We start from the raw sequence: 57,251 nt of genomic DNA on the forward strand, positions 1-57,251 counted from the left end.
TACTGAGCTGCATTGTTCACAGACCGAGAGGGAGCATATATGCTGATAGAGCAACTCACAAAAAAATTCGGACCGGTCACCGCCGTTGACAGCATTGACCTGGATGCCTCTACCCCCCAGATGATAGGGGTTATAGGGCCGTCAGGTGCTGGCAAGTCAACGTTTCTCCGAATGATTAATCGTCTCACTCCGGCCACCAGCGGTCAAGTCATCGTCAGCGGGAAAGACATCCTCGAACTCAAAGGCGCTGAAAAGCGAGCATGGCAGCGCGACTGCGCCATGATATTTCAGCAATTCAATCTTGTTCCTCGGTTGGATGTGGTGACCAACGTGATGCTTGGAGGATTGAACCGGCACAGTATCCTGAAAAGTCTGTTCAATATATTTGGCCAGGAAGAAATTGATCGTGCTTTCTCCGCTCTTGAACGGCTGGGTATTGCCGAGCAGGCGCTCAAGCGCGCCGATAACCTTTCCGGTGGGCAGCAACAGCGTGTTGCTATCGCGCGCGCGCTTGCTCAGGAACCGAAAATGATTCTGGCCGATGAGCCCATTGCCTCACTAGATCCCTTGAGTGCCCAGGTGGTGATGCAATCGCTTCGTGAAATCAATGAGCGCGATGGGCTGCCGGTCATCTGCAATCTTCATACCCTGGATACCGCCCGTACCTATTGTGACCGCGTGGTCGGTATGCGACGGGGCAAAGTGGTATTCGACGGACTGCCCTCCGAACTCACCAGTCAGACTGTACGCGATATCTACGGTGCTGAACAACAGATTGATGAATCGATTACTTCAACCAGCATTAATGAACCAATACCACACCCTTCAGGTTTGGCTGAAGACTTGAGTTTTGCTGCAGCTTGATCAGTCTTGACAAGCCATGCAGCTTCACATACCACTGCATATTACTACTGAGGAGAGATCCACAATGAAATTCAAATCAATTGCTACCCTTGCCGTTGCAGGCGCTCTGCTTGCAGGAAATAGTTTTGCTGCCGACAGCATCACTGAGTTCCGTATTGGAGTGCTGGGCGGTGAAAATGCCTCTGATCGACTGCGCAGCAACGAGTGCCTGCGGGCAAAGACTGAAGAACTGCTCGGGGTAAAAACCAAGCTGTTTGCCCCTGCTGACTATAACGGCGTAATTGAGGGGTTGCTCGGAGGAAATCTGGATATGGCCTGGCTGGGTGCTTCCGGTTATGCCAAAGTATACCTGACCAATCCTGATGTTGTGGAGCCTGTGTTGACCAAGATCAATGAAGATGGATCTTTTGGGTATTATTCCATCGGCTTTACCCGGAAGGATAGCGGTATCAGCAACCTTGACGACATGAAAGGCAAGGTCTTCGGTTTTGGTGATCCGAATTCAACCTCCGGGTATCTTATTCCTTCCATCGAAATTCCTGCCCAGGGCTATGCTATGAAGCCGGCCGCCTATTTTAAGGATGTCGTCTTTACCGGTGGCCATGAGCAGACGATCATCGCCGTTGCCAACGGCGATATCGATGCCGGCGTCAGCTGGGCTGACGGTCTGGGGGAATGGGAAGATGGCTACAACAGCGGAGCGTTTCGCAAAGCTGCCGATGCCGGCCTTGTTGATATGACCCAGCTCAAAGAGATCTGGCGCTCGGAGGTGATTCCTGAAGGTCCGATTGTACTCCGCAAGGACCTGCCTGAAGAGGTGAAATTGAAGATGGTCGCCATGCTGGCGAGCCTGCCTTCAACGGATGCTGAATGCGCTTACGGGTTCATGGCCGGAAAAATCAAGGCCATCGCACCCATCGCCCACGAAGATTACCAAGTTATCATTGAAGCACGCAAGCGCAAGAACAAGAAGTAATCATCCCATGACCGGTCGGGCCGTAGCAGCGCACGGCCCGACACCTTTTCTCTAGGATTTCCCCCTGCTTTTCATGAACGATAGACTGCGTAAAGACGCCATAGCTCTGGAAAAACGCCGCGGACTCTATTCCACGGTGGTGGTTCTCCTGTGCGGAACCCTGATTGTCTCCGGCTTTATTCAGGCCAACGCCATGAATTCGGGACATTTTACCGAAGGCCTGCGTAAATTCTTTGATTACCCCAAAGAGATCATCGTGGAGGCCTGGCAATCGGGTGCGGATTTTCCGCTCCTTCTGTACCGCTTTCTGCCGGCATTGATTGAGACCATCAATATAGCGGCGGTAGCGACACTGTTGGGTGGCCTTTTCGCCCTTCTCTTTGCCTTTCTTGGTGCGAATAATCTCAAGGTATGGCCACCGTTTGTCCCTCTTGCCCGGCGGGTAACCGATATTATGCGTGCCTTTCCTGAACTGATTCTGGCCCTGTTTCTTATCTTTGTTCTCGGTACCAGTCCTGTTCCGGCAATGATAGCTGTTGCCTTTCACACCGCAGGGGCACTTGGCAAACAGTTTTCCGAAGTAAATGAGAACATTGACTTACAGGCTATTGAAGGACTTGAGTCCTGCGGTGCCAACTGGTTGCAGCGAATGAAGTTTGGTGTGCTTCCCCAGGTGCTCCCCAATTACCTGAGTTATTTTATGCTCCGCTTTGAGATCAATGTGCGTGCTTCAGCGATTCTCGGTTTTGTCGGTGCCGGCGGTATCGGGACCGAACTGCGGCGCACTATCGGCTGGGGGCAGGGAGCTGGTGATGAAACGGCTGCCCTGTTTCTCCTCCTGATCCTGACCATTTTCCTTATCGACCAGATATCGTCATACTTTCGCAACCGGCTCATCACCGGGGAAATCGGGGAGGCGGGACATTGAACACCGCAACAGCAGCGCTCCCATCCGGCATGAGCGGCCGGGTGCAGGTCCTTGCCAAAATACGCAGACGGACGGTGCATACGTTTCTCCTGCTTATCGGTCTGCTAGTTTACCTGAGCTACACCTGGCTCGCTTTTGACATGACCGGGCTCATCCGAAGTGCGAAACCAGAGCGGGCAGTTCTGCTGGCCAGCGATGCCATTGCCCATAAAGTGCATGTCACGCAATCCATGCGCACTGGAGTGTTGGAGGTGGCTATAGAAGGCGAGCGTACCGCCACCTACACGACCCCGCCTAGCTGGGTGGTGGTTCAGGACCAGCACACTGCGGTGGACCTGGGCGACGGCTTTCGGGTTAAGATTAAGGACAAATCGCTACAAATGATTGTCCCGGAATATGGAACGATTCATGTTGCCTTAAACAACAAGCGGATTGAAACCGTTTTGCCTGAAGGCAAGGAGGCACCTGCGTGGCTGCGCGCCACCAGTGGAAAATTCGATGCTCGGCCAGACCTCTACAAGAGGGTGCAGATGTCCAGGGCAAAAATAGAGGTCCACCGACATTTTACCGGTTGGGAGAATTTTTTCTTTCCATTTAACTCACAACTCTCTGCACTCAGTGGCATGGAAATTCTTTCCCTTGTCCTGAGTGGAGAAAGGATTGATCCGCAACGGGCAAACTGGCGGGTTGTTTTCGATACGTTCTGGAACAATCCTGACTGGCAGCATGGAAATGTTTTTATCGCCTTGCTCGAGACCCTGCTTATGGCCATTCTGGGAACCTTTGTCGCATCGTTTGTGGCTCTGCCTGCGGCGTTTTTGGCGGCAAAGAACTTTTCCCCGTCAAAGGTGCTGCTCTTTGTTGTTCGACGAGTTTTCGACCTGTTGCGTGGCATCGACATGCTGATATGGTCGCTGATTTTTATCCGGGCTTTCGGTCTCGGTCCATTGACCGGGACACTGGCCATTGCCTTTACCGAAATAGGTGAACTTGGAAAGCTTTTTTCCGAGTCATTGGAAAATATAGATAAAAAAGAGGTGGACGGGGTACGCTCGACCGGGGCGTCAAAACCGCAGGTGTATCGTTTCGGGGTCATACCGCAGATACTTCCGCTCTTTATTTCGCAGAGTCTGTATTACCTGGAATCGAATATTCGTTCCGCCACAGTTATCGGTGCGCTTGGAGCCGGCGGGATTGGCCTGATGCTGGTTGAAACCATCAGGACTTCCCGTGACTGGGAAAATACCCTGTACCTGATTCTCCTTACCCTCCTCCTTGTTATTGCCATGGATAAATTTTCCAGCTGGCTGCGCAGAAGGCTGATCCAGGGAAACGGAAACAGGTGAGAGGTGTCTAGAGGGATGACGGCGGGAAAGGGGGTGCTCCGGCGCTCTCCTGGGGTACGAGAATGTCCACCATAACTGCCCGGTGATCTGAAGGCATCAGGCCCTCCCTGTTTCGTTGGTTGAGCACTACCCTGCCGTTCGAGCAGCGTACGGCAGCATTTCCTTCTCCCTGCAGGTGAAGGATATAATCGATTCTGCATGGAGGTTTTTCCTCTGTCCCGAAAGTGCAGCCGGGTAACCTCCCTCCGCCCTCCAGGTAGCAGTCATGAACAGAGAGCGCTGTGTTTGCCTGCAACCCGGCAAGTACTGTGCTGTCAAGCTCCTGATTCATGTCTCCACAACAGAGGGAGAGGGTCCGGCTCGGCATTCCCCATTGTGCTGTAAGGAGGCGGGAACGATGCAGCGCACTGGTGAGTTGTCGCTCACGGAGCCTGTCTTTGCCGGGGATATGGGTGAGGTGCACTGTGGTTATGGTGAGCGGAAGACCGTTCCAGTCGATGAGTGCTGTCAGCACGGTACGGTCCGGGTCGTCATCACAACATGGAAGCGGGCTCAGGTGGAAGGCAAACGGTTTGATTTTTGACAGGATGGCAAGCCCGCTATAACAGGGTAACCGGGATCCCTCAACGGATCGGGTCTTGAAGCGTCCAGGCCCGAATGTGACCTCAAGCCCCAGCTCCCGGCCGAGAGAGCCGGCTGTATCCATTGTTCCATCCTCAGTTTGCAGGGCTTCCTGCAGGCAGACAATATCCGGTTGGCAGTGCTGCAGCCCCAGGGCCATCAGCTCGACTCTTTGGGTATACTGTCCCTCTCCTTTCCAGCTATTGAGGGTGACCAAGCGGATATGCTTGTGTTGCAAGATGGCTGTTGTTGCTGGTGGAGTTGACATACCTGATACACCGTGCAGGGAAAGGGGCTTTTACGGCGGCAAAGGTTGAGGCCCATGCTAAGGGGTAAATGGAAAAAAGTGTTCCAGTTGCATCGGGCGCCCATCCTTTTCAATAAACAGGGAAATGCCATCCACCGGAATATTTTTCAGCAGGTGCGGCAGGAAATGTCGGTGGGCTTCCTCTTCAATCTGCTCGCGTTCCGTTTGCCTGTCTAGAGGAGAGGAGAGGGTGAGATGGAAGCGAAACTCCTCCATGACATACGGATAGCCCCACTGCCTGAGCAGGGCGTCCTGTCGGGGAGTGAGCCCCTTGTTGCATCTTCTTGCCAGTTCAGTTGCGCTCATCTGCGCCCTGAGCAGGTCGAATTGCTGTACCGTCTCCTGAGCGAGTTGATCCAGCTGGCTTGACCGCACGACGGGACGAAGACAGAGAAACCTTCCCATCCAGGCAATTTCCATACGCTGAAGTGTAAAGGATTTTTGTCGGCTGCAGAAATGATGCAGCATGTCAAACAGCTGGGTCGTGGATGCAGTTGTATCTAATCTGAAGGGCGCTTTCAGGGTTCCATGAAATCCGTAATGAAAGGGGGCTGCGGTTAATTGTTTCCACCGCTCCTCAGTAAGCTTGGTCGGGGTCAGTCGTGAACACTCCAGGGCGTTGTGGTCGCGACCGAGCCACGCCGCAGCAGCTTTGGCAAGAGCGGTTTCCGGTTGAGGGGCATAATACAGGGCGAATCTGCGCATGGGAGAGGTATTGAACCGTGTTCTTGAATTGATGGAAAAGGGTGACAATGCGTCAGGTTTACAGCGACCCGAGCAAAGCGATAAAATCCCGTTGTGACTGGTCAATGCCTGTCGAATTGTCAAAGGTGATCAGCTTTCGCGCATGGACAGGACGCGTTGCCCGCTGGAGGCGTTTTTCCACGTCCTCCTTCTGCTCTCTACCTCTTCCCAGCAAGCGTTTCTTGAGGAGTTCCCTGGGAGCGGTAATCTGCAGAACCGTTACATGATCATGAAATTTTTCAAAATCAGCAATAGCTCCCCTGGAGATGGAACAGAGAAGCTTTTGGTGACCGCCATTGCCGGCAAGGGCATGGCGTGGAACGCCATACGCATTGCCATGCGCTCGCCAGCAGGAGACAAAAAAACCGTTGCCTTTGAGTACATCAAAGCAGGTGCTGTCGACATAGTAGTTATCTTCATTCGCATCAGGCGGCCTGGTAATATACCTGCGAACGAAATGCAGTTCACAGGAGCCGTGAAATTGCTGCCGAGCGGCCCTGAGCAGGGTGTCCTTTCCAGAACCACTGGGACCGACCAGCAGTATCAATTGCATGTTTTTCTTCCATACAGGTGTAAAAATTTCCGGATATCGTAGAAATCATCCATGCGGGATTTCAGGGTAGCATAGTCCCAGTCCCACCAGGATATTTCCTCGAGTGCCTGCCAGATCTGCCGCGGAAATCGTTTGCTCACCGGCTTTGCCGGGACCCCGGCTGTCACCGTATAGGGCGTCACATCTTTGGTCACCACCGCACCTGCCGCCACCACCGCACCGTTGCCAATGGTAAGGCCGGGGAGAATAATTGCCCTGTGGCCAATCCAGCAGTCGTGTCCGATACGTACCCTTTGCCGTCTTCGCCAATCAAAAAATGCGCTGTTGTCCTGTGCACGAAATCCATAGAGCCTGCACCGGTAGAGAAAATGGTGCTGGCTCACCCATTCCATGGGGTGGTTTCCGGGATTGATCCTCACATCCGATGCAATATTGGTGAATTTTCCGATATCGGTGTAGATGATATCGCTTCGTTCCATGACATAGGAATAGTCGCCCAGACTGCTCTCAATAAGCTGAGCCCCTGCGGCGATCTCGGTGTATTCGCCAAGGTCGGACTCACTCACTGTTGCATCCGGGGCAATATCCGGCTTTTCTGAGAGTCGCTTCATACGGTGGGACTCCTTTACGCGGCTTTTGACATACAGAAGCAACTGTTGCCATTGTAGACCGGTATGCCCGATTTGATGGTCATGACGACCTTGGCCACATCCTCATCCTCAATGACCACCAGGTCAGCCAGTTTTCCTGGGGCGATCTCGCCCCGGTCATCGAGTCGTGCAACCTGGGCAGGGATGGAAGTGATACAGGCCAGGGCATCAGCGAGATCCCAGCCCATATCCCGGGTCATGACATAGGCGGCCTGGAGCATAGAGGTCGGGTGATAGTCTGAACAGAGGAAGTCGCACAGGCCTTGCTCCAGCAGCTCTCTGGCTGAGATGTTGCCGCTTTGGCTTCTGCCCCGCACCACGTTAGGCGCTCCCATCCCGGTTGCCATCCCCTTGGAACGGGCATAGGCTGACGTTTCACTGTTGAGCGGGAACTCCGCAATGGTGATGCCCATCTCACCCAGCAAATCTACTTTTTCGCAGCTGTCGTCATCGTGGGAGGCAAGGAGGATGGCGCGCTCTTTGGCATAGTGGATGAGCTCTTCAAGGTACTGCTGGCTGCGACTTTTTTTCTCCTGTTGCTGGGTAATGATTTCTTGTGTCCTTTCCTCTGAGAGCTTGAACACCGGAACATGGTATTTTTTCCACAGCTCCAGGGAACGGAATTGCCCCTGACCCGGGCTGTGATCCATAAAGGAGAGGATCTGCACCATGCCGCAATCAATCAATTTCTTGAGTGTGGCAAGGGAGCCGAAAGAGGTGATTTCATAGCGGGCATGAACCAGGTTGTCGATATGGAGCAGCCGCCTGTTGCAGTCGCAGACCTGTTTGATGATTTCGGCCGCGACTTCGGTGCCGCGTCGTCCAACCAATGATTCGTCGTTGAACGCGATGGCGTGGAACATGGTGGTGATCCCTGCCATGGTCAGTTTTTTATCAAGTTCCACCAGGGCGCTGTGTACAGGGAACGCTGCACCCGGTCGCGGTTCAATCTCCTGCTCCACGCTGTCGGAGTGCAGGTCGATAAAGCCGGGAGCAATGACCCTGTTGCCGAAATCGTAAGCCTCCGGACTCGCTCCGTAGGGAAGGATCTGTTCTATATAGTCATGCTCCAGGACCAAATCTGCCGCCTGGATGGTTCCACCGGTATAAACCCGCCGGGATCGAAATACCCGATTCATGCGTCCGTCCTCCTTACATTGATCGCTTGGTCTGCGATACGATCTATTTTCCGCTGATCGTGAAATATGGCGATCAGCGCGATCCCTTCCGCTTTCAGGTCTTCAAGCAGCTCCAGGACAATATCACTGCTACGTTCATCAAGGGAAGCTGTTGGTTCATCCAGCAGGATTAAATCTTTTGGGGCTATAATTCCCCGGGCGATATTTACCCGCTGCTGCTCTCCTCCGGAGAAGGTGAGAGGAGAAAGCTCAAACAGCTCCTCCCGTATGCCAAGACGCTGGAGCATACGCCTCGCCTGTTCCCGCGCCTCCTCTTCCTCCATCCCGATTTCAATAAGCGGATGGGCAACCCCGTCAAGAGCGGAGATTCTCGGCAAAATTTTTAAAAACTGGGTGACAAAGCCGATCTCCCGACGACGCAGGTCAATGATCATACTCTCCGAGCAGGAGGCCATATCGACCACACTGTCATCGCTGCGGCGAAAGAGAATTTCGCCGTGGTCGGTGAGGTAGGTTCGGAATATGGTTTTCAGTATCGATGATTTGCCCACCCCTGATGGTCCGGAGAGGGCGAGGAGTTGTCCGTTGTCGAGGGTAAAGTGTATGTCCCGAAATCCTTCAACGTGGATTCCCCCTCGGCTGTGCAGTGTGAACTGCTTGGCGAGATCTCGAACCTCGAGTCTGTGTCCGTTGATGGTCGTAGGCATGATGGATCGTTACAGTTTGCTGGAAACGAGTAATTGGGTGTATGGGTGCTGCGGATCTTCAAGAATCTGGTCAGTGAGACCATATTCCACCAGGCAGCCGTTTTTCATCACCACGGTTACGTCTGTGAGGTGGTTGATCACCCCAAGGTCATGGGAGACCACAATCATGGAGAAACCCATTTCATATTGAAGGGCTTTGATCAGATCAAGAATTCTCGCCTGCACCGAAACGTCGAGACCGGTGGTCGGTTCATCAAGCAGCAGCAGGCGGGGAGAGCTGGAGAGGGCCTTGGCGATCTGGATTCTCTGTTGCTGTCCTCCGGAAAAGGCCTCAGGATAATCATCTATCCTGCTGGAGGGCATTTCAATCTTGCCAAAGAAGTGCAGCGCACGGTCACGGATAACCTGATACCGTTTTTCGTCAGACCCAAGGATTTTTTCCGCGATATTGCCCCCTGCGCTGAAGTTGAAATTCAGGCCCAGGTGGGGGTTCTGGTAGATCATGGACATCTCATGGTTCCTGACCCATGCGGCCTTGCCGGGCGGAAGGTCAAGGATATTCATCCGATTGTGCTTCCGGTCGGTGATGCCGTTGAAAAAAATTTCTCCAGAGGTCGCTCCCTGATCCTGGTAGATCATCTGGAGGAGCGTTGACTTGCCGCTTCCCGACTCACCGACCACGCCAACGATTTCATTTTCTTCTACCGAGAGGTTCACTCGATTGACAGCGACAACCGCGCCACATCTTGGGCATATTCCGCTGTCAGCACTGCTGACGGTAAGATCCAGGCAGCTGCCGCAGCTCACCCCGAATATCTTACTTACATCATTGAGTTCAAGCAGCATGTTGTTCCTCTCTTTTTTTATTGGTGTCGCAGTGGTAGGTGTCGCTGCAGAAGTAGTGTACGCCGTCTTCCTGGTGCACTTCGTCCATATAGATGTTGGTGGCACCGCACCGCTCACAATATTTGCCACTGAAATCTTCAATGTTGAATTCCCGGTCGGTGAATTTCAGTGGTTCGACGTGCGTGTAGGGGGGGATCGCGTATATCCGTTTTTCCCGTCCTGCACCGAAAAGCTGCAGTGCCGGATTGTTGCTCAGTTTGGGGATGTCGTATTTGGGTATGGGGGATGGGTCCATAACAAAATGGCCGTTAACCCGTACCGGGTATCTGCTGGAGATTCGACTGTCACCAAACTGGGAGGTGTCCTCATAGAGCAGCACCCACAACTTGGAGTAATCAACACTGGCATGCATCTCTTTCTGTTTTGCCGTATCCGGCTCAACCGTGGTCAGCACTTCCGGAACTGGTACCTGGTAAACCAATGTCTGCTGTGCGTTCAGCGGATATTCCGGAACACGATGCCTGGTTTGGATGACCGTTGCCTCCTCGGTGGCCAGGGTCTCCTTGACCCCGGTGACGGAGACGATAAAATCACGAATATTGACGGCGTTGACCGATCCGTCACATCCCTGATCAATCACCTTCAAGATGTCCTCTTCAGTGATCAGGGACAAGGTCAGCTGGAGCCCACCGGTACCCCAGCCCCGGGCAATGGGCATCTCTCTTGAGGCAAAAGGTACAATATAGCCTGGCAGGGCAACCGCTTTGAGGGTTGCTCTCCTGATCTCTTTCTTGGCATCTTCATCAAAGAAGCCAAAGGTTACGGTATTTGTGGTCATTGTTCGCTGTTGTTCTTTTTGGCTGCTTCAAACACGTGAAGGTCAGCCTGGAAAGTTACATAATGAGGCAGCTTAAAATGGTTGCTGAATCCCATGGATTCCACTGCGTCCACATGATGGATGATGATTTCCGGATTGGCGGCGATATCCATTCCACCGACCGAGTGCCCCTGATGGTGCATGGCCAGGTCGAGAATAGACATGGAAATAGCTTTGGTTTCGTTGAAGCCGAAACAGAAGCCGTAGCCTACAGAGAGTCTGATCCGGCCGTCTTTTTTGTCGCGGTTAAAAGAGCCTGCCGTTTCGCAGGCGGTAAAGCGCATTTCTCCCACTTTCGCCTTTTTCCCGGTGAACGGGTGCCTGAAGCTGAAATCTGTTGTTCCCAATCGCAGGTCACCAATGGTAGGGTGCACATCACCGTAGCCGCGCATGGTGGTATAAGCGAAGGCGAGCAGGGCCCCGGTTTCTCCACGGCTCATCACCTGCATCAACGCGCTTCTCGGGTAGGGCGGCAGGGGAAAGGTTCGGGTTATGTCAAATGGCTCGCTTTCCTTATTTTCAAGAACGATAACCTTGTCCTCATCCCGTAGTGGTTTCAGGGCACTTTCAAGATACACTTCGGCAGCGCCGTTACCTGGCTGGTTGGTCTGTTCCCACGCTTTTTCCTTGCGCGTGGTGAACAGCCTGATAACGTAATCACAGGAGGGGCCGAGAATCTGGCCACCCTGAATATCCTTGAATGCTGCTGATATACGTCGCAGAATGCGCAGTTTTGCGGTATCAAGCGGTTCAATCTGTCCAATGCGTTGACAGGTGGACCTGTGTGCCCGCACATAAAAGGCAGCCTCAAGAAGGTCGCCGCCGCTTTTTCGGATCGCCTCTGCACTCAGTTTTTCCGTGTACAGTGCTCCTTCGCTCATCACCCTGTCGCAGGAAAACACCATCCCTTTTATCAGTGATTCGTCATCGATGCGCTCGGCTGCTCGAAGAGAGCTGCTGAAAAAGTGCTTGGATGCCCGAATAGCCTCGGTACCGCCTTTGATCGCTACATAACTCATGACGTCACCTGAAGGCGGGTTGTCCTGGGAAGACCGACAAGCTGTCCTGTATTGCTGATAAAAAAGACATCCACGCCCATGGGGAACGCGTCGTTTTTCTCGTTCAGCTGTCCAATAAATTCTCGGTCAACCGGAAGGGTTTTTTTGCGGGCAGTCTGTATGCCTGGCCCGGTGAGGAGTACGGGTGTCCCATCCGTTTCCAGCTGTTCGCATCGGAAAATCAGGGTGGCGCCCAACTCAGGGCTTTCTGCAGTACCAACTTTGGCAACACGGAGGAGGGCCGTGTCAGGATGATCAACAAACAGGTAATCTGCCTCGGTTGCTGAATTGATTGTTGCCCCACAGATGGCCTGGAGCATGTGGAAATCCTCATTACCATGGTAGCAGTAGGATACCTCCGAGTAGAGCATGACACTTGCTATTGCCTGTAGTGGTGAATCAAAAAGCGGCTGTATTTCCTGAATGTGGCCCGGACGGGAAAGCGCTTCGAGGCATGAACGGAAGTTCAGCCTGTTTGTTCGTTCTATATCGTTTTGGTTCTTCATCTCTCAGCGTGTGTGGTTGGTACGACGTCCGATGTTAGAGAAGGTCAAAAGCCACTCTCGTTTCCGCAATCTGGGCATTTACCCTCGCTTTTTCTTCTTCGTACGCCTGTTGCCCTTGTTTGGCGATGTGGATGATCTCGTCAGTGCATATGCCTCCAGCAAAGGCGCCATCGATGATTGCCAGGTCGGCTGCCAGTTGCGGATTGTCATCCATGACCATTGCCCAGCCATTGTTGTCGTTGACTTGAGTGATTGCACTGGTGACAAGGACCTCTCCGCCCAGAAAGGTACCGCCGTTTATGGGATCCCTGACCGGAACCAGGAGCGTCTGCGGCGTTGGTTTCTGGATCTGCTCGACCGAGGCTCTCTCCCGTATTGCACGGCAAAGGTTCGAAATATTCTGGGCTGGCGATTTCTGCATGAAAAAATTGAGTTCTTCCCGTTCCATGGTGTGCTTGTGGTGATATTTATCGGCAGCAGACAGGGGAAAAAGAGTTTCCGGCTTCTGCCCAAATGTTTGCTGGGAATATAGAGGGGAAAAATTTCAAACAGAATTTGATTGTATGATTGTTCAGTTATAGGGGATATTAGGAGATGGTTAGGGCGTAAATTACTGTTATATAATTATTCTTCAGGTGTTGGAGTGGTGTCGGGACAAGCAGCAGCTAACGAAACTGCCAGCAAAATGTAATGGGAGTGTAATGGAGTGCGTGATCGGCGAGAGGTGATCGGTGGGTAAGCCGTCCGTGCTCCTGGACGGCATGGTGTGCACCATCGGGTTTAGGCAGGGGGGCAACACGAGATTCAGGTGGTATTGTGTTGATTCTTTATCGATTTCTTTTATGCTGGAAAAACGATGGTCTTCGGTGCTTGCAGCATATACATGGCGCTGGAGGCGGAATGACGGTGACAGGAGGTGAGCATGCAGGAAACCCTGCTGCAGCAGTTTTTTGAGTTCGGAATGGCCGGCCTTATCGGTTTTGCCTTGGGGTTGGAACGGGATATGGCTGGTTCAGCAAATCCCCATGCCGGTACCAGGGATTTTATCCTGATCGCGCTTATTGGAGCAGTATCGGCCTACCTCGCCCAGGTGTTCAATAGTCCGTGGGTCATCATGACTGGTTTTTTGGGAGCCCTGTCGCTTCTGCTGCTGGGCTACTGGTTCGACAGGAGGCATGATTCAGGAATTACCACCGAGATTGCCGCATTACTGACCTATTTCCTCGGTGTGTTGATAGTCTTTGATGCCCGGGAGCTCGCCATAGCCCTGGCCATAGTGACCCTTATCATCCTGTCCCAGAAAAAAGCTATTGCAGCCATTACCTCCAAAATAAAGATTTATGAACTCCAGGCAACCCTGAAGTTTCTGGTCATTACCTTCATTGTATTGCCTGTATTCCCCAATCATCCGCTATCCGATTATTTGCTTACGCCCGTTGGCTCTGTGTGGTCCATAGAGCACGGCACCGGTGGGCTGGCGATTACCGTGGAGAAAGCGGAACGCTACCAGCCGGGGGAACAGATTGCGCTGTATGACCAACAGGGAAGGTTTCTTGGCACGTTCACTGACTGGGCCGCCGCCCAATCCCGGCTGGAAGGCAGCTTGACCCGAGACAGCGCAGCAACCCTTGCCCAGGGGGAGCTTGTTTATCACCGTGTGGGAGATGCCTGGTTGTACACCATGCTCCAGGGGATAAATCCCTATAAAATATGGCTGATTGTTGTCTTGGTCTCCATGATCAGTTTTGTAGGCTATGTGGCAGTAAAAATACTGGGACCGGGAACCGGTACAGGCTTAACCGGATTGATAGGCGGACTTGCCTCTTCAACGGTTACCACCGTTTCCTTTGCCAGAAGGAGTGTGGAGACACCGGCCTTTAACCGTAGTTTTGCGGTCGCCATCGTGTTGGCTTCTTCCATCATGTTTCCCCGATTGCTGCTTGAGATTGCGGTGGTGAATCGGGCCCTGATGAAAAATATGGCCGTGCCGATCATCGCCATGGCTGTCACCGGGGGGATTGTTGCCCTTCTTCTCTCGCGAAAAATGAAGGCCGACAGTGAGCAGGGCAGCGCTACCATGCAGTTGTCCAATCCCTTCTGCCTCAAATCGGCAATAACCTTTGGCGCGGTGTTCACAGGAATACTGATTATTACCCGTATGGCGACCATTTATCTGGGTGATCGCTGGCTGCCGCTTGTGGCGGTGATCAGCGGGTTGGTGGATGTCGATGCCATTGCCTTTTCCCTGAGTGATGCCCAGCGCGCTGGGATTATCACCTTGGATTGGGCAAGCTTTAACCTTGTTCTGGGAGCAATATCCAATACGATGGTGAAACTTTTTTATGTGTTCACTTTGGGAAGCAGGCAACTTTTTCATCAGTTAAGCCTTTCATTCCTTGTTGTCAGTGCTGTGGGGATATTCACGACAATTGTCTATTACGGTCTTATGGGATAAAGCAACGTCTGGCGTGCAGGGGACGCCGGGACGAACACCGGCGGCAAGGGCCTTTTGCGGGAGAAGGCTGCGGCGGGATGCACCTCTTGTGCACGGTTTCGGTGCGGGACAGGATGGCATCAGCCGCATTGCCGGAGGGAGGATCGTATTGTGGATATATATCCACAATGGTTCTGGCCGGCTATGTGAACCGTAGCACAGGAATACCGGTTGGAATGACTCAAATGATTGGAAAATAAAAGCGTTGGCGAATACACTAAATATATGTGTCGGATAAGCGGCGCAGTACTCTTTTCCAGCCCAGGTCCTGGTGGGCAATGTTTCTCTTTAAAAAAATCGCGTATATGAAAAAAACTCTGGTTGCTGTCTTCTGTCTGATTGTCCAGTGTACGTCTGTATCGGCGCTGGAGCGTTTTGAAATCATCACCAGCGAGGAGTTGCGTGACCTGCTCGGTCGACGCGAAAAAGGGAAGATTGATTTTGTGCTTGTAAACGCCCTGGACCAGCTTATAGCTGACCACCACAGCATACCCGGCTCGATAAACATCCCATGGAGTGAATTTGCCTCCAATTCTTCACGGTTGGGACCGAATAAAGACCGACTGGTGATCTCCTACTGCATGGGATATCGCTGAGTACTGTCCTACAAGATCGCGGTCGCGATCAAGGGACTGGGCTATACCAATGTGCTGATCTATAACGGGGGGATTGAAGAGTGGCGAAAAAACGGTCTTCCTCTGGTGAGGGAAAAACCTCTGCCTGAGGCAGAGGTTGCATTTATGGAAACAGAACTTTTGTACCAACGGCTGCAGGAGGTAAATGCAACTTTTTGCCGGGAAAAGGATGGGCAAAGGGCTCTGACTATCTTGGATTTTCGCGTCGATAATTATCTTGAGCCGGCGTCCCCGCCTCCAGCCATAGTCACCGTCTGTCCTGTTGTCATTCTCCAGCTCGATGACTTGCTTCGCCAACAGGTGAGGGCCTCCATTCCCAGAGATCATCCGGTTGTCACCTTGACGGAAACCGGTAATCGAGACGAGTTCGCCATTCGTTATCTGTCCCAGTTCGGTTTTGACAACCTGCATGGCCTGGAATTCGGGATGCGTGGTTGGCTCAAGCACAGATACCCAACCAGGTAGCCCGGGTGGTTTCATGCTTTTTCGCTCTGTGAAAAGATCGTTTTACATCATCATCGCCTGTGTAACCCTGCAGGTGCTGTTGCTGGTGATGGATCAATATTTTTACTTTAGCCACCGACAAATTATAGACCGACAGCAGCAGTTTTCCAGGGTGGAACATCGTCTGCTGGCTGTCTTGGAGCTGGAAAAGGAGGCGCAGCATGACCTGGCCTATAAAGAGGAGGTGTTTGAACGATACCAGCACATTATTGCGGAGAATGGTACGGCTGATCTTGGCCTGGACCAGCACCTCCTTGAGGAGCGCTGTGCCACCCTCACGGATCTCTTGGACCTGCAGGCTAAAAAGAGCGAACTCCATGCCCGATTAAACACCACGTTGCCGGCATTGGCTACCAGTATGAGCTCCATCCACAAGCACCATATATCCTACCTACGCGAAATGGTGAAGAATGACGCTACCAAAACCGGCCAGTTGGCACCTGCGTCCTTTGGCGGTGAATATGCGATGGCTGTTGCTGAGCTGGACATCATCGCTGCTGCTATAGATATTCAACATGCGATGATGGAAGTGGTGGAACTGTTTTCCCGTTTACAGGCAGGAGCCTCTCCTGCATTGGTTCATAACGCTTTTCAACAGTCTATCTCCCGATTCTACATCGCCACCACTCGTTTTGAAGACCTGTCACTCGACGCCCAGGATGGGTTATTGGTTGAGGCATTATTGATTGACGGTGGGTCGTTTGAACGGATATTTGAAAAATTCCTTCTGATTGAGGAGCGGATCAGAAATGCCTTACAGGCTCAGGAAAATAATCGGTTGGCCTTTCTGGACAACCTGGCGTCAAGCAAGGCGGAACATCAGCAGCGGCTTGCAGCGTTCACCAGGAAGGTGGAGGTGAATAAGAGCGTGTCGTTTGCTATCAATCTGGCTGTTTTGATTATTCTTTTTTTAATAACCCGTAAGATGTTCGGAGCATTGAAAAAAGTGGCAGTCGAGACCCGCAAAATTGAGTTGAACCATGGGTATCGAATTCCATTGCAATGCACTGATTTCAAGGAATTTGCTTCCATCTTTCAGGCGCTCAATCTCATGGGCGAAGCCGTGAGCAGAAAGTTCGACCACCTGGCCGATTCACATGCAATGCTGGAAACGGAGGTGGTGCGGCGAACCGCTGAACTTTCCCAGACCAATATACGTTTATCAGCCGAGATAGAGGAGGGAAAGAAAAAAGAAATCGAGCGGCGCGAGCTTGAAGAACGGTTAAAGCGGGCTGAAAAGATGGAAGCCATTGGCACCCTGGCCGGCGGGGTTGCCCACGACTTGAATAATATCCTCTCCGGCGTTGTCAGTTATCCGGAGCTGCTCCTGATGGATTTACCGCCGGATCATAAGTTCAGAAAACCGCTGCAGATTATCATGGAGTCCGGGGAAAAAGCCTCGGCCATTGTTGAGGATTTGCTGGCCATGGCCCGAAGAGGGGTGGCAAAATACACCCAGGTTTCGCTGAATGCATTGGTCGAGGAATTTTGTCAGAGTCATGAAATGAACAGCATCCAGGTCCGTCACCCGGGGGTTGAACTGCACCATTCGCTGCGCGCCAAGATGGATACCATTGCCGGTTCCAAGGTGCATCTGCTGAAGATGTTGATGAACCTTGTCACTAATGCGGCAGAGTCCATAGAGCATACCGGTACTATCTCTGTTTCCTCATCAAATGCCTATATAGATACTGTATTCCGGGGGTATGACCAGGTGCGGCAGGGCGAATATGTACAACTCAGCGTAAAAGATACCGGTATCGGTATTGCCGAGAAAGATGTGGAGCGTATTTTTGAACCATTTTTTACCACTAAACGAATGGGGCGCAGCGGCTCGGGCCTGGGTATGGCGGTGGTGTGGGGAACGGTCAAGGACCACAACGGGTACATTAACGTTACCAGTGAAAGAGGCAAGGGGACTACGTTTGACCTGTATTTTCCCCTTATGCGTGTCACCAGGGAAAAAAGGAGTGTCCCAGAGGGGCCCACTCCCCTGCAGACCGGCAAAGGGGAAATGGTTCTGGTGGTCGATGATATAGCCCAGCAGAGAGACATTGCCACAATTATGCTCAAACGGTTGGGATATTCGGTTGAAGCCGTGAGCAGCGGAGAAGAGGCGTTGAAGTATGTGGAGCGGAACCGCGTAGATATTCTCCTGCTGGATATGATCATGCCGGACGGCATGGACGGTCTGGAGACCTATCGGAAGATATGTACCCTTTCTCCACAGCAGAAAGCGGTTATTGCCAGCGGGTTTTCCGACAATGAAAAGGTTCGGGAAGCACAGCGACTGGGCGCAGGGACCTATGTCAAAAAACCCTACTCTCTGGCTGAACTGTCTCGTGCGCTGCGAGAGGAACTCGACCGATAACGGCAGAGGGAGGAGCGGTTTCCGTCGACTCGTCAACCGCCTATTCAGAGGATAGATGCTTCCTTGTGTGGAGAAGTTCAGGCGTGGCCCTTTTTTCTGCACACCCGTGCAATGGGGTGTTTCAGCGTTTCTCCCAAAATCCTGCATTCTGCACGGTACTGCCTACTGTTGACGTCCATCCTGCAGTTTTTTGGGTTATTTTCTATAGCAACACTTGGCTGTGTGGAGGGGGAAAGGTGACCGTCTTTAACTGTTTTTTGGAGAAGGCGTGCAGGTGGGTATGCGTGGTTACGCGGATCGAGGAGTTGCCTCATTCAAGGGTGAATCGTAACGAATTCCAAACGAAAGTCTAACCATAGCATAGTTGGTTAGAAGGTCGTTTTTGAGGCAAAGATGGTACGCTGTATTTTTCAGTATGCAAGAGGTTGAAATCCAAGGAAACCAGATATGATTCGAGTACTTTTTGTATGTGAACATAATTCTGCCAGGAGCCAGATGGCGGGAGCCTACCTGAGGCATCTTGGCGGCAACGATTTTCAGGTCGAAAGCGCCGGCCTTGAAGCCGGGAACATCAATCCTAATGTCATTGAGGTGCTCGCCGAGGAAGGGATCGATATCTCTGGGCACACCACCAACAGTGTGATGGATTTTTTTCGACAGGGGCGACAGTATGACATGGTCATAACGGTCTGTTCGCCGGAGGTAGACGAAAAATGCCCGTTGTTTCCCGGCAGGACCCTCAGGTTCAACTGGCCGTTTCCAGATCCTTCAGCGCTCAAGGGAGATAAAGAGGAGGTGTTGGCCAAGGTCAGAGAAATCCGAGACCAGATAAAGATCCAGGTTGGTCTATTTCTGGAGGAATACCGCGAAAAAGGGCTCAAGCTCTTTCTCCAGCAGGATCAAGATCTGAAACAGTAAGCGTTCACCAACCCTACAAGAGCATGCCGGCAATGGAATGGCTACTCCTCACCCTGAGCATATCAATGGAATGTCAACAGGTGGGAGGGCAGGAACAAGAAAGAAGGGACAACAGAATGGCCATGGTTTACCGTTTCCATCCCCTCTCCACCATGCGCAAGGAGCTGGCAAGGGGCCTTGAACAAGCGTTACACAGGTTGTGCGTATCGCGGCCATTATAAGCCCCTGGCGAAGAGTGGAGAGTAGCCGGCCAAGGATTGTCAACGGAAAATGGTGCGGCGATTTGTTAGCCCCATGGAGAGTCGTATCCATTCTGTGCTATTCAGCTGTGGCCAACTCTGGTATGTATTTGGTAGTCAATATGGCCATGAACAATCTCCCTGAACAGCATACAGCGATTGAACCTCCCCCTGGAAGATATACCGCCGGTTATTTTGGTGGTCGGAACCGATGCCGCCGGAAAGGACCACGTTGCCGGCATCATTGAACAATTGATCACTAAAGCAGGGGGTAAGCCCGAGCGGCGAAAACGATGGCTCAACGGCAAGGTGGTCCAGGGTGCCTCAAGCGCCGGCAAACATCCTGTTGAGCTGTTGCTGGAACAGCTGTTTCTCTTTCTTTTTCCTTTTTTGGGGTGGATACTGCCGTTGGTCCTTACCATCCTGTTGCGGAGAGATATTCGTCGTTTTGATAGGTCCGGTAAACAGGTTATTGTTGTTGGCCACAATTGCCTCCGCGGTCTTGCTTTTTACTGGGGGCATCGCTACCAGACCCCTGAGCAGATACGGGTTTCCTCTTCCCTTGCCAAAGCACTTGCCGCTCTGTGCGACGTCCGCGGTGTCCATGTGCTTGTCCTCGATGTAGATGACGACATACGGCAGCAGCGGATTGAAAAGCGAGAGCGATGCGGAAAGGCGGACAACTTTGATCGCTATATGGCCAACAACAGCCGGTACTCAGAGCGTATTGAGGATATGCTTGTCTGGTTGGCGCAGACGTACCTGCACGCGCAACTGATGCGCAACAATGACCTTTCCACAAAAGAGATTCAAGAGCAGCTCACTGCCGGCTTTTTGGGGCGCACCCCTTGAGAGGCACATTGCTTGAAGAGTGAACCTTGTCCTTTCCTTTCCTTTTCTTTTTTCAGCCGTGTTGGTTGCCGCTGGCCCGCCGGCTGGCAAGCCTGAAAAAATACCGTACGCCATTGGCATCTGGGAACATCTGCGATATAATAAGTACATATACACTTACTACTCGTGTCTTTGAGTAGATGACGTCTGGTCAGGGGTAAGCAGCAGGCTTATCAAGGAGGCACCATGACCGAGGCTATCGGAGATACTCTGCAGGCTGTGCAGGAGGGAGGCGCAAACGGGGGACGGCAATGGAAGACCGTTGATCGGGTTATGCGCACCAACGGCTACCAGCCCCAGGCCCTGATTGAAACCCTCCATGCCGTACAGGACGCCTTCGGTTATATAGACCGGACGGCAATGCAGCGAGTTGCCCATGCACTGCACGTGCCGCTCAGTCAAGTCTATGCGGTAACCACCTTCTACCACGCTTTCTCCCTTAAACCATCTGGTAAGCATACCTGTGTCATCTGTACCGGTACTGCATGTTATATTGGCGGCTCGCCTTCACTGCTTGAAGCACTGAGAGCGCATACCGGCATTGTCCCTGGCCAGACCTCCGATGATGGGCAGGTTTCTCTTTTAACCGCCCGTTGCCTTGGCTCCTGCGGATTGGCGCCGGCAGCGGTTTTTGATGGAAAGGTGTGTGGAAAGCTGCAGCCTTCAGACATCATTGACCAATTGAACAGGTGGGGTGAGCATGACGCTGTCACTTGAGGGACTGCAGGAGATCGCTGCTCAGGAGAAGGCTCGCCACAATAGCTTTCGACACCATATCCATGTCTGTGTAGCTGCCGGTTGCCTTTCCTGCGGCAGCGACGGTCTGCTGCGTGCTCTGAAGCAACGGGTGGAGGAGCAGGGACTGGATGATCAGGTGCTGGTCAAGGGGGTCGGATGTCTGGGCCCTTGTGCAAAAGGACCGGTTATTGTTGTTGAGCCCGGGAATATTGTCTATCAGGGATGCGAAGCGCATGATGCGGATGCCATTCTTGATGCCTTGGACGGTGAGCCGGTGAAACACCTTATCCTGTCGGCGGATGCTCCTTTTTTCAGGCAACAGAAAAAGGTTGTGCTGGAGTATTGCGGCAGGATCGACCCCGAACGGATTGAAGAGTACATCGGTGTCGGAGGTTACCTGCCGCTCTACAGCTGCCTGCGGGAGATGAGTCCGGAATCGGTCATAGCCGAAGTGCGGCGATCGGGTTTACGTGGCCGGGGAGGAGCCGGGTACCCGACCGGCCTCAAATGGTCCACTGTCGCAGCCGGTGACGGCCGAAAAAAATACGTTGTCTGTAACGGTGACGAGGGAGATCCGGGTGCCTTTATGGATCGGAGCATACTGGAAAGCGATCCGCACCGGGTGCTTGAGGGAATGGCTATTGGTGCCTATGCAGTAGGGGCCGAAATGGGCTACCTGTATGTTCGTGCCGAGTATCCGCTTGCCGTGAAAAGGCTGAAAAAGGCCATCACTCAGGCCCGTCGCGTCGGGGTACTGGGAGAAAATATCTGCAACAGCGGCTTTACCTTTGACGTTGAGGTGCGCCTCGGTGCCGGGGCCTTTGTATGCGGCGAGGAAACGGCGCTTATTGCGTCCATTGAAGGATATCCTGGCAAACCTCGGCCTCGCCCCCCTTACCCTGCCGAATCCGGCCTGTACGGCTGTCCCACCCTGATCAACAATGTTGAGACCTTTGCCAATATTCCTGCCATCCTGCGCAATGGCGGCGACTGGTTTGCCGCAATAGGGACCGAGGAAAGTAGGGGGACCAAGGTCTTTGCCCTGGCAGGCAGGGTCAACCAGACCGGGTTGATCGAAGTGGAGATGGGCACCTCCTTGCGTGAAATTGTTTTTACCATCGGTGGAGGCATTGTCGATGAGGGTGCCTTTAAGGCTGTCCAGACTGGCGGCCCGTCTGGAGGGTGTATTCCCGAGCAGTTTCTCGATATGGGGGTGGACTACACAACCCTGGCACAGGTCGGTTCCATTATGGGGTCGGGGGGCATGATCGTCATGGATCAGCACTCCTGCATGGTGGATGTGGCCAGGTATTTCATGGAATTCTGTATGAGCGAATCATGCGGCAAGTGCGTGCCCTGCAGGGTCGGTACCTTTCAACTGCATGACCTGCTCAGCCGGATCGTCAACGGGCAGGGGAGAGCGGGCGATCTGGATCGAATCGAGCAACTGTGCGAGTTGGTCAAGACAACCTCGCTCTGTGGTCTTGGCCAGACGGCAGCCAATCCGGTCAGAAGCACCCTGCGCTACTTCAGGGAAGAATACCTGGCCCATATCGAGAATAAACGGTGTGTCGCCGGTTCATGCAGGACGGTGAACACCGGGGAGGAACGGGAATGAGAGCCGTGTCCAGCGAACCGCAACTTCCTTCGGCAACCGGAAACGCCAGGATCCTGACGTTAAAGATAAACGACCAGGACGTTGGCGCAAGAGAAGGGGCAACCATTTTGGCCGTTGCGCAGCAGTACAAGATACCTCTCCCTACCCTCTGTCACCTTGAGGGACTTTCGCCCTATGGCGGATGCCGTATCTGTATGGTTGAAGAAAAACAGAGTGGAAAGCTGGTACCGGCCTGTATCACTCCTGTGCGCGAGGGGATGGAGGTCATCACCGATTCCCAGCGGGTGAGGGAGCATCGGAAACAGATCGTGGAGCTGCTTTTCTCTGAGCGCAATCATGTCTGTTCGGTTTGTGTCTCCAATGGCCACTGTGAACTGCAACAGCTGGCGATGGAGCTGGGGATAGACCATGTGGAGTACCCCTACCGGTATCCCTCTCTTGCGGTGGATGCCTCCCATCATCGATTTCTGTATGATCCAAATCGTTGCGTACTGTGTCTGCGGTGTGTCCGGGTGTGTGCCGAGGTGGAGGGGGCCCATACCTGGGATGTGATGCATCGGGGAATATGGTCCCAGGTCGTTGCTGATCTCAACCAGCCATGGGGGGAATCCACTACCTGCACCAGTTGCGGTAAATGCGTCCATGTTTGTCCAACCGGAGCGCTTTCAGAAAAAGGAAAATCCGTGGCCGAGATGGTCAAGAAACGTGAATTTCTGCCCTACCTGGAGGAAATGCGGAACTATAAGCATTACTGACCGCATGCGGAATACCGCTGCAGAAAGGGAGGGCGGCAGTACGCGGAATGGAACACGAGCAAAGCATGGATTTGAGGGAGTCTGCGATGAAAAAAATACGGATTGCAACGACCTGGCTGGATGGCTGTTCCGGCTGCCACATGTCCCTGCTGGATATTGACCAGCAGCTGGCAACGCTCGCTGAGCTGGTCGAGCTGGTATACAGTCCGCTGGTTGATACGCCCGATGTTCCGGAGGCTGTTGATGTCGCCATTGTCGAAGGCGCGGTGGGCACGGAAGCTGATCAACACAAGCTGCACAGGTTGCGTGCGTGCAGCCGGTTGCTTGTTGCCCTGGGCGACTGCGCGGTGACCGGCAATGTTTCGGCCATGCGCAACCGGTGGCCGGTGGAGGCTATCCTTGATCAGGTCTACGGTACGCACGGTCCAGAGGGCGAACGGTTGCCCAATCAGGGAGTGCCGCGCCTATTAGAGCAGGCCCGGCCGCTGCACGCTTACGTGGCGGTGGATGCCTTCCTGCCGGGATGTCCGCCGGCCAGTGAGGCGATTTCGTTTCTGCTGACAGAACTGCTGGAAGGACGTGTTCCTGAGGTAGCCGGGAAGAGCCGTTTCGGGGCGTAAAGCAGGAGGAGCAAGGACCATGGGACAACAGATCGTTATTGAGCCGGTAACCCGGATCGAAGGTCACGGGAAGATTACGGTAACCCTTGATGAGCAGGGGAAGGTGGCGGATGCCAGGTTCCATGTAACCCAGCTGCGGGGCTTTGAGCAATTTTGTCAGGGAAGGCCGTTTACCGAGATGGTCTCACTGGTGGAGAGGATTTGCGGCATCTGCCCGATCAGTCACTCGCTGGCTTCGGCCAAAGCGTGTGACCAGATTATGGGCGTGCAGGTACCGCCAACGGCCCGGAAACTGCGCGTGATGATCAATTGCGGCGCTTTTATCCAGTCTCATGCCCTGAGTTTTTTCTATCTCTCCTCCCCAGACCTTCTCCTGGGCATGGATGCTCAACCTGAGCAACGCAATATTTTCGGCCTGCTCAAGACCAACCCGGCCTTTGCCCGGGACGGAATCCGTTTGCGCCAGATCGGTCAGCAGGTCATCGAGTGGCTGGCGGGCAAGCGCATTCACCCCTCGTGGGTGGTTCCCGGCGGGGTCAATGCCCCGCTGGCTGCAGAGCACCAGGCAGAGATTAAGGTCGTGATCCCCGAGGCGGTGGATATTGTCGGACGGGCGCTATCCCTGTTCAAGCAATCCCTCTGGAAACTGAAAAAGGAGATCCGGACCTTTGCCAATTTTCCATCCATGTATCTCGGCATGGTCGATCCGCAGGGAAGACTGGAACTGGTGGATGGCCGACTGCGCTTTATGGATGCCCAGGGCGAGGCGGTGGCTGACCAGGTTGACCCAGCCGCTTATCAGCAGTATATCGACGAGCAGGTTGAGGCCTTTTCCTATCTTAAGTCGCCTTTCTACAAGCCGTTGGGATACCCGCAGGGAATGTACCGGGTTGGTCCGGCAGCCAGGCTGAATGTCTGTGAAGGAATCTCCACTCCACTGGCGCAGGCTGCGTGGGCGGAATACCGGGAGCTGAGCAAAGGACCGCAGCAGAGTTCATTTTACAACCACTATGCCAGGTTGATCGAAATCCTTTATTGTCTCGAGCTGCTGGAGATGCTGGTGGGTGATGAAGACATTGCCGGGCAGCGGGTTCGCGCGGTTGCGCAAGCGAATTTTCCCCAGGGTATCGGCGTGGTGGAAGCTCCCAGAGGGACCCTGTTCCATCACTACCTGGCAGATGAAAACGGGCTCATGACTGGCCTGAACCTCATCGTTGCCACAGGCAACAACAACCTGGCGATGAACCGTGGACTACTGCAGGTCGCTGAACATTTTATCGACGGCACGACCCTGAGCGAACCGGCTGTCAATCGTCTCCAGGCCGTCATCCGGGCCTTTGACCCGTGCCTGAGTTGTTCCACCCACTGTCTGGGCCAGGCAGGCGGGACCATTCAACTCCTCGCTGCCGACGGCTCCCTGCTCGATGAGGCTGGATAGTTCTCTCTTTTGTTTCCACCTGAATCGGTGGCGGCTTACAGCCTGAACCGTCACGGATTCAGGTTCCAGAAATCGCGATGGAGCATGACCAACAACGGGATCAGTTCCAGCCGTCCGGCGAGCATATTGAGGATAAACAGCAGCTTGCTGGCGGTGGTGAGGGTGCCGAAGGTACCCATTGGTCCGATTTCCCCGAATCCCGGTCCGATATTGCCGATGGTCGCCGCAGCTCCCACAAAACCAACCGATAGACTGCCCTCGAGCATGGTGACCGCCAGCCCGGAAACGCCCAGCAGAAGAAGATAGAAGAGAAGAAAACTCAATATCTGGTGCTGAATAGTTTCTGCGATGGGCTTGCGATCGATTTTAACCGGGACGATCGCTTTGGGATGCAGGGCCTGAACAATCGCCCGTCGGAGGTAGCGAAACATAAACAGGACACGCACGACCTTGATCCCACCACCAGCTGACCCGGCACATCCACCGACAAACATGACGATAAGCAGGACTGCCTGGGCCGGCACCGCCCACAGGGCAAAGTCGGCCGAAGAAAAACCGGCAGTGGTGATGATTGAAATAATTTGGAACACACTGTCCCTGGCGCTCTCGGCAAGAGAGCCTTGCTCACCGGTTATTAAAAAAAGGGCCAGCAACAGGGAAAGAACACCAATAATACCGCAGTAAACACGAAACTCTTCATTGGTAAGTAAAGAGAGCGGTCTAAACTGAACCAGCAACCGGTACTGCAAGGCAAAGTTGCTGCCGGCAAGGAACATGAACAGGGAAATAATCCAGGTGACCGTACTGTTATCGTACCCCATGATCGAAAGGGGATGGGGAGAGAATCCTCCGGCCGCCATAGTGGTCAACCCGTTGCAGACCGCGTCAAAGACTGGTAGGCCGGCCCAGTGAAGCAAGCCGATTTCTACGGTGGTGAGAAAGACATAGACCAGCCAGAGCGCCTTGGCGGTGTGGGCGATGCGAGGGGTGAGTTTGTCCTCGGTCGGGCCTGGTGCTTCGGCAAAAAACAACTGGCGGCCGGCAACTGCGAACTGCGGGAGTATAGCCACGAACAAAACAATGATGCCCATACCCCCCAGCCACTGGGTGAGGCTGCGCCAGAAAAAAAAGGCCTTGGGGTAGAGGGAAAAATCCTGGAGGATGGTGGCGCCGGTGGTCGTGATCCCGGAAACCGATTCAAAATAGGCATCGACCGGCGAGAGTCCGTAAAAAAGGTAGGGGATAGCAGCAACCGCCGCGGTCAATGCCCAGGTGATGGTTACCAGCAGCAGGACCTCCGTTCGTTTTGCCCTGTCGATGGTGCCGCTGCTGCTGCGTCGCCTGGCAGCGCACCCCATGCCGATACTCAGCACCGCTGCGGTGCAGAAAGGGAGAATGGACATGTAGTCCCGTTCGAGCAGCGCCACTGCCACCGGCGTCAGGGCAATAAGGCCGAAACCGAGGAGAATGGTGCTGAGTGCAGGGAAAATGGAATCGGCTTTCATCGGGTAAAAAGGGACCGGAGACGATCGATGTTTTCCGGGAGCGTAAATATTTTGAGCCGGTCAAGAGGACGGATAACGGTGTCGCCGTGGGGAATGATGATCCCCTTGCCTCGCTTGACAACCCCGACGATGGCTCCCTTGGGTAGCCCAATATCCATTATCCGTTTCGTGGCAAAGGTTTCAGCCACTTGCAGGCGCATCACCTCGGCACGGCCGCCACCGACCAGGGCCAGGATATCGATATCCTTGGCTTCCAGGTGGTTGAGCAGCTCCTTCATGGCCGATTCCCTGGGAGAAACCACCACATCGATTCCCACACGCTCGAACAGTTGGGCTTTGCGCAGGCCGCTCACCCGGGTTATCACCCGCTTGAGCCCGAGCTGCTTAACCATGAGCGAGCAGAGCAGGTTTTTTTCATCATTGTCCGTAACGCAGACCGCCACGTCCAGGGCTCCGATGTCCTCCTCTTCGAGCAACTCGATATCTGTTCCATCACCGTGGAGGACCAGGGTGCTGTTGAGGTTGTCAGCAAGGTACATGCAGCGTTGCTGGTCATGCTCGATAATTTTGACTCTGATGCCGGCCCGTTCGAGCTGCCTGGCCAGAAAAAAACCGACATTGCCGCCGCCGATGATGGCAGCTGTAGCCGTGGTCGCCGTGATCTGGAACAGGTCGGCAGCCAGCAGGTCAAGGGCCTGACCGGTCCCCATGAACATGATCTTGTCATCAAGCAGGATCCGCGAATCGCCCTTGGGAATGAAGAGTGAATCGTCCCTGGTAATGCCGACAATCAGGACGTCGCGGGGGAAATGGTGGTCCATGATTCTGCGGTTGCAGAGGGGAGAATCCTCCTTGATCCGATATTCGAAAAGCTTGACCTGCCCGTTGACGAAGTATTCCACATCAATGGCTTCCGGAACCAGGATGATGCGCAGAATATCCTGGGTCAGGAGCTGTTCCGGCCAGATGACCGTATCGATATCGTAGGCTGTCTGGTAGCTAAACTGGTCAGGGGCAATCAGGTTGTGGTGTACCTCTCGTTTGGAAACAAAACAGATGGTTTCCAGGGAGGTGATTTTTTTGATGGTCCAGCAGGCGACAATATTGGCCTCGTCTGGGCTGCTGCAGGCAATGAACAGGGCTGCTGCCGGCTCGTTGGCCTTTTCCAGGGCTGCGATGTCCGCTCCGTTACCGACCACGTGCCGGATATCCAGGTTGCGGAAGCGTTCGGGTAATTCGGTACCTTCGTCAATGACGGTGAGGTCGTGATCCTGGGAAAGCTGGGCTGCCAGCATATAACCGATCTCAGTGGCCCCATAGAGTAGAATGCGCACGATAATTGTCCGGAATGGATTGGTGAGAACTGCAGGTCAGTGGGACATGTCTCTCCTTAGCACCATGGTCCAAATTTTTCAATACGGTGTTTCTGCAAAGTAAACGGCTGGATACCGTTGAGGACAACAGCCGCGCCGTCAGGGGGCTACCACGGGCGCCGTTCGGAGGATGTTTTGATCAATGGATAGTCCTGTTCCGAACCGATAACGTTCCTTCCCTTGGAAAAGAGCGGCGCTGAACCGACGTAGGCAGCAATCAGTCCTGCAACTGCCTGCAGTGAATGGAGATGGGTCCGTTCATAGCCGTGGGAGGCATCCAGGGCAAAGCAGACCAGGGCTGTACGAATGTCATTGCCTGCCTCCAGGGCGGCGGCAGCATCACTCCGGTAGTGAAGAAAGACATCGCGGCTGAATTCTATCTCATGCTCGATGCATAGCTGGATAAGGTGATCGGTGAGGTGCCGGTCAAAGGGACCGCTGGAATCCTTCATGGCCAGAGTCACGCCCATCTCGCAGGTATTCTGGTCCGGGGCCAGGGTGCCGTTATCGATGGAGACCATTTCTGCCACATCCCCGCGCAAGATGTGCGACGCTCCCACTCCCACCTCTTCGGAGATCGTAAAGAGCAGATAGCAGTCGCGGGCTGGCGAAATCTTGTGGTCAATTATATATTTTGCCGCTGCGAGTATGGCAGCAACGCCTGCCTTGTCGTCAAGGAAGCGGGAATTGATGTAGCCGTTCGCACTGGCGGCGTATTGCGGTGCAAACGAGATAAAATCACCCACTCTGAGCCCCAGATCCCAGAGCTGATTAATGGATGTGCAGGGCTCGTCTATGCGTACCTCAAGGTTGGCCCAGTCCGTCGGCTGCCTGTCTATTTCCTCGTTGTACCTGTGGCCCGAGGCTTTGAGCGGGAGGACGGTTCCTGTGGTCATTTTTTCTTCATCAGAATGGATAATTACTCTCGCCCCCTCGGCAAAACGTGCCGACCACGTCCCGATGGGAACCAGGCTGAGCCTGCCGTTGGTTTTCAGGCACTTGACCATGCCGCCCAGGGTGTCGAGATGGCCGACAACAGCGCGACGCGGCCGCTTTTGCTGGCCTTTGATATGCGCACGAATTGCGCCCCTTCGGGTAAGTTCGTAATAAATTCCGAGTTTGTCCAGTTCGCCGCAGACCAGGCGTACGACATCATCGGTCATGCCACTTGGGCTGGGGATCTGAAGCAACTCGTCGAGAATGGCAAGCAGGTAGTCGGCATCAATGTGTTTCTGCATTATTGCTCCAGCCCTCCTGCAGCGTTTTTGGTCTGGGGAAACAACAGGTCAATGAATCGCTCGGCTGTTGGCTGCGGTTCGTGATTTGCCAGTCCGGGGCGCTCATTGGCTTCAATTATCACATACTCCTCCCCTGAGAAGTCGGGCAGTATATAGTCCAGACCGACGACCGGTATATTGAGTGCGCGGGCAGCTGTGATGGCTGTTTCCCGCAGGGTTGCACTCAGTTCGTCGGTGACGTCGTGAATGGTGCCACCGGTATGCAGATTTGCGGTTTTCCGCACTGCCAGCTCAACTCCGGCAGGCAGTACATCATCGAGGCAATATCCGGATTTACTGATTGTTCGCACTGTTTCCCCATCAAGAGGTATGCTGCTTTCTCCGCGGGTGGCGGCAGCTCTTCTTCTGCTCTGTTTTTCAATCAGTTGGCGAATGGACAGCTCGCCATTTCCGATAATGGTTGCCGGTTTTCTCACCGCCCCTGCCACGACCTCATCGTTGATAACGATTATACGCAGATCCATACCCTGGGCCATTTCCTCCACCAGGACCTTGGCTCCCGATGACCCTGCCTCGGCCATGGCAGCGAAAACCTCTTCAGGATCGTCAATATCCACCCGGACGCCCTCTCCCTGTTCACCTTGGGCCGGTTTCACCACCACCCGTCCATGGGTGTCAAGGAAACGGGAAACCGCCTCTCGTTCATCGGCGACGATTTGTGCAGGGACCTTCAGCCCGGCGTGGAGCAGGAGCGAGCGGGTGATGGATTTATCGTCGCATCGACTCATGGCTATGGCCGAGGTGAGCTCACTGAGCGACTCTCGACAGGTGATGGCTCTACCGCCCAGAGTCAGCTGGAAATAGCCGTTAGCAGCATCAAGCACCTCGACGGATATACCTCGTCGTCGTGCTTCATCAGTGATAATCGTTCCATAGACGTTTAATTCCTGGGTTGGCCTGCTGCCAACGTACAGCGGCTCATTAATGGAATTTTTTTTCTTGATGCAGTAAACAGGGACCTGTTTGAAGGAGAGTTTTTTGTAGAGTCCTATCGCTTCGTTGTTGGAGTGCATGACCGACAGGTCAATAAACCGTCGGCCCGCCTCCATGAAGCGCAGAATCAGTTCACGGACGAGAAACTCACCTACTTTCGGGACCAGGCTCTGTTGATCGACTGCTAGAGCCCAGAGGCTGGAACCGTTATCCGGATCACGAAAGGCAAGAAAGTGGTCGACTCCGGTTATGGCGCCTACAATGGTGTCTGTTCTTGCCTCCCTGGCGTAGAGCAGAGTCACTGCTTTCCCGTTCTCTCCTGAGCCCACAAAATCATCATCGCAGGGGACCATGTTGCGCGAGAGGTAGATTCTGTTCACTGCATGCAACTCTTCAACCGTTCGAACCTGATGAATCTGCAGACAGGGGGCACCGTAGCTTGTTTCCTGGTAATCGTCAAAATCAAGTCGGTAGGTCAGGGACGGATCTATGAAGAGTTCCTGGGGAGCATAGGAGGTAACCACGTGGGGATCGCGAACATACATGGCGATATCCCGTTTCCCCCGTTGCTCTCTGACAATCGATCTGGCCAGTGTTTTCGGGTCGTCAAACGTCTGTCCGAACAGGAGCCGACCCCAGCCGCAGTTGACCGTACTGTTTTTTTGCATCGAGGTGTGCTGTTCGGTTCGCAGCGGTTCGCCCCAGTGCTTCAGCGAAGACATGCAGCTGGGGTCAAGCGGGCTGTTGCATGGTTTTTCGGTGGATTTCATGATGGTGCCTAGATTCCCTGTTGTTGCAGCCACATTTCCAGCAGCGCCGACTGCCAGAGCCGTGAGCCGCGCAGGTTGGTAATATGACCTGTTGGATCGTTGAGGAGCGTCTCGATATGGGAACTGTTGAAGAGTTTTCGCTGTGTTGCTGTTTCGTTGGTGAGGTATTCCCTGACGTATTCAAGGTATGGACCTTGGATGTGTTTGAGGGCAGGAACGGGAAAATATCCCTTTTCCCGATCAATGACCTGTTTCGGCAACAGGCGCCGGGCCGCTTCCTTGAGGACCCACTTGCCTTCCCCTCGAACCTTGAGCTCAACCGGGATCTGTGCTGCCAGTTCGACCAGCTCGTGGTCGAGAAAAGGAACCCGTGCTTCAAGGCCCCAGGCCATGGTCATGTTGTCAACGCGTTTGACCGGATCGTCAGTCAGCATGACAGTTGTATCCAGTGCCAGTGCCTGCTCAACCGGGTGGTCGGTGTCCAGCTGCTTGAAGTAGTCCCGGACAAAGGCCATACTGTAATCTGTAGAGATCAGGCCGTCGGTGACCACCTCCTGCATCTGTCCCGGAGCAAGATCGAAGAATACATCGCGGTAGTCCTCGGCCGGAGAGCCGCTCCCATAGAGCGGCGGGTACCAGTGATAGCCGCCAAAGACCTCGTCAGCCCCCTGCCCGCTTTGCACCACCTTGACATGTTTGGAGACCTCCTGGCTCAGCAGATAAAAACCGACGGCATCATAACTGACCATGGGTTCCGACATTGCCTGAATCGTATGGGGCAAGGTGGCAAGAAGCTGACTGGAGGGGACGAAGATCTGATGATGGTCGGTCTGATAGTGATCGGCAATAATGTCGGAATAGTAAAATTCATCGCCTCGTTCACCGCCGGCACCCTCAAAGCCTACCGAGAAGGTGCTTAGACCGCGCTGCCCCTGTTCGGCCAGGAGACCCACCAGAAAACTGGAATCCACCCCGCCTGAAAGCAGCACACCCACGGGGACATCCGCGACCATTCTTCGTTCTACAGCCTTTGCCAGGCCCTCGCTGAGAGCGTCGATCCATTGGTCCGGCGAGCGATCCCGATATGCGCGGTGTTTGTGCATGGAAAGGCGCCAGTAGGTGGTATCCTCGTATCGTCCGTCAGGCTCATAGATTCGCAGCGTGGCCGGGGGGAGCTTGCGGATGCCTTTGAGGATGGTCAGGGGTGCAGGCACCACCGAGTGCCAGTGAAAATAGTGGTGCAGGGCGACCGGATCAATGGTGGTATCTACATCGCCGGCAGCAAGAAGCGCCGGCAGTGTCGAAGCAAATCGACACCCACCATTGACGTGGGTGGTGTAGAGCGGTTTGATGCCCAGCCTGTCGCGGGCCATAATGACCCGACCAGTATCCCGCTCATGAATAACAAAGGCAAACATGCCGTTCATTTTTTTTACGCAATCAATCCCCCAGGCATGATATCCCTTGAGGATGACTTCTGTGTCGCCGGATGAAAAAAAACGGTAGCCGACTTCTTCCAGTTCTTTTCTCAGTTGGCGGTAATTATAGATGCAGCCATTGAATACTGCGTCTAAACCAAGCGTGGCGTCAACCATCGGCTGTCGTGCCTGTTCGCTCAAGTCAATAATTTTCAAGCGCCGGTGGCCCAGGCTGACGCGCTGATGTTGGACTATACCGCCGGCATCTGGTCCTCGAGGGATGAGTTTCGCCATCATCGCCTCAAGAGAGGCAAGAGAAGAGGCCTGCTGATCAAATCGAATTTCGCCGCAAATGCCGCACATGGTGGAGTACCTCGTGGTCAGGTTCGGAAAGGGTAGAATCAAGAGGAAGGTGCATCGAGAAACGTGGAGAAGTATTATTCTCTCATATTGTATTGTATAATATTATATTGTCAAATAATATATTCGCAATGCTTTTTTGCATGGAACGGGAAGGGATGATATTGTTGCGCGATTGGCATCTGGCGATTCTATTAGAGGAACGCGGCAGGGAGATGTTTTTCCTCTCATTGCGGAAAGACGTCTCTGACAATATTCACCTTTTCACCGTATACCCACTCATGCATAGCAATCAGGCAATTCTTGAACTCTATTCTGCATACCCCTGGCTGCTCGCCTTGTTCGCGGCATTATTTTTTGCTTGGCTCATCCTGCATACCCTGCCGCTATTTCGCTCTCTGCAGCGGAAGTTACCCCTGGTGTTTGCCTGCCTGGGGGCGGTGTTCATTCCCCTGCTGTTTGTCTTCGGCTCCTCAATGCTTTATTGGTTTGCTACCGAAATGTTCCGCTTGAGGCATGAGCAGTGGCCCCAATCCCTTGTCACTCTGGTGCTCTATTGTATTGTGAGCTGGCAGCTGGCAAAGGTTGTGCACGCTCTTGTGCACCGAAAATATGTGGCTGTGCGCAGTGCCTCGTCCAATTCCGTATCCGGTCTGCTCCGTGGAGGCATCTATGGCTCCTGTATTTTTCTGGGAATTGGTTTGTTTCTCTGGCAGGAAGGGTATTCGTTCACCGGGGTGTGGGTTTCAACCGGCTTGGCAACCGCGCTGGTCGGTTTTGCCCTGCAGCAGACCCTGGGAGATTTTTTTTCCGGGTTGGCCATGGGCGTTGAAGGTGGTTTTCGAATCGGCGACTGGCTGCGGCTGGAGGACGGGACCATGGGAGCAGTTATAGATATCAACTGGCGGGCTACCTGGCTCCATGACTGGGATAATACCACCCACATTATTCCCAACTCGAAACTTGCCAAACAGGGATTCACCAACCTGGGCGGGGAGTACCACTATCATCGACCGTGGTACCTGATCAAAATGCCTGCTGAGATCGACCCCCGTTTTGCCAAGCAGCTTCTCCTGGAGGGGATATACAGGTGCAAGCATGTTTTGAAACATCCGGCCCCTGTGGTTCGGCTGGAGAATGCGTCCACCATTCCCTATACCTACATGTGCTGGATATGTTTTCCTAACTACCTGTCAATGTTTCGCGGGCGTGAAGAATTTTATCGCGAGGTTCATTACGTCCTGCAGCAGGCAGGGGTCACGCCTGCGCCGGTGATCACCGAATGGAGAGGGCGGCGGGCCGAGGTTCCGGTAGCCGAGCCGCCGACAATTCAGCTGGCCCTGAAAAGCCAGGGTATTTTTTCCTCGCTTGCTGAGGAGGAAATTGAAGCGCTTGCCCGGGCCAGCCAGCAACTGTATTTTGATGTCGGCGCACCGATCCAGTATGAGGCAGGTGAAGCCGATGCCTTTAACATCCTCATAAGCGGGATGGTTGAGGTCTCGATAGAACTTCCCAATGGAAAACAGCTGGTTACCGGAGAGCTCGGGCCGGGAGAGAGTTATGGCCTGGTGTCCATGTTCACCGACCATCCCATCCATACCCAGTGGATGGCGCAGACTGATGTAACCCTCATACGTATCGACTTCGAGACCATGAAAAAGCTTCTCCATCAACATCCGGAAGTTGCTGATCGGATTGCCGCTGTGGTCAAGCAGCGCCAGGATGAAGCGGAGTATCTTCGGGTGCAGAATTCCGTCCAGCCCCCTGCATCCAGCCTTCGGGAGATCAAGCAGTATATCCGGCAGATGCTCAAGCGCGATAAGCGAAAAGAGTCCAGGGGACGTTGAGTTGTGGACCGCGGTACGTTCCTTTTGGGAAAAGTTGCCACAGCGTTTTTTCACCGGAGCGGTAAATGCGTATTGTTATTGTGGGACGGCGTGCAACCCAGGACATGCTCTTGTTGATCATCAACGTACAGCAACGGGGAGTCGCAGAGGTCGGCAGGCCCATTACGTCTGCCTGTTGACGTTTCCCTACAGGATGTAGGACCGGGGAGATACAGGAGAGGACAACTTCCTCCCTAACCCGGCGCATTCAATCAACCGAAACAAAGGAGGTGAGTGATGGGCGTTCTATCATGGATACTCATGGGGCTGCTTGTCGGCATCTTGGCAAAGTTTATCATGCCGGGCAGAGATCCGGGAGGGTTGATCGTGACTATACTCCTGGGTATAGGCGGTGCCTTTGTGGGTGGCTTCATTGGGTCCGTACTCGGGTTGGGAACGGTAACCGGTTTCAATCTGGGAAGCCTGCTGCTGGCCGTTGGGGGCGCATTGCTGCTCCTGTATGGGTACAGGGTCATGAAAAGGAGGGGGTGACCGCCGCCGGGATGACGGCTGAGCATATCCCCTCAGGCTCAGGACTGTGCTTCCCCCCTTGAGGCTGGCTGCGGCAGAAAACCGCTGTGCAGCCGTCCAGGTAACGCTGGTATGCTAGTCTGTTTCCGGGCAACGGGTTCCTCCTGCATCACGATTGCTCAAAATTCGCGAGGCGGCGGATGACAGGGGTCCATGTCAATTCAGGAGCCGGCATTGAGAGGAGCCTCGGTTCGGTCGGTGTGTGGAGTGTGTTGGAGGAGAATAGCATCTCCCTACGCAGTCGACTACAGGCCGTATTTTTTACTGTACCCTCGGGGAGTGATCATCCGCTCATTCCAGACAAAGGTCTGGGAATTGCCGACAATCAACGTGGTCTGCATACCGATGTCCTTGTCCAGCATGGTATCAAGGGTTGCGAGCACCACCGATTCGTTTTCCCGCGATGCTCCTTTGACAATGCCCACCGGGGTTGCACCGTCACGATGAGCGAGCAGAATCTCCCTGGCCCGTACGATTTGGCTGGTTCGCTTCTTGGACTTGGGATTATAGAGAGCAAGGACAAAATCCGCGGCAGCTGCGGCTTCCAGCCGTTGTTCAATGACTTCCCACGGTGTCATCAGGTCAGAGAGGCTGACTGCGGCAAAATCATGCATCAGCGGTGCACCGAGAACAGCGGCACACCCATTGATCGCCGCAATACCTGGAATGACCTCAATGGTTGTTGTGCTTTCGGTGGCTTTGGCCAACTCAAAAACCAGTCCGGCCAGAGCATAGATACCCGGGTCGCCGCCGCAGACCAGAGCAACTTTTTTCCCGCTCTCGGCCAGTTCCAGTGCTGTGCGGCATCGGTCGATCTCCTGCATCATGGAGGAGGAAATCACCTCTGCGTCGACCGGGATACAGTCTTGTACCAGGTCCAGGTAGGTTCGATAACCGATAACCGTATCAGCTGTTGTGATGGCCTGTCTGGCCCTCGGCGCCATCAGGTCATGGGCTCCGGGCCCAAGGCCGACGACAGAGAGGACGGTACGCTTTTCCGTTGTTGAGTTGGTCATGATATATGGTTGGGTGGAAGATTAGTCGTTAATCAAGGGATCGGTTTTTTCTGCTACAGCAGTTGTTGCCCCCTGCCATTTGGATTTGCTCACCAGCAGTGTATCGGTACCTGCCCCCAGCATGGCGGCCGGCTCGGCAACCGCCTTTGCTCCCGTAACCTTGAGGACGGTTGGGGAGGAGGCCCTTCCCGGAACGGTGTTGAGGGCGTTGCTGGAAAAAAAGTGGAGTTGCAGCTGCTCCTCGGCCGCATAGGCAAGCAGGCCCTCTTCATCCTGTTTGAGGGTGATCGAGGCAAGAGCAGCAACCGACGCAAGGGCCAGGTTATGAGCCTGACAGGTGGCCTCCACACAGCCGCGGATGACGGCGGCCGGTGTACCTCGTTTGCACCCGATGCCGATGACCAGTGCTTTGGGGTGGAGCAAGGCGGCCGTTGTGTTTACCTCGGCATACTTGGTAATCACCAGGTCGGCGTCCTGGGGGCGGTCAACCGCAATCAGGTCCGCTGGAAGGGACGGCAGAGGGTATTCACTGTAGAGGGTGAGCGAGCCACTATCGACGAGCTTCCCCATTTTTTCGGTAAAGTCCCGTTTGTTGGCAATCTGGAGGTTGAGATCCCTGCACCAGAGGTCAAGGGCGGTCTTTCCCAGAACATCGGAGGCCGTGGTGAGCACCGGTTGTCCCGCGGTTATTCGGGCCACCCGTTCTGCCAGGCTGTTGGCCCCGCCAAGGTGACCGGAGAGGAGCGATATGGCAAAGGCTCCGCATTCATCGCACACCACCACTGCCGGGTCCTGATGCTTGTCGGTGAGCAGGGGGGCAACGGCACGGACCACAATACCGGCAGCCATAATACAGATGATCCCGTCGTAGTCTTGCCAGGCCTCGGAGATGGTGGCCCGCAGTCGGCCTTTACAGGGATAAAAATCAGCACCGAGTTCAGCGGCAAGTCGTTGACCGAGATGCTGGGCGCCCCGGGTGATGGCTAGTACGGCAATGTTCATCGCAGGCAGCTGTCGCCCTAGCGGTATTCGTGCTGGAAGGCACGGTCATAGAGTTTGGAGGCAATGGTGCTCTCCATATCCAGTGCAGGGCCAACCACGATCATTGCGGTTTTTTTGATTCCGGACGCCTTGATTTTTTCTCCGATGTTGCTCAGCGTTCCGGTCAGGATCTTTTCATCGGGCCAGCTTGCTTTTTCGACCACTGCCACCGGTGTGTTCGCGGTATATCCACCGGCGATGAGATCCTCGGCAACCTTGTCCATCATGGAGACACTGAGGAAAATACACATGGACGCCTGGGCGGCAGCCAGGTTGCGGAGTGACTCGCGTTCCGGCACCGGCGTCCGCCCGGCTTGGCGGGTGAGGATAACCGTCTGCGTGACCTCAGGTACAGTCAGCTCCTTTTTCAGGGTTGCAGCGGTGGCAAAGGCTGAGCTGACGCCGGGGATAACTTCGTAGGGAATGTTTTCCCGATCAAGCCACTGCATCTGTTCGCGAATCGCGCCATAGATTGCCGGATCACCGGTATGCAGACGCACAACCCGCAACCCCTTCCGATATGCGTGGATGATCTGCTCCAGAATCTGCTCAAGGTCCATGCCTGCACTGTCGAGACATTGGCCCTGTACACCGGACAGCAGCGCGGTGTTCACCAGGCTGCCGGCGTAGATGATCAGGTCGGCCTGGTCGAGCAGTCGACGTCCCTTGAGGGTGATGAGTTCCGGATCTCCCGGGCCGGCACCGACAAAACAAACAGGGGAGGTGGTTTCGGTCATCGGGGCGGTGTGCTGGGTTGTCATGTTATACCTGTACCTGTTTTTTTCTGATCACCATGGTGCAAAAATAGTGCAGTTGTTTTCCCAAGGCCGTACGGATGTCAGTGTAGACATTTTCACCGGGCAGACCGAATCGTTCGAACAGGACCGCGCTGTCGGTCAGGCCAAGTTCGTCCAGCAGGGTGACCAGGGTATCCATTTTTTTATGTACCTTCATGAGGACGATGGCATCAAGGGTGGTCAGGATTTCCCGTAAGCGATCGTCATCAAAGGCTGCAGGCACCACGGTCAGTACATCATTGCCGAGTGCCAGCGGAGTGGATGATCCGGCAGCGCAGGCAGCCATGGCCGTGATGCCGGGGACAACGGTGACCTCAATTTCAGGGCGTTGTTCCTGGATCATGGGCAGCAGGTAGAAGGCGGTGGAGTAGAGGGTCGGGTCCCCAAGGGTGGGAAAGACCACATCCTCGCCCTGGTCGAGAAAACGAATGACTTCATCGGCTGAGGCTCGCCAGGCCTTGAGCAGCTGTTGATCAACCGTTTGCCCCAGAAAAACCTTTTTCATCGGAAAGCGGAGTTCGAGAATAGTTTTTTCCGAGGCATCGATCAGGCCGCCGGCTATCTGCAGTGCGCTTGAGCTGCCTTCGTGTTTTGCCTTTGGCACAGCCCACACGGCGGTACTATTGAGGATGCGTCCGGCTTTGTAGGTAATCAGTTCCGGGTCTCCCGGCCCGATTCCAACGAGATAGAGATGTCCTCTTGGCGGTGTGTTTTCCATGCTTATGCGCTGCCTGTAATAATAGTGATGGGGTTAAATACCGTTGGTTGCGAATCGGTCGTCGTGCGGGTCACCGCAATGGTAGCCGTTTCCACGCGCAGCCCCTGCTGTCGCAGATACATCGGCGCCTTGCCGGCTGTGGTCTGCAGAACCGCATTGACCACAATCCTGCCGCCCGGCTTGAGGCGAGCTGCGCAGAGGGTGATGATTTCTTCCAGGCGGCGGCCGCTGCCGCCTATGAAGACACGGTCAGGGGCGGGAAGGTCCTTGAGGGCCTCCGGCGCTTCACCACAGATCAGATGCATGTTGTAGGCACCGTACGATCTGATGTTGCGCCGGATATTTTGGTGTTCCTCTGGTTTCTTCTCGATAGTATATACCGAGAGATCGGGGTTGATGCGCGCGGCTTCCAGGGACACACTGCCCGAACCGCCGCCCACATCCCACAGGACGCCGGTGAGAGGCAGGCTCAGTTTATGCACCGACGCTGCTCGGACTTCATCCTTGGTGATGAGGCCTCGTGAATGGTGGATATCGGCTGCTGTGAGTCCGAAACGAGAGTGTTGTTGCCGGGGAGGCTGCTCGATCAGCACCATGTTGAGCGGTCCGAACTGGCGGGCGGCTGCTGCTTCAAGGCTGCCTGCAAAGAGCGCTTCATCGTCCAGGCCGAGATTTTCCGCCACCCGTATCCGTACGGTTGCTCTGCGTTCTTCATCCCCGCTGGCCTTGAGTGCGTCCAGCAGCTGACGGGCGATGCAGTCGGGGCTGTTAGTCTGGTCGGTGAAAACCATTACCCGTGAGTGGGTCAGGATTTTACCTGCCACATCGTCAGGATGCCGTCCATGGAGGCTGAGCAGGGTGAGGTCGTCCCAGGGGACAGTGAATCGTGCACAGGCCAGTTGGACGGCGGAAAGCGCCGGGTGCACGCGAAGGCGAGCGGGGTCGAAATAGCGCAGGAGGGTTTTGCCGATGCCGAAAAAGAGGGGATCACCGCTCGCCAGTATGGCTACGTCGCCGATGGACAGATGCTGCTGAACCCCCTCTACCATTTGACCAATCGGCGCAATGGGAATAATGGGCAGTCCACTATCCTGCACCAGGTGTGTGTGTCTGCCAGAGGCGACCACTGCCCGGCAGCGGCCGATGAGCGTTCGCTGCTGTTCGTCCAGGAACGGGCCATGGATACCGATAAGTTCAATGTGGGACATGATGAACCACCCCCTGTTCCGAGGTAACCAGATAGACGTCCACCGGCAGTCCAGACCATTCCTGCGCCTGCTGCTGGGCTTTTTTGGAGACTGCGTCGATCAGGTCTTTTCTGTCGGCCGTCACCAGTCGATCGTAAATTTCCCGAGCGGTGTTGGCTTGGGCCATTTTTTTTGCCATGCTGCTGCTCAGGCCCAGTTGTCTCAGGAGGCTGGCGGCCTGCACCGGTTCAAGTGCGCCGTTGCGGACATGGGTCTGGGGGATGCCCATGGCCGCCTTGAGGAGTTTGGCCCACATGGCGGAGAGGACAATAGTGGTAAACCCATGTCTTCCCGCCGCCTCCAGGGCGTAGTAAAGGTAATCTCCCATCATCACCTGCGCTTCCTCGGGCAGGTGGAGGTGCATCTGGGCGGCTTTTTCCGAGGTTCGGCCGGTAGAAAGCAATACCGTTGTCAGGCCGGCGGCTCTGGCAACCTTCATCGAGGCCTCGATGGTATCTGTCCAGGCTTTGGCGGAAATCGGCCGGACAATGCCGCTGGTTCCCAGAATGGAAAGCCCGCCGATAATGCCGAGCCGATGATTGAGGGTGCTTTTTGCCAACACCTCTCCATCACGCACAAAGATGACCACTTCAAGGGCCTGGCCGCCACTCTGCGATTCTTCCAGGGCCTCGCTGACTGCTGCCCGGATCATCTCCTGCGGTACCGGGTTGATGGCCGGCTCACCCACTGGTACCGGCAGGCCGGGCTTGGTGATCACCCCGACCCCCTCTCCGCTGAGCAGCCGGATGGGCTCCGGATGGGTGGAGGCCTCGGCAGCCGGCGTTACCCGTGCACCAATTTCTGCACCGTTAGTGACGTCAGGGTCGTCTCCCGCATCCTTGACCACCGTGGCCATGGCACCATGATCGTTTCCGGTGCAGCGGCAGACCGCAAAAGAATGCCGAGTGGCGTCCGGGAAGGGAATGGTGACCCTTTCAGGGGCGCTGCCAGTAAAGAAGCGCAGAGTTGCGGCCTTGGCGGCCGCAGCTGCACACGCCCCGGTGGTATACCCGGAGCGGAGTTTTCTCTGTTGACTACTTCTTTTCACGAGTGCTTGGAGCGAGCCAGACGAATGAGGGCATTGACTGCAGCTACCGCGACCGGTGTTCCTCCCTTGCGGCCGAGAGCGACAATGTGCGGATACGGTTTTTCCGCGAGCAGCGCTTTCGATTCCGCTGCGTTGACAAAGCCCACGGGTGCACCAATCACCAGGTCCGGTGAGAGCTTGCCGCTTTCAATGAGTTCCATGGTCTTGAGCAGGGCTGTCGGGGCGTTGCCGACCGCCACAATCCCGATATTGTCCTCCACGGCACGAACAATGGCTGCGTCCGATCGGGTGGTGCCGTTTTTCTGGGCCAGTGCTGCTGTTTCCGGCTCATTGATTCGGCAGATGACCTTGCCGCCGAAGTGGGCCAGCATGTTTTTTGATACACCGCTGGCCGCCATATTCACGTCGACCAGGATGTTTTTTCCTGCCAGGATTGCCTTGAGGCCGGCGTGGATGGGGTCGTGATGAAATTGGAGATTGTTGGCAAAGCTGAAGTCACCGGTTGCGTGGATGGTCCGCTGGACAACGGCAAATTCATCAGCCCCGAATGTGGTGGGGCCCAGTTCCTGAGCGATAATGCGAAAGCTTTCCGCTTCTATATCCTGTGGAGCAATCTGAAGAATATCTACCATTTGTTACCGAGAGGGAAATGGGTTACGGCAGGCACGGACAAAATGTTCGGCCACCTGGGGGGTTCGTCCCCAATGGAGGTGCATATAACCTGCCAGGGTATTTTTTAAGCAATAACCTTCGGCTCTGCCGTCTTCAAGGCTGTAGACGGTGGCCGCCTCTGCATTACCGGTGACCGCTGAATAGTGGAACTCATGTCCGTGGAGAACCAGGTCTCGTGGTCCGAGAATCGAGTCGCACCGCTGCCGGGGTTGTCTGTAGCCAAGACTTCTCAGTCTCGGCTGCATGGCTGTATCAAAGGGGAAGACGCCTGCCATGGGAAAGGTGTCGCCTTCCATATCCGTCAATGATCGGGTCAGGTACATGAATCCCCCGCATTCAGCATAGACGGGCCGCCCCTGCTGGCAGAATTGTCGGACAGCTGCACGCATTTCCGCGTTCCCACTGAGCTGCGCTGCATACAATTCCGGGTATCCGCCCCCCAGGTATATCCCCTCCAGTTCCTTTGGCAGGGCGTTGTCGACAAGGGGGCTGAATTCGACCAGCTCTGCCCCAGCCTGGATCAGCAGATCGAGGTTGTCTTCATAGTAAAAACAGAAAGCATTGTCACGCGCTATCCCGAGACGCACCGGTGGAACTGGCTTTTTCGCAACGTGCGGGCAGGAATGGTCTTCGGCCAGCCGGCACTGCTGGCCAAGGGCAAGCAGACGGTCCAGGTCGAGATGGGCTTCCATCAGTTCTGCCAGCTTGTTGATTCCCTGCTGCTGGAGCGGATTTTCCTCACCCATGTGCAGCCCCAGGTGCCGTGAAGGAATGGTGATGTTTTCATTGCGGGGAAGAAAGCCGAGCAGAGGCACCTGACAGTATTTTGCCACAGCTTCCTCGATCATCTGTTGATGTCTTGCCGATCCCACCCGGTTGCAGATGACCCCTGCCACCTTGACATTGGCATCCATTGTGGCGAAGCCGTGGATGACGGCAGCCACTGATTCGGCGGCAGAGCGGGTATCGACAACCAGGATGACCGGCAGGTTGAGCAGTTCGGCCAGAGCGGCTGCCGAACCCTCTCCTCCGTCAAAAAGCCCCATCACGCCCTCGACAACCGCACAGTCCTTTTTCGTGGTGTTGCGTACAAAGGAGTTCCTGGTAAAGGAGGGGCCGCACATCCGGGCATCAAGGTTTCTTGAGACCCGCCCGGTTACCATCCGGTGCAAGGTGGGGTCGATGAAATCGGGGCCACACTTGAATGGCTGTACCGGCAGGCCGCGACGCCTTAATGCGGCCATAATCCCCAGGGTAACGGTGGTCTTTCCGCATCCGGAGTGGGTGCCGGCTATGAGGAGTGCGGTTCTCATGCTCATAACGATTCATTCTCCAACGAAAGTTCAGGGTAGAGGATTTGCTGGATGGTCGTCGCAGCGTCGAGCAGTTCCATGGTCGGGCGCGAGACCTTCTTTTCCTCGATCAGGTAGACCTGACCCTGTTGAATTGCCTTGATGGTGTCAAACCCAGGCTCCTTGTAGATATCTTCAAGGGAAACAGGGTTCATTCTTCCCTGCTGGGCAAGAAACACCTCAATCTGGTCTGCTTTGGCGAGAATGCGTTCTTTGCTGTAGGCGGCGATATTGGTGGAGCGGACCTGGACGGCGTCGGTGGCAATGTTGATTCCACCGGCGCTTTCCAGCACAAAAATGGCCATGGAGTCGGGCGCAAAGGTTTTCATCCGCTTATGGATGGACTCAAAATAGACCTTTTTTCTTTCCGTGAAAGGTACAGTGGCTGTCATCTGATGAAGCTGGCTGAGCTGCTGACTGAAACGATGAATGAGCGCATCGGCGGCCTGTTCTCTCCCGATGAGCTTGCCCAGGGTGGACCAGTAGCGAAGCAGTTCGTCGACGCTTGCCGGCTGGAGCGAGACCACCTGAATATTCACCTCCTGCAATCGTTTGATCAGCTGGGGGTAGCTTCTGCTGATCATCGGCCGGATGAGCACCAAATCCGGGCGAAGGGCGATAAGTCGCTCGGGATCGTCACGAAAGTGCACTTTGGGCAGTCCGGGCAGCTGGTTGTCGCTCCTGCCGGTGGCAATGATCGTGTCGGCTGCCCCCATATCGATCAGGTTGGTGGTATGGGCCGGATAGAGCGAAATGATCCGCTGGAAGGGCTTTTCAAAAATGAGCGTGCGTTTGTCGCTGTCGGTGATGAATGCACCCAGACACAGTGAGGGGGCAAGCAGTAAGGTGATCAGCACAAGGGAGGCGATGGTTAGCATCGATCTCATGATGTGCCCTCCTGCGGTAACCGGAAACTGACCTGACGGCAGTCAGTGAACTCGTTGTGGGCGACTTCCGCTTCCACTTCATAGACGTCGGCGATGATTTCGGGAGTCATTATCTGCTCCGTAGTCCCCTGGTAGAGGATTTGGCCGTTTTTGATGAAGATGAGTTCATCACAAAAAAAACTGGCCAGGTTGAGATCGTGCATCACCGCTACCACATGGGTCCCCTCCTGGCGATGGCGATTACGGATCAAACGTAATATTTCCAGACTGTGGTGGATGTCCAGGTTGGACGTCGCTTCGTCGAGAAGCAGTACCTGGGGGTTCTGGGCCAGGGTTCTCGCCAGGGCAACCCGTTGCTTTTCCCCGCCGGAGAGGTGGGTGACGGGCCGGTCGGCCAGGTCGCTGATGCCGGTATCCCGGAGGGCCTGGTCAATTATGGCGAGTTCCTGTTTGCCTGGGGTTGCAAAACGGTGCATACGGGGGTGCAATCCCATTTCGACGGTTTCACGAACGGAAAATCCAAAACGTACCATAAATTCCTGAGGCACCAGGCCAAGAACCCTGGCCAACTGTTTCCGCGGCCAGTGATGCAAAGGCTTTCCCTGAAAGGTTATTACTCCTGTAGAGGGTTTGAGGACACCGGCGAGCATATCGAGCAGGGTGGTCTTTCCGCTTCCGTTGGGGCCGAGAATGCCGTAACAGCGACCGGGAAGGAACTCCATATCTATGTTGTCGATCACTACAGCTTTACCGTAGCTGAAGGTAACCTTCGAGAGCGCCCACAGGGGCGATATGGTAGCGCTAGAATCCTGCATTGCCGCCCTGCTGTCTGCGTTTGAATATGATACAGAAAAAGGGGCCGCCCAGGAGTGCTGTCAGTACCCCGATGGGAACCTCAGCCGGAAGCACTGCCCGGGTGATGGTGTCGGCGATCAGCAGGAGCATGCCGCCCGTAAAAAAAGAAAAGGGGATCAGGCGCCGGTTGTCAGGACCTGTGAGGTGGCGAAGGAGATGGGGCACGATCAGTCCGATAAAGCCGATAATACCGGCAACAGCCACCGAAAGGGCGGTCATGAGGGTGCCGCAGATCAGCAGCGTAATCCTCAGCCTGATGGTATTGATGCCCAGTGAAGCCGATGTCCTGTCCCCTGTGGCCATAATATTTAAGTCCCTGCCGAAGAAAAAGGCCACACCGGTTCCCAAAAGGGCAAAGGGAAACAGGAGGAGGATGTTCTTCCAGGTGGCTCCGGAAAGGCTGCCCATGAGCCAGAAAATAATGATGCCGACCTGCTCATCGGCCAGAAATTTTAGAAAACCAATTGCTGCTGAGAGAATTGCCGCAATAATCACCCCCGCCAGGATCAGGTTCGTGGAGGAGAGGCGACGGTCACCGGCTGCCAGAAAAAGGACCAGCACAAGGGTGATCAGTCCGCCGCCAAAGGCAAAAATCGGTACAGACACCGCTGGCGGCAGGGTAAGACCGAAAATCTGCAGCACAATCACCAGCGACGCGCCAAAGGCCGCACCCGTAGAAATACCAAGGGTGTAGGAGTCGGCAAGAGGATTGAGGAGAATGGCCTGAAAGACGGTGCCGCTAACACCGAGCATGCCACCGACCAGTACTGCCGCAGCAATTCTCGGCAGTCGGACGTCGGTGACCACGGTGACAGCCACTGGATCAATGTTGTCAAGCGGCTGTTGCAGCAGGCCAGCACCGATGATGCGGAGCACATCCTGTACTGACACCGAGAGAAACCCCATGGTTGCTGATACGGCGATCAGCCCAAACAGGGCGGCGGAAAGCAAGAGCAGTGGGTAAAAATCCCTGGTAACGCTATTCATCGCGTCTCAACTCAATTCCGGCATCAGCAGCAGCCTGGATGGTGTGATCAATTAACAGCCGGATAAACGGGGTCTGCTCTCCCAGTCCTCGGAGTACAGGGGTGACATCAAAGCCGGCACCGCGGAGGCGCGATAACCATGATGTTTCACCGTGTCCGGCCATATCCTTGAGGGCATGGGCCCCAGCGGTAATAAGGAGCGGTTTGAGGTGGACCTTTTTTCGATTCCCGCCATGCAGGACAGGGAGAATGTCATCCAGTGATGGATATCCTTCCACTGTGCCGATGAAGATCGGGATTTGCGGGTAGAGGCTGTTCATCCTTGACTGCAGTTCAAGGTAGAGACCGCCGGTGGGAAAGAGGGGGTTGCCGTGCCCCATATAGACCAGAGCGGCATCCTCGGCAATTGCCTGATCAGCATCCTCTCTGAGTGCTTCGGCGGCAGCACGAATATCCTCTCCATAAGGAAACGATTGACTGTAGGCGCCAAGGATCGGACGTCCTACCACAATGCGTTCAAAAGGACGCCAGTGCGGCTTCATGGTTCGAATACCGGCCAGCGCCCGTACGCAGCTGCCGAGATCATGAAATTCTTCTGCAGGGGCCATGTGGACGGCCTGTACGACGATTGATCGATATCCCCGGTCCTGGAGGCCGGCAATTGCAGCCAACTGTCCCTGCACGGAGAATATGTCGTCAGGGATATGTGGAAATTGCTGCCTGTAGTGGGGATCGGCAGCCCGTTTTTGCCAGACGCGTCGAATGATGTTGGAGGTAAAGGCAATGCGAATGGGCGTGGCTGGAAAAGCCTGCCGGTATTCGTCGAGAATGCTGATCAGCCCAGGAAGAGCAGATTCGGCCGTAGTGCCGAACATGGCAAGGACAATTGCATTTTTTTCGCTCATACGCTGTGCCTGAGATCATGGAGTGGATAGGGAACAGGCCGTGGGTTGTATACATCACGAAGGTTGCCTGTGGACTGCCCAAAAAAAAAGACCTGAATCAACCATGGTGTTGATTCAGGTCATCCCTTTGTATCCCTGATTCATTGACCACCCTTTTGCCGAAAGAGCCGTCCTCTGCAGGCAGGTCTTCTGACTCCCGGATCAGTCGCCTTCCACGCCTTCCCAGTCAATGATGAACAGTGGCGATACTGTGGAATTTGTCCCCGGCTACAGCGGCGGGCCCGTTCCGGATTTGCAACCGGATTCCCCTTTTTCATGCGTGCATGCGCAACCTGCAGAATAGTGCAGGCTACCTTACCTGCAGGCATGCTGATAGTCAAGCAGGTTGTCGGGCTGTTGAGCTGAAAGACAAGAAAAGGTATTGACGGGATCACCGCTATTTTCTACTACACATCATGGCAGAACAAACAACCGAAGGACAACATCGACTTAAGGCGGATTTCGATCCGATATCCACCGGGGCCGAAAAAGGCGGAGGAGGGATATGCAAGGATATGTTCAGGTATATACCGGGGATGGGAAGGGAAAAACTACCGCTGCGCTTGGTCTTGCCCTGCGTGCTGCCGGGGCAGGGTTACGGGTCTACATCGGCCAGTTTATCAAGAATGCGCCCTACAGCGAATTGACGTCCCTCAAGCGGCTGGCTGACTCTATTACCTTCAGTCAATATGGCCGGGGATGTTTCATCTTCAACGATCCCTGTCAGGAAGATCTTGAGGCGGCAGCCGAGGGGTTTGCAACCCTCAAGCAGGTGTTGACCAGCGGACAGTATGAGGTGGTCATAGCTGATGAAATCCACGTTGCCTACACCTGCCAACTTTTAACGGAAGCACAACTGCTGGAGCTGATCACTCTTCGCCCGCCGCAGGTGGAGCTGGTGCTTACCGGCAGGGGCGCTCCGGGCAGCGTCATCGAACAGGCCGACCTGGTCACGGAAATGCGGTTGGTCAAGCATTACTACTCCAAAGGAGTTCTTGCACGTAAGGGGATTGAAAGTTAGTCGCGAACAGGACGCCTGTGATGAAAGGGGTGGCGCAAGGGCTCATGGCATATTAAGGTGTTCATCTTGTTGATAATCTAGGTCTGTAGATGGGGTGAATTTGCTGCAGGCTGACCAGGGATAAGAGAATCTGAAGCACAAAGAGGGGAGATGAAGGAGAAAGCTGTCTGTATTGCTGTCTTGGGCACTGGCTCGGATGTGGGAAAGTCCATCGTTACCACGGCGCTTTGTCGTATTCTTGTCAATCGTGGGTATCGGGTTGCCCCCTTTAAAGCGCAGAATATGTCGAATAACTCGGGGGTCACTGCAGAGGGCCTTGAAATGGGCAGGGCGCAGATCGTCCAAGCCGAGGCCGCCAAAATTCCCCCCCATGTAGATATGAATCCGGTGCTGCTCAAGCCGACCAGCGATGTGGGGTCCCAGGTGGTGCTCAACGGGAAAGCCTGGATGGAGGCGTCTTCCGTCTCCTACTACGAGAAAAAAGATTACCTCTTCCAGGAGAGCTGCAGTGCCCTCGACCGCCTGCGCGACCTGTATGATGTCATCGTCATGGAAGGGGCCGGCTCCTGTGCCGAGGTCAACCTGATGGTCAATGACATCGTCAACTTCAGAGCTGCCGCCTATGCTGATGCACCGGTTATTCTGGTGGCTGATATTGACCGGGGCGGAGTTTTTGCACAAATCGTCGGTACGCTGGCATGTATTCCCCCGGAATGCCAGGAACGGATCACAGGTTTTGTGATTAACCGTTTTCGGGGCGACAGCAGCCTTTTCCGCAACGGCATCGAGTGGATTGAAGAACAAACCGGAAAGATCGTGTATGGGTTGTTGCCATGGTATAGGCATTTTCATATTGAAGCCGAGGATGCCGTGGTCATCGAACAGGCCACGGGCTATACTGCGGGTGCCTCGAGTGATCCTGTGATTGCGGTTATCCGCCTGCCTCATATTTCCAATTTTACCGATTTCGATCCCCTTGTCCATCTTTCCGGACTGCAGTGTGCGTACCTGCAGCAAGCACAGGATCTGTCACCTTTTGCTGCGGTTATCCTGCCGGGTTCGAAAAGCACCTGCAGCGATCTGGAATGGCTGCGAGACAACGGTTGGTCTGATCAACTGGAGCGGTATGTTGCAGAGGGAGGGCACGTCCTGGGGGTGTGCGGCGGCTATCAGATGCTCGGCAGCTGGGTTCATGATCCCAATGGGATTGAGGGTGTTCCCGGTTCAACCCGCGGGCTGGGGCTGCTGCCGGTGGAGACAACCCTGCAAGCACCGAAGACAACCACCCTGACGGAATTTTCCTGGGCAGGTAAGCGGGGATGCGGTTACGAGATCCACATGGGGCGGACAGTGGTGGCCGGCGGGCGGCCGCTGGTGGACATCCACGCGCGAAACAGGGAACCCCTGACCGACAGCGATGGGTGTGTCAGTGACGACGGCAGGATCATGGGGACCTATATACACGGAATCTTCGATTCCCCGGAGATTATCCGGCAATGGCTGCAGACTCTCGGTCTGGAAACCCTGCATCCGCAAGGAGAGCTGCATGGACCTGCTGCGCGTGATCATGCCTATGATCAGCTTGCCGAGCATGCGGAGAAATACCTGCAGGTCGATGCCATACTGTCGTTGGTTGAAGGTCAGGAGGAGGGAGAAAGGGCATGATTCAGGGGCATGGAGGGAATACTGCTGCGGTTGCGGCCCACCTAGGTTGCCGTCCGGAAGACATAGTCGATATGAGCAGCAATATCAACCCGTTGGGTATTGTTCCCGGACTGCTGGAACATCTGCAGGGGCACCTGGATACCATCATGCGTCTGCCGGAGGTCGATGCCGGGGCTGCTGCTGCTGGCATTGCCGAGATGTTGGCGGTGGAGCCGGCGCAGGTTCTTATGGGAACAGGAACAACCCAGTTCATCTATACCGCCTGCACGGCCCTGCGGTCCCGGCAGGTCCTTATTGTTGGGCCGACCTACGCGGACTATGCCTCAAGTTGCAGGATGTACGGGATTGAACCGGATTTTTTTCTTAGCCGGGCTGAGGAGGCCTTCCAGGTTGACTGCCATCGTCTTGCCGATGCTGCTCGACATTACGATACGGTGTTTCTCTGCAACCCCAATAATCCGACTGGGACGCTGATCGACCATGAGACCCTGGAGGCCTTGTGCCGATCTCTTCCGGATACCCATTTTATAATTGACGAATCCTACCTTCCCTTCGCACCGGCATCCCATGACCGGAGCATGGTGAGCACAGGGCTGGACAATGTGATTGTTCTCTGGTCGCTCTCAAAAATATATGGTATCCCCGGGGTTCGGGCCGGGTTTCTCATCGGAAGCGAAGCGGTTGCTGCCCGATTCGGTGGCTACATGCAGCCGTGGTGTGCCAATAGTCTCGCCCAGGAGGCGGTTGGCTACCTTGTGGGGAACCGGTCTATGGTGGCAGCGTTTGTCATTCGGACCAAAGAATACCTGCGTCAGGAAATGGATCGCTTTCATCGTTCGCTGGACGGGTGCGGAGTCACCCTTTTCCCTACGGTCGCCCCTTATCAGCTGATTGGCTTGCCCGGCGAGTGGACAGCGGCGGCGACCTGTGAACAGCTCTTGGCAGATCGGATTCTGCTGCGTGACTGCTGTAATTTTCATGGGTTGGATCATCATTTTGTTCGCGTTTCCCTCAAGTCGCCGACCGCCAACCAGAAGGTTGCCCGGCTGCTGCGTGCCGCTCTGGAGGCCTGATGCATGACGCCGTCATTCTGGACATGGTTGTCGCTGCTGATACTGCCAGCAGCATTTCTGCTGGATAGGTTCGTCGGTGACCCTCGCTGGCTGCCGCACCCCATCAGGTGGATGGGGTGCGCTATTCAGTTCAGCGAGCCCTTTTTTCGTCGCCATATCAAGGGCCAGCAACGGGCAGGTGCCCTTTTTGCGGTCAGTTTGATAGGCGGGTGCTGGGTGGCCGCTACCCTTGTACTGGCTGGGTTTCGCTGGATCCATCCGCTGGCCGGCCTCGCGCTTGAGATGGTGATGTTGTTTTACTGTTTTTCCGTCAAATCACTTGCCCAGGCTGCACGGGAAATATACCATTCGCTCAGCAATGGACAGGTGGACACGGCCCGCGGCCAGGTGGCAATGATTGTAGGTCGGGATGTTGCGGATTATCAGACCGATGATATTGCCAGGGCAACCGTGGAAACGGTGGCGGAAAATTTTGTTGATGGGTTTCTTTCTCCGCTCTTTTTTGCCGTTATTGGCGGTGGTCCGCTGGCACTCGCCTATAAGATGATCAACACCCTCGACTCCATGGTCGGGTATAAAAATGATCGCTACCTGTTCTTTGGAAAAACCGCGGCTCGGATAGATGATGTGGCCAACTACCTTCCTGCGCGGCTTTCTGTATACATGATCGCCATGGCGGCCCAGCTGACCGAGTTGAAAAGCGGTCGCCGTACGCTGCATGTCGGCCGAGGAGAAGGCCGCAATCACAGCAGTCCCAATGCCGGATTTCCGGAAGCAGCATTTGCCGGCGCCCTTGGCGTGCGACTCAATGGCCCCAATTACTATGGCGGCGTGCTGGTGGAGAAACCATATATCGGTGGAGCGTTTGCTCCACCGACAGTTGCCCATATTGATGAGGCCTGTCGGTTATTGCTGCGAGCAGCGGAGGTGGGTGTCCTGTGCGGCTGGTCGGTAGCCGTGCTGCGGATGTTGTTATCATTTCAGTGAAGATGGAGGGCCGAAGCTATGCGTAAAATTCCCTGTGAACTCACCCTTGGCAATGGTGGAGATGTGGTGGCCATGGTCCCCCTAGAGGATGACGGCACCCTCCGTGTTCCTCTTCACGCCCTGTATGGAACCTCTGAGGAGGGGGTGATAGCCTGTCGGGTGATGAACCCGGACGATCGGCAGCAGGTGGTTCGAGAGGTGTGGGGCACTAAAGAATAGTCCCTTTCCCACTCCTGCCATATACCCTCGCGTTTTGTTGTGTCCCGATCCGCTCAGGTGAGGGCAATGCCGGCAACCTTGGTATCCAGGTATTCTTCAAGCCCGGCTCTGGCCCCTTCTCTGCCCAGACCGCTCTGTTGTATCCCTCCAAAGGGAGCCGCTGCACTGGTGGGGTTGATGTCATTGATACCTACCATGCCAAACTGCAGTTGCTCGAAGGTGCGCAGCGCTGTGTTCATATCGCTGGTGTAGATGTAGGCGGCAAGGCCGTAGTCGGTGTCGTTGGCCATGGCAATGATGTCGTCATGGTCATCAAACGGGATGACTGCTGCTACCGGACCAAAAGTTTCCTCCCGATAAATGGTCATTTCCGGGGTTACATCGCTCAGCAGGGTGGGCGCATAAAAAAAGCCTCGTTCCAGTTGGTTGCCCGTGAGTCTTTTGCCGCCGGCGAGGAGCGTGGCCCCTTTGGCGAGCGCATCCTCAACCTGGCGCATTACCTTGTCCAGCGCAGCCTGATTGACCAGCGGGCCGATGGTAACTCCATCCTGGAGTCCGGAACCTGCCTGCATGGAGGCTATGCGCCGGGCAAAAGTATCGAGAAAAGGGGCAAGGAGGCGGCGGTGTACGTATATTCGATTGGGGCAAATGCAGGCCTGGCCGGTGTTGAGAAACTTAACCAGTGCAGCACCTTTGGCCGCATGCACCGGATCGGCGTCCGGAAAAACAATAAAAGGGGCGTGCCCTCCCAGCTCCATGGAAACCCGCTTAAGCTGGGGGGCAGCATCGGTGGCCAACCGTCGGCCAACAGCGGTGGAGCCGGTAAAGGTAATTTTTCGCACATGAGGGTTGGTGCACAGCTCATATCCAATCGGCGCCGGGTCAGCGGCGGTGATCAGGTTGAGTACTCCCGGCGGGAGCCCCACGCTATCAAAGATCTCAAACAGGCGCATAGCACACAGGGGCGTTTTCTCCGCCGGTTTGAGCACCACTGAGCAGCCTGCCGCCAGGGCAGGGGCAATTTTTCTGGTGATCATGGAAATCGGATAATTCCATGGGGTAATGGCTCCCACTACCCCAACCGGTTGCCGTTGCACCAAAAACCGTTGATTGCTCCGTGAAGAAGGGATGGTCTCTCCGTATATGCGTTTCGCCTCTTCAGCAAACCAGAGCAAGAAATCCGCGCCATAGCGGACCTCTGTGTGCGCTGCTTTCAATGGCTTGCCTTGTTCTTCTGTCATCAGACGGGCAAGTTCATCGGCATTGGCAAGCATGCGCTGGTGAGCCGTGTACAGGTACGCCGATCGATCATACGTGGTGGTGGCCGACCATGTGGGCAAGACGGATGCAGCCGCTGCAATGGCTTCCCGTGTTTCCTTGGGCCCAGCATCAGCCACCTTTGCCAGTTCCTTGCCGGTAGCCGGGTTGACCACCGGAAAGGTGGTCGGGGTTTTTCTCCATTGTCCGTTGATATACATTAGCCTCTCCTTGCGCTGGGTGAGCTGCCCGGCCTGGGGTGTTCCGTTCCATGCGTGTTACGCTTTGGCTCCAGCTGCTCGGCTGGTCAGTTGACAACGAATTTATATCTGGCCTATAGTGTGCAGGTCAAGGACGAATCCTGAATCGGTTACGCCTACCGGGGCCTTACCCGGACAATAACGGGGAAATTTCAATGGGGAAAGACAATCGATTCAGCCGAGGTGCATGTTTGCCATGATCGGGATGCCCGAAACGAGAGGTGCCATGAAGGGGTTGCAAAAACTTACGTTTAAGGAAACCATAACCGCCAGTATGCTGTTGATTGCGGTTGTGGTTTTTATTGCTGCGGGCGCCTTATGGACAATGGGCGAATTAGCCGCCTACGACGGGCAGGCCAGGGCACAGAAACAGGAACATATCAACAATCAGAAGGCGTTGGCCCGGGCCGAGGTAGACCGGGTCGTCGATTTTATCCACCACCAGCGCCGTCAGACGGTAATAACCCTCAAGGCAGATCTGCGAGCCAGGATCGATTCGGCGCTTTCCGTGGCAGAGAGTATTTATAGCGCCTATGCAGGATCGATGAGCGAGGTCGAGCTGCAGCGCCGCATTGTCGAAGCCCTGCGCAATATCCGATACGATGGAGAAGGGGGATACTTTTTTATTTTTGACCTGGAAGGACAATGTGTGCTGATGCCCCATTCGCCTGAGCATGAAGGGCGGGCGCTGCAGGCCGGCTGCGACAGTTCAGGCCGGTTGTTTATCCAGCGGGCTACCGAAATCATCAACACCTTCGGCGAGGGCTTTCTTGACTGGAACTGGTTTAAGCCAGAAAATCAGTCAGCTGTGAAAGAAAAGATGGGGTTTGTGAAGCGGTTTGGCCATTATGGGTGGTGGATCGGTACTGGTTGCTATGTGGAGGATTTTACCGCTGAGATACAGGAAAAGATATTGGAGTGGGTCCAGCAGATCAGGTATGGCGAAGATGGCTATATTTTTATTTATGATTATCAAGCCAACACCCTGGCCCATTATAAACCGGAAAATGTCGGGGTCAATCAGTGGCATTTTCTCGATTCCAACGGGGTACCGGTCCTGCAACGGTTGATTGCCAGTGCTCGGGAGGAGGGAGAAGGATTTGTGGAGTATGTGGGCACCATTCGCCCCAGCACCGGCCTGCCCGCGCCGAAAATCGCCTATGTGAAAGGGGTTCAGGACTGGCAGTGGATGGTTGGCACCGGTCTGTATGTCGACGCCATAAATGCCCGTCTGGCTGCAAAGCGGCAGGAGCTGTTCCAAAAAATTTGGCGGCATATTACCATTTTTTTTGGCCTGCTTCTTCTGAGCATTTTGCCGATATATCTGCTCATTCGTTACCTGGTTGGTTCGGTAACCGACAGTGTCGCAGTCTGCACAGACTTTATGGAGCAGGCTGTCCTTGGTGGGAAAAATATGGAGGTCGGGGAGGTACGGTTCGAGGAGTTTCATCCGCTGGTACGAGCGACCAACAGCATGGTCGATGAGCAGGAGGCGCAAGCTGCACGCCTACAGGAGCTGGAGGAAAAGGTGCGGCAGAGCCGAAAGATGGAGACTCTGGGTATGCTAGCCGGAGGGGTCGCCCATGATCTGAACAACATCCTCGCCTCCATGGTCGGCTACCCGGATATTCTCATGAACAGCCTGCCAGCAAAGAGCCCGCAGAGAAAGTTCCTGGGGATTATTAAGGAATCCGGCCATAAAGCAGCCGATGTGGTAGGCGATTTGCTCACCCTGGCCACGCAAGGCGGGGAACAGCGTATGGTGCTCAACCTCAACGACCTGGTTGAAAAGTATCTCCAGGGAGATATCCATGGGCAAACGATTGAGCGCTACGGCCCGATCAACATTGAGCTTGATCTCGCGCCCGACTTGATGAAGATGCAGGGTGTTCCGGTCCGCTTGGAAAAATTACTGATGCACCTGCTGCGAACTGCAGCCGGGAGCCGCCTGCAGCGAGGGCGCATCCGCATCAGAACGGAAAACCGTTACGTGGACAGCTTCCTTGACGGTTTGCAGCAGGTCGAGGAGGGTGAGTACGTGGTGTTGCAGGTGATGGATCCGGGAGGGGGCATACCACGAGAGGAGATAAGCCATATTTTTGAGCCGTTTTATCTGCAAAGGCGTTATGGCTCCGACGGTACCGGGCTCGGTATGGTTGTCATATGGGAAACGGTGCAGGAGCATAATGGATTTATCAATGTTACCAGCGATGACGGCGAGGGTGTCATTTTTGAGCTCTATTTTCGGGCCACCCGCGAGGATATCGCCCGCGAGGCTGCAGCCAGCCTGCAAAGGGATTTTCGAGGGCATGGAGAGCGGTTGCTGATTGTTGATGATATCAAGGAACAGCGAGATCTGGCCGTGGCTCTTCTGAACCAACTGGGATATACAACCGCTGCCGTGCCTACCGGCGAAGAGGCAGTGGAGTATCTGCGCAATATGCCCGTTGACCTGGTGGTGCTGGATATGATCTTAGAGGATCCCTATATGGATGGACTGGAAACGTACAAGCGCATTCTGCAGATCTGCCCGGGGCAGCGGGCGATCATTGCCAGCGGCTATGCAGAAACCGCACGGGTGAAGACAGCGTTACTCATGGGGGTGGGAGAGTACGTGCAAAAACCCTATTCCGTGGAAAAAATCGGTAGGGCCATTCGACGTGTGCTGGACGGTCAGTCCCTTGCGTCCGGGGCATAAAAGAAGAAAGCGGGGCCTGCTGATGGCGGTGGCGAGCGGAGTGCGGGCCCGGGCCAGCAATGGAGGGTGGCCGGGGGACGATGGGCAGCCCCATTTCAGGCGGCACGTTCGACCCTGTTTCTCCCTTTTGTTTTCGCCCTGTAGAGTGCCTTGTCGCTTTGAGCGATCAGGGCAGCGCGATTGAGGGGCACACGGTCAATGTCGGTACTGGTCAGTCCGATGCTGACCGTGACGCTGATTTCCTTTTCGTTGAGCTTGATCTTCAGTTGTTCAATTCCACGGCGAATGCGGGTAGCCAGTACATTGGCTCCGTTTCTCCCGGTTTCCGGGAGGACTATGGCAAATTCTTCGCCTCCATATCGGGCAACAATATCGCAGTGACGCACCAGCTGCTCCATTTTGCGGCTCACCAGCTGCAGCACCCGGTCCCCCGAAGGATGGCCGTAGGTATCATTGACGTTTTTAAAAAAATCAATATCCAGGAGGAGTAGAGAAAGCGGATGCTTATAGCGGATTGATCGTTGGACCTCTCGCTCAAGAATTTCCTGAAAGTATCGATGATTATAGAGTCCGGTCAGGTCATCACGAAAGGCAAGTTCGCGCAGACGGTCATTGGCCGCCTTGAGACTGACTGCCAGTTGTTCAGCATTGTTTTTTGCCTGTTTTAATTCCAGTACCACCTGCTCATAGGAAAAGTTGAGGCGTCTGAGTTCATCATTGGCCTCCTGCATCAGCAGGGAGAACGGCTTCATTTCCCCTGGGTTCACTGCAAACAGGTCCATGGTTTCCCGGGCCTGTGCACCAATATCATCAATCAGCTTATCTATCTGCTCACGGTCCATAGCAAAAGTGGTACTGAGCAGGCGGTGCACCTCGGCGTATCGTGTGTTTCCCCGATTTCCGTGGTAGATGGACCCGATCCGATCGGCAATATCAAGAAGCAGTGCAAGGTCTCCCTTGGAAGCTTCTTCGGTGCAGTGATGGCAGCGAATGGGTTCGTAAATTGCTGCGGGGAGTTGCCAGCTCTCCAGCAGATGAGCACCCAGCGCACTGTGATCAAAACCGAACCGCTCCTGCTCGGCCTCATACAT

At 54.8% G+C, this 57,251-nt stretch carries 53 protein-coding genes and 1 riboswitch (1 of these 54 running past the window's edge); of the genes, 23 read left to right on the top strand and 30 right to left on the bottom strand.

Annotated features, from left to right (window positions below; translation table 11 throughout):
• The first annotated feature begins 39 nt into the window (after positions 1–39).
• The 4 genes from phnC to phnE (ACZ52Z_RS17345) all read left to right on the top strand — a co-directional run bounded on the left by phnC (position 40) and on the right by phnE (ACZ52Z_RS17345) (position 4,114).
• Positions 40–864 (top strand): phosphonate ABC transporter ATP-binding protein, encoded by an 825-nt coding sequence (gene phnC, locus ACZ52Z_RS17330; RefSeq protein ID WP_464268029.1) that lies wholly within the window; start codon positions 40–42, stop codon positions 862–864.
• Between the two features lie 64 nt (positions 865–928).
• Entirely contained in the window at positions 929–1,840 is a 912-nt protein-coding gene (gene phnD, locus ACZ52Z_RS17335; protein ID WP_464268030.1) for a phosphonate ABC transporter substrate-binding protein, read from the top strand.
• A 73-nt stretch (positions 1,841–1,913) separates the two neighbouring features.
• Entirely contained in the window at positions 1,914–2,768 is an 855-nt protein-coding gene (phnE, locus tag ACZ52Z_RS17340; protein WP_464268031.1) for a phosphonate ABC transporter, permease protein PhnE, read from the top strand.
• Complete coding sequence (gene phnE, locus ACZ52Z_RS17345) at positions 2,765–4,114, top strand: phosphonate ABC transporter, permease protein PhnE (protein ID WP_464268032.1); 1,350 nt, start codon at positions 2,765–2,767, stop codon at positions 4,112–4,114. The genes phnE (ACZ52Z_RS17340) and phnE (ACZ52Z_RS17345) overlap by 4 nt, the downstream gene beginning before the upstream one ends.
• A gap of 7 nt (positions 4,115–4,121) precedes the next feature.
• Here the strand turns inward: phnE (ACZ52Z_RS17345) and ACZ52Z_RS17350 are convergent, their stop codons facing one another.
• The 11 genes from ACZ52Z_RS17350 to ACZ52Z_RS17400 are packed head-to-tail and all read right to left on the bottom strand — an operon-like array spanning position 4,122 to position 12,570.
• Positions 4,122–5,003, bottom strand: coding sequence for an endonuclease/exonuclease/phosphatase family protein (locus ACZ52Z_RS17350; protein ID WP_464268033.1), 882 nt, complete (start codon positions 5,001–5,003; stop codon positions 4,122–4,124).
• A gap of 57 nt (positions 5,004–5,060) precedes the next feature.
• Complete coding sequence (locus ACZ52Z_RS17355; RefSeq protein WP_464268034.1) at positions 5,061–5,747, bottom strand: DUF1045 domain-containing protein; 687 nt, start codon at positions 5,745–5,747, stop codon at positions 5,061–5,063.
• Between the two features lie 58 nt (positions 5,748–5,805).
• Positions 5,806–6,339, bottom strand: a complete 534-nt coding sequence (locus ACZ52Z_RS17360; RefSeq protein ID WP_464268035.1) for a phosphonate metabolism protein/1,5-bisphosphokinase (PRPP-forming) PhnN — start codon at positions 6,337–6,339, stop codon at positions 5,806–5,808.
• Positions 6,330–6,950, bottom strand: a complete 621-nt coding sequence (locus ACZ52Z_RS17365) for a DapH/DapD/GlmU-related protein (RefSeq protein ID WP_464268036.1) — start codon at positions 6,948–6,950, stop codon at positions 6,330–6,332. The genes ACZ52Z_RS17360 and ACZ52Z_RS17365 overlap by 10 nt, the downstream gene beginning before the upstream one ends.
• A 14-nt stretch (positions 6,951–6,964) precedes the next feature.
• Positions 6,965–8,128 carry an alpha-D-ribose 1-methylphosphonate 5-triphosphate diphosphatase gene (locus ACZ52Z_RS17370; RefSeq protein ID WP_464268037.1) on the bottom strand — a complete coding sequence of 388 codons (1,164 nt, stop codon included), beginning with the start codon at positions 8,126–8,128 and terminating at the stop codon, positions 6,965–6,967.
• Complete coding sequence (gene phnL, locus ACZ52Z_RS17375; RefSeq protein ID WP_464268038.1) at positions 8,125–8,835, bottom strand: phosphonate C-P lyase system protein PhnL; 711 nt, start codon at positions 8,833–8,835, stop codon at positions 8,125–8,127. Before phnL ends, ACZ52Z_RS17370 begins: the two co-directional genes overlap by 4 nt.
• A gap of 9 nt (positions 8,836–8,844) precedes the next feature.
• Positions 8,845–9,681, bottom strand: a complete 837-nt coding sequence (locus ACZ52Z_RS17380; RefSeq protein WP_464268039.1) for an ATP-binding cassette domain-containing protein — start codon at positions 9,679–9,681, stop codon at positions 8,845–8,847.
• On the bottom strand, positions 9,671–10,519 hold the full coding sequence (locus ACZ52Z_RS17385; RefSeq protein ID WP_464268040.1) for an alpha-D-ribose 1-methylphosphonate 5-phosphate C-P-lyase PhnJ: 849 nt from the start codon (positions 10,517–10,519) through the stop codon (positions 9,671–9,673). Before ACZ52Z_RS17385 ends, ACZ52Z_RS17380 begins: the two co-directional genes overlap by 11 nt.
• Positions 10,516–11,577, bottom strand: coding sequence for a carbon-phosphorus lyase complex subunit PhnI (locus ACZ52Z_RS17390; RefSeq protein WP_464268041.1), 1,062 nt, complete (start codon positions 11,575–11,577; stop codon positions 10,516–10,518). The genes ACZ52Z_RS17385 and ACZ52Z_RS17390 overlap by 4 nt, the downstream gene beginning before the upstream one ends.
• Entirely contained in the window at positions 11,574–12,122 is a 549-nt protein-coding gene (phnH, locus tag ACZ52Z_RS17395) for a phosphonate C-P lyase system protein PhnH (RefSeq protein WP_464268042.1), read from the bottom strand. Before phnH ends, ACZ52Z_RS17390 begins: the two co-directional genes overlap by 4 nt.
• Positions 12,123–12,156: 34 nt before the next feature.
• The gene (locus ACZ52Z_RS17400) at positions 12,157–12,570 is read right to left on the bottom strand and encodes a phosphonate C-P lyase system protein PhnG (protein ID WP_464268043.1); all 414 of its coding nucleotides are present in this window, start codon (positions 12,568–12,570) and stop codon (positions 12,157–12,159) included.
• A gap of 474 nt (positions 12,571–13,044) precedes the next feature.
• On the opposite strand from ACZ52Z_RS17400, the gene ACZ52Z_RS17405 reads away from it, so the two are divergent.
• The 11 genes from ACZ52Z_RS17405 (at position 13,045) to ACZ52Z_RS17455 (ending at position 25,343) form a co-directional block, all read left to right on the top strand.
• A complete protein-coding gene (locus tag ACZ52Z_RS17405; RefSeq protein ID WP_464268044.1) occupies positions 13,045–14,577 on the top strand; it encodes an MgtC/SapB family protein in 1,533 nt (510 codons plus the stop codon).
• Positions 14,578–14,921: 344 nt separating this feature from the next.
• Positions 14,922–15,212, top strand: coding sequence for a rhodanese-like domain-containing protein (locus tag ACZ52Z_RS17410; RefSeq protein ID WP_464268045.1), 291 nt, complete (start codon positions 14,922–14,924; stop codon positions 15,210–15,212).
• A 144-nt stretch (positions 15,213–15,356) separates the two neighbouring features.
• Positions 15,357–15,716, top strand: a complete 360-nt coding sequence (locus ACZ52Z_RS17415; RefSeq protein ID WP_464268046.1) for a rhodanese-like domain-containing protein — start codon at positions 15,357–15,359, stop codon at positions 15,714–15,716.
• Between the two features lie 13 nt (positions 15,717–15,729).
• Positions 15,730–18,126, top strand: coding sequence for a hybrid sensor histidine kinase/response regulator (locus tag ACZ52Z_RS17420; protein WP_464268047.1), 2,397 nt, complete (start codon positions 15,730–15,732; stop codon positions 18,124–18,126).
• Positions 18,127–18,573: 447 nt separating this feature from the next.
• Positions 18,574–19,044: an arsenate reductase ArsC gene (locus tag ACZ52Z_RS17425; protein WP_464268048.1), complete on the top strand. Its 471-nt coding sequence runs from the start codon at positions 18,574–18,576 to the stop codon at positions 19,042–19,044.
• Positions 19,045–19,442: 398 nt separating this feature from the next.
• Positions 19,443–20,135, top strand: a complete 693-nt coding sequence (locus ACZ52Z_RS17430) for a hypothetical protein (protein WP_464268049.1) — start codon at positions 19,443–19,445, stop codon at positions 20,133–20,135.
• 225 nt (positions 20,136–20,360) lie between these two features.
• Positions 20,361–20,891, top strand: coding sequence for a bidirectional hydrogenase complex protein HoxE (hoxE, locus tag ACZ52Z_RS17435; protein WP_464268050.1), 531 nt, complete (start codon positions 20,361–20,363; stop codon positions 20,889–20,891).
• Entirely contained in the window at positions 20,875–22,530 is a 1,656-nt protein-coding gene (gene nuoF / locus ACZ52Z_RS17440; RefSeq protein ID WP_464268051.1) for an NADH-quinone oxidoreductase subunit NuoF, read from the top strand. Before hoxE ends, nuoF begins: the two co-directional genes overlap by 17 nt.
• Positions 22,527–23,285, top strand: coding sequence for a bidirectional hydrogenase complex protein HoxU (gene hoxU / locus ACZ52Z_RS17445; protein ID WP_464268052.1), 759 nt, complete (start codon positions 22,527–22,529; stop codon positions 23,283–23,285). The genes nuoF and hoxU overlap by 4 nt, the downstream gene beginning before the upstream one ends.
• A gap of 86 nt (positions 23,286–23,371) precedes the next feature.
• Entirely contained in the window at positions 23,372–23,905 is a 534-nt protein-coding gene (locus ACZ52Z_RS17450) for an NADH-quinone oxidoreductase subunit B family protein (protein WP_464268053.1), read from the top strand.
• A 19-nt stretch (positions 23,906–23,924) separates the two neighbouring features.
• Positions 23,925–25,343 carry a Ni/Fe hydrogenase subunit alpha gene (locus ACZ52Z_RS17455; protein ID WP_464268054.1) on the top strand — a complete coding sequence of 473 codons (1,419 nt, stop codon included), beginning with the start codon at positions 23,925–23,927 and terminating at the stop codon, positions 25,341–25,343.
• 50 nt (positions 25,344–25,393) lie between these two features.
• Here the strand turns inward: ACZ52Z_RS17455 and ACZ52Z_RS17460 are convergent, their stop codons facing one another.
• From ACZ52Z_RS17460 to ACZ52Z_RS17480, 5 genes are all read right to left on the bottom strand, one after another.
• Positions 25,394–26,848, bottom strand: coding sequence for a TrkH family potassium uptake protein (locus tag ACZ52Z_RS17460; protein ID WP_464268055.1), 1,455 nt, complete (start codon positions 26,846–26,848; stop codon positions 25,394–25,396).
• Positions 26,845–28,182, bottom strand: coding sequence for a Trk system potassium transporter TrkA (trkA, locus tag ACZ52Z_RS17465; RefSeq protein WP_464268056.1), 1,338 nt, complete (start codon positions 28,180–28,182; stop codon positions 26,845–26,847). Before trkA ends, ACZ52Z_RS17460 begins: the two co-directional genes overlap by 4 nt.
• Positions 28,183–28,328: 146 nt before the next feature.
• Positions 28,329–29,462: an osmoprotectant NAGGN system M42 family peptidase gene (locus ACZ52Z_RS17470; RefSeq protein ID WP_464270816.1), complete on the bottom strand. Its 1,134-nt coding sequence runs from the start codon at positions 29,460–29,462 to the stop codon at positions 28,329–28,331.
• Entirely contained in the window at positions 29,459–31,255 is a 1,797-nt protein-coding gene (ngg, locus tag ACZ52Z_RS17475; protein ID WP_464268057.1) for an N-acetylglutaminylglutamine synthetase, read from the bottom strand. Before ngg ends, ACZ52Z_RS17470 begins: the two co-directional genes overlap by 4 nt.
• Positions 31,231–33,003 carry an N-acetylglutaminylglutamine amidotransferase gene (locus tag ACZ52Z_RS17480; protein WP_464268058.1) on the bottom strand — a complete coding sequence of 591 codons (1,773 nt, stop codon included), beginning with the start codon at positions 33,001–33,003 and terminating at the stop codon, positions 31,231–31,233. The genes ngg and ACZ52Z_RS17480 overlap by 25 nt, the downstream gene beginning before the upstream one ends.
• Positions 33,004–33,167: 164 nt before the next feature.
• Here ACZ52Z_RS17480 and ACZ52Z_RS17485 point away from each other — a divergent pair, with 164 nt between their 5' ends.
• A complete protein-coding gene (locus ACZ52Z_RS17485; RefSeq protein WP_464268059.1) occupies positions 33,168–34,847 on the top strand; it encodes a mechanosensitive ion channel domain-containing protein in 1,680 nt (559 codons plus the stop codon).
• A 276-nt stretch (positions 34,848–35,123) separates the two neighbouring features.
• Entirely contained in the window at positions 35,124–35,378 is a 255-nt protein-coding gene (locus ACZ52Z_RS17490; RefSeq protein ID WP_464268060.1) for a GlsB/YeaQ/YmgE family stress response membrane protein, read from the top strand.
• 284 nt (positions 35,379–35,662) lie between these two features.
• Here ACZ52Z_RS17490 and cobJ read toward each other — a convergent pair whose 3' ends face one another.
• The 12 genes from cobJ to ACZ52Z_RS17550 are packed head-to-tail and all read right to left on the bottom strand — an operon-like array spanning position 35,663 to position 46,941.
• The gene (gene cobJ, locus ACZ52Z_RS17495) at positions 35,663–36,433 is read right to left on the bottom strand and encodes a precorrin-3B C(17)-methyltransferase (protein ID WP_464268061.1); all 771 of its coding nucleotides are present in this window, start codon (positions 36,431–36,433) and stop codon (positions 35,663–35,665) included.
• Positions 36,434–36,454: 21 nt separating this feature from the next.
• Positions 36,455–37,435: a cobalt-precorrin 5A hydrolase gene (locus ACZ52Z_RS17500; RefSeq protein WP_464268062.1), complete on the bottom strand. Its 981-nt coding sequence runs from the start codon at positions 37,433–37,435 to the stop codon at positions 36,455–36,457.
• Between the two features lie 17 nt (positions 37,436–37,452).
• Positions 37,453–38,235: a precorrin-4 C(11)-methyltransferase gene (gene cobM, locus ACZ52Z_RS17505; protein ID WP_464268063.1), complete on the bottom strand. Its 783-nt coding sequence runs from the start codon at positions 38,233–38,235 to the stop codon at positions 37,453–37,455.
• Between the two features lies 1 nt (position 38,236).
• Positions 38,237–38,989, bottom strand: coding sequence for a precorrin-2 C(20)-methyltransferase (gene cobI, locus ACZ52Z_RS17510; RefSeq protein ID WP_464268064.1), 753 nt, complete (start codon positions 38,987–38,989; stop codon positions 38,237–38,239).
• A gap of 2 nt (positions 38,990–38,991) precedes the next feature.
• Positions 38,992–40,197: a precorrin-6y C5,15-methyltransferase (decarboxylating) subunit CbiE gene (gene cbiE / locus ACZ52Z_RS17515; protein WP_464268065.1), complete on the bottom strand. Its 1,206-nt coding sequence runs from the start codon at positions 40,195–40,197 to the stop codon at positions 38,992–38,994.
• The gene (locus ACZ52Z_RS17520) at positions 40,184–41,284 is read right to left on the bottom strand and encodes a cobalt-precorrin-5B (C(1))-methyltransferase (RefSeq protein ID WP_464268066.1); all 1,101 of its coding nucleotides are present in this window, start codon (positions 41,282–41,284) and stop codon (positions 40,184–40,186) included. The genes cbiE and ACZ52Z_RS17520 overlap by 14 nt, the downstream gene beginning before the upstream one ends.
• Positions 41,281–41,916, bottom strand: coding sequence for a precorrin-8X methylmutase (locus tag ACZ52Z_RS17525; protein WP_464268067.1), 636 nt, complete (start codon positions 41,914–41,916; stop codon positions 41,281–41,283). The genes ACZ52Z_RS17520 and ACZ52Z_RS17525 overlap by 4 nt, the downstream gene beginning before the upstream one ends.
• A 3-nt stretch (positions 41,917–41,919) precedes the next feature.
• Positions 41,920–43,275: a cobyrinate a,c-diamide synthase gene (locus tag ACZ52Z_RS17530; RefSeq protein ID WP_464268068.1), complete on the bottom strand. Its 1,356-nt coding sequence runs from the start codon at positions 43,273–43,275 to the stop codon at positions 41,920–41,922.
• Positions 43,272–44,195, bottom strand: a complete 924-nt coding sequence (locus ACZ52Z_RS17535) for an ABC transporter substrate-binding protein (RefSeq protein ID WP_464268069.1) — start codon at positions 44,193–44,195, stop codon at positions 43,272–43,274. The genes ACZ52Z_RS17530 and ACZ52Z_RS17535 overlap by 4 nt, the downstream gene beginning before the upstream one ends.
• Entirely contained in the window at positions 44,192–45,010 is an 819-nt protein-coding gene (locus tag ACZ52Z_RS17540) for an ABC transporter ATP-binding protein (RefSeq protein WP_464268070.1), read from the bottom strand. The genes ACZ52Z_RS17535 and ACZ52Z_RS17540 overlap by 4 nt, the downstream gene beginning before the upstream one ends.
• Positions 44,997–46,037, bottom strand: coding sequence for a FecCD family ABC transporter permease (locus ACZ52Z_RS17545; RefSeq protein ID WP_464268071.1), 1,041 nt, complete (start codon positions 46,035–46,037; stop codon positions 44,997–44,999). Before ACZ52Z_RS17545 ends, ACZ52Z_RS17540 begins: the two co-directional genes overlap by 14 nt.
• Positions 46,030–46,941 (bottom strand): sirohydrochlorin cobaltochelatase, encoded by a 912-nt coding sequence (locus tag ACZ52Z_RS17550; RefSeq protein WP_464268072.1) that lies wholly within the window; start codon positions 46,939–46,941, stop codon positions 46,030–46,032. The genes ACZ52Z_RS17545 and ACZ52Z_RS17550 overlap by 8 nt, the downstream gene beginning before the upstream one ends.
• A gap of 162 nt (positions 46,942–47,103) precedes the next feature.
• Positions 47,104–47,292, bottom strand: a riboswitch (cobalamin riboswitch).
• 160 nt (positions 47,293–47,452) lie between these two features.
• Here ACZ52Z_RS17550 and ACZ52Z_RS17555 point away from each other — a divergent pair.
• The 5 genes from ACZ52Z_RS17555 (at position 47,453) to ACZ52Z_RS17575 (ending at position 51,945) form a co-directional block, all read left to right on the top strand.
• A complete protein-coding gene (locus ACZ52Z_RS17555; RefSeq protein ID WP_464270817.1) occupies positions 47,453–48,001 on the top strand; it encodes a cob(I)yrinic acid a,c-diamide adenosyltransferase in 549 nt (182 codons plus the stop codon).
• Between the two features lie 150 nt (positions 48,002–48,151).
• A complete protein-coding gene (locus tag ACZ52Z_RS17560; RefSeq protein ID WP_464268073.1) occupies positions 48,152–49,666 on the top strand; it encodes a cobyric acid synthase in 1,515 nt (504 codons plus the stop codon).
• Positions 49,663–50,739, top strand: coding sequence for a pyridoxal phosphate-dependent aminotransferase (locus tag ACZ52Z_RS17565; RefSeq protein ID WP_464268074.1), 1,077 nt, complete (start codon positions 49,663–49,665; stop codon positions 50,737–50,739). The genes ACZ52Z_RS17560 and ACZ52Z_RS17565 overlap by 4 nt, the downstream gene beginning before the upstream one ends.
• Positions 50,740–50,742: 3 nt before the next feature.
• Positions 50,743–51,726: an adenosylcobinamide-phosphate synthase CbiB gene (gene cbiB / locus ACZ52Z_RS17570; protein ID WP_464268075.1), complete on the top strand. Its 984-nt coding sequence runs from the start codon at positions 50,743–50,745 to the stop codon at positions 51,724–51,726.
• An 18-nt stretch (positions 51,727–51,744) separates the two neighbouring features.
• Entirely contained in the window at positions 51,745–51,945 is a 201-nt protein-coding gene (locus tag ACZ52Z_RS17575; RefSeq protein ID WP_464268076.1) for a hypothetical protein, read from the top strand.
• Positions 51,946–51,998: 53 nt separating this feature from the next.
• On the opposite strand, the gene ACZ52Z_RS17580 is transcribed toward ACZ52Z_RS17575, so the two are convergent.
• Positions 51,999–53,423 carry an NAD-dependent succinate-semialdehyde dehydrogenase gene (locus tag ACZ52Z_RS17580; protein ID WP_464268077.1) on the bottom strand — a complete coding sequence of 475 codons (1,425 nt, stop codon included), beginning with the start codon at positions 53,421–53,423 and terminating at the stop codon, positions 51,999–52,001.
• Positions 53,424–53,688: 265 nt separating this feature from the next.
• Here ACZ52Z_RS17580 and ACZ52Z_RS17585 point away from each other — a divergent pair, with 265 nt between their 5' ends.
• Complete coding sequence (locus ACZ52Z_RS17585) at positions 53,689–56,160, top strand: cache domain-containing protein (protein ID WP_464268078.1); 2,472 nt, start codon at positions 53,689–53,691, stop codon at positions 56,158–56,160.
• Between the two features lie 95 nt (positions 56,161–56,255).
• Here the strand turns inward: ACZ52Z_RS17585 and ACZ52Z_RS17590 are convergent, their stop codons facing one another.
• On the bottom strand, positions 56,256–57,251 hold the 3' portion of the coding sequence (locus ACZ52Z_RS17590) for a sensor domain-containing diguanylate cyclase (RefSeq protein WP_464268079.1). Its footprint extends 504 nt past the window's final position; the window shows 996 of its 1,500 coding nt (coding positions 505–1,500); its start codon lies off the right edge, out of view; its stop codon occupies positions 56,256–56,258.

The organism is Desulfogranum aggregans (assembly GCF_055398265.1).

What these genes read in the sequence shown, in the direction of transcription:
- phnC (WP_464268029.1), top strand. Translation starts at nt 40, where the DNA reads ATGCTGATAGAGCAACTCACAAAAAAATTCGGACCGGTCACCGCCGTT.
- phnD (WP_464268030.1), top strand. Translation starts at nt 929, where the DNA reads ATGAAATTCAAATCAATTGCTACCCTTGCCGTTGCAGGCGCTCTGCTT.
- phnE (WP_464268031.1), top strand. Translation starts at nt 1,914, where the DNA reads ATGAACGATAGACTGCGTAAAGACGCCATAGCTCTGGAAAAACGCCGC.
- ACZ52Z_RS17350 (WP_464268033.1), bottom strand. Translation starts at nt 5,003, where the DNA reads ATGTCAACTCCACCAGCAACAACAGCCATCTTGCAACACAAGCATATC.
- ACZ52Z_RS17355 (WP_464268034.1), bottom strand. Translation starts at nt 5,747, where the DNA reads ATGCGCAGATTCGCCCTGTATTATGCCCCTCAACCGGAAACCGCTCTT.
- ACZ52Z_RS17360 (WP_464268035.1), bottom strand. Translation starts at nt 6,339, where the DNA reads ATGCAATTGATACTGCTGGTCGGTCCCAGTGGTTCTGGAAAGGACACC.
- ACZ52Z_RS17365 (WP_464268036.1), bottom strand. Translation starts at nt 6,950, where the DNA reads ATGAAGCGACTCTCAGAAAAGCCGGATATTGCCCCGGATGCAACAGTG.
- ACZ52Z_RS17370 (WP_464268037.1), bottom strand. Translation starts at nt 8,128, where the DNA reads ATGAATCGGGTATTTCGATCCCGGCGGGTTTATACCGGTGGAACCATC.
- phnL (WP_464268038.1), bottom strand. Translation starts at nt 8,835, where the DNA reads ATGCCTACGACCATCAACGGACACAGACTCGAGGTTCGAGATCTCGCC.
- ACZ52Z_RS17380 (WP_464268039.1), bottom strand. Translation starts at nt 9,681, where the DNA reads ATGCTGCTTGAACTCAATGATGTAAGTAAGATATTCGGGGTGAGCTGC.
- ACZ52Z_RS17385 (WP_464268040.1), bottom strand. Translation starts at nt 10,519, where the DNA reads ATGACCACAAATACCGTAACCTTTGGCTTCTTTGATGAAGATGCCAAG.
- ACZ52Z_RS17390 (WP_464268041.1), bottom strand. Translation starts at nt 11,577, where the DNA reads ATGAGTTATGTAGCGATCAAAGGCGGTACCGAGGCTATTCGGGCATCC.
- phnH (WP_464268042.1), bottom strand. Translation starts at nt 12,122, where the DNA reads ATGAAGAACCAAAACGATATAGAACGAACAAACAGGCTGAACTTCCGT.
- ACZ52Z_RS17400 (WP_464268043.1), bottom strand. Translation starts at nt 12,570, where the DNA reads ATGGAACGGGAAGAACTCAATTTTTTCATGCAGAAATCGCCAGCCCAG.
- ACZ52Z_RS17405 (WP_464268044.1), top strand. Translation starts at nt 13,045, where the DNA reads ATGCAGGAAACCCTGCTGCAGCAGTTTTTTGAGTTCGGAATGGCCGGC.
- ACZ52Z_RS17410 (WP_464268045.1), top strand. Translation starts at nt 14,922, where the DNA reads ATGAAAAAAACTCTGGTTGCTGTCTTCTGTCTGATTGTCCAGTGTACG.
- ACZ52Z_RS17415 (WP_464268046.1), top strand. Translation starts at nt 15,357, where the DNA reads ATGGAAACAGAACTTTTGTACCAACGGCTGCAGGAGGTAAATGCAACT.
- ACZ52Z_RS17420 (WP_464268047.1), top strand. Translation starts at nt 15,730, where the DNA reads ATGCTTTTTCGCTCTGTGAAAAGATCGTTTTACATCATCATCGCCTGT.
- ACZ52Z_RS17425 (WP_464268048.1), top strand. Translation starts at nt 18,574, where the DNA reads ATGATTCGAGTACTTTTTGTATGTGAACATAATTCTGCCAGGAGCCAG.
- hoxE (WP_464268050.1), top strand. Translation starts at nt 20,361, where the DNA reads ATGACCGAGGCTATCGGAGATACTCTGCAGGCTGTGCAGGAGGGAGGC.
- nuoF (WP_464268051.1), top strand. Translation starts at nt 20,875, where the DNA reads ATGACGCTGTCACTTGAGGGACTGCAGGAGATCGCTGCTCAGGAGAAG.
- hoxU (WP_464268052.1), top strand. Translation starts at nt 22,527, where the DNA reads ATGAGAGCCGTGTCCAGCGAACCGCAACTTCCTTCGGCAACCGGAAAC.
- ACZ52Z_RS17450 (WP_464268053.1), top strand. Translation starts at nt 23,372, where the DNA reads ATGAAAAAAATACGGATTGCAACGACCTGGCTGGATGGCTGTTCCGGC.
- ACZ52Z_RS17455 (WP_464268054.1), top strand. Translation starts at nt 23,925, where the DNA reads ATGGGACAACAGATCGTTATTGAGCCGGTAACCCGGATCGAAGGTCAC.
- ACZ52Z_RS17460 (WP_464268055.1), bottom strand. Translation starts at nt 26,848, where the DNA reads ATGAAAGCCGATTCCATTTTCCCTGCACTCAGCACCATTCTCCTCGGT.
- ACZ52Z_RS17480 (WP_464268058.1), bottom strand. Translation starts at nt 33,003, where the DNA reads ATGTGCGGCATTTGCGGCGAAATTCGATTTGATCAGCAGGCCTCTTCT.
- ACZ52Z_RS17490 (WP_464268060.1), top strand. Translation starts at nt 35,124, where the DNA reads ATGGGCGTTCTATCATGGATACTCATGGGGCTGCTTGTCGGCATCTTG.
- cobJ (WP_464268061.1), bottom strand. Translation starts at nt 36,433, where the DNA reads ATGACCAACTCAACAACGGAAAAGCGTACCGTCCTCTCTGTCGTCGGC.
- ACZ52Z_RS17500 (WP_464268062.1), bottom strand. Translation starts at nt 37,435, where the DNA reads ATGAACATTGCCGTACTAGCCATCACCCGGGGCGCCCAGCATCTCGGT.
- cobM (WP_464268063.1), bottom strand. Translation starts at nt 38,235, where the DNA reads ATGACAACCCAGCACACCGCCCCGATGACCGAAACCACCTCCCCTGTT.
- cobI (WP_464268064.1), bottom strand. Translation starts at nt 38,989, where the DNA reads ATGGAAAACACACCGCCAAGAGGACATCTCTATCTCGTTGGAATCGGG.
- cbiE (WP_464268065.1), bottom strand. Translation starts at nt 40,197, where the DNA reads ATGTCCCACATTGAACTTATCGGTATCCATGGCCCGTTCCTGGACGAA.
- ACZ52Z_RS17525 (WP_464268067.1), bottom strand. Translation starts at nt 41,916, where the DNA reads ATGGTAGATATTCTTCAGATTGCTCCACAGGATATAGAAGCGGAAAGC.
- ACZ52Z_RS17530 (WP_464268068.1), bottom strand. Translation starts at nt 43,275, where the DNA reads ATGAGCATGAGAACCGCACTCCTCATAGCCGGCACCCACTCCGGATGC.
- ACZ52Z_RS17535 (WP_464268069.1), bottom strand. Translation starts at nt 44,195, where the DNA reads ATGAGATCGATGCTAACCATCGCCTCCCTTGTGCTGATCACCTTACTG.
- ACZ52Z_RS17540 (WP_464268070.1), bottom strand. Translation starts at nt 45,010, where the DNA reads ATGCAGGATTCTAGCGCTACCATATCGCCCCTGTGGGCGCTCTCGAAG.
- ACZ52Z_RS17545 (WP_464268071.1), bottom strand. Translation starts at nt 46,037, where the DNA reads ATGAATAGCGTTACCAGGGATTTTTACCCACTGCTCTTGCTTTCCGCC.
- ACZ52Z_RS17550 (WP_464268072.1), bottom strand. Translation starts at nt 46,941, where the DNA reads ATGAGCGAAAAAAATGCAATTGTCCTTGCCATGTTCGGCACTACGGCC.
- ACZ52Z_RS17560 (WP_464268073.1), top strand. Translation starts at nt 48,152, where the DNA reads ATGAAGGAGAAAGCTGTCTGTATTGCTGTCTTGGGCACTGGCTCGGAT.
- ACZ52Z_RS17565 (WP_464268074.1), top strand. Translation starts at nt 49,663, where the DNA reads ATGATTCAGGGGCATGGAGGGAATACTGCTGCGGTTGCGGCCCACCTA.
- cbiB (WP_464268075.1), top strand. Translation starts at nt 50,743, where the DNA reads ATGACGCCGTCATTCTGGACATGGTTGTCGCTGCTGATACTGCCAGCA.
- ACZ52Z_RS17575 (WP_464268076.1), top strand. Translation starts at nt 51,745, where the DNA reads ATGCGTAAAATTCCCTGTGAACTCACCCTTGGCAATGGTGGAGATGTG.
- ACZ52Z_RS17580 (WP_464268077.1), bottom strand. Translation starts at nt 53,423, where the DNA reads ATGTATATCAACGGACAATGGAGAAAAACCCCGACCACCTTTCCGGTG.
- ACZ52Z_RS17585 (WP_464268078.1), top strand. Translation starts at nt 53,689, where the DNA reads ATGAAGGGGTTGCAAAAACTTACGTTTAAGGAAACCATAACCGCCAGT.